The 57,671-nt window shown below is 42.6% G+C and carries 36 protein-coding genes (1 of these 36 running past the window's edge); 15 read left to right on the top strand and 21 right to left on the bottom strand.

Annotated elements, in window-relative coordinates:
• The 8 genes from Q3A68_RS18415 to Q3A68_RS18380 all read right to left on the bottom strand — a co-directional run.
• Positions 1-817: the 5' portion of a helix-turn-helix domain-containing protein gene (locus Q3A68_RS18415; RefSeq protein WP_302902592.1), read on the bottom strand. 95 nt of this gene lie to the left of the window's left edge; the window shows 817 of its 912 coding nt (coding positions 1-817); the start codon lies at positions 815-817; its stop codon lies off the left edge, out of view.
• 41 nt (positions 818-858) lie between these two features.
• Positions 859-3,705 carry a hypothetical protein gene (locus Q3A68_RS18410; protein WP_302902591.1) on the bottom strand — a complete coding sequence of 949 codons (2,847 nt, stop codon included), beginning with the start codon at positions 3,703-3,705 and terminating at the stop codon, positions 859-861.
• A gap of 221 nt (positions 3,706-3,926) precedes the next feature.
• Positions 3,927-5,525: a RagB/SusD family nutrient uptake outer membrane protein gene (locus Q3A68_RS18405; protein ID WP_302902590.1), complete on the bottom strand. Its 1,599-nt coding sequence runs from the start codon at positions 5,523-5,525 to the stop codon at positions 3,927-3,929.
• 22 nt (positions 5,526-5,547) lie between these two features.
• Positions 5,548-8,679, bottom strand: a complete 3,132-nt coding sequence (locus tag Q3A68_RS18400; protein ID WP_302902589.1) for a SusC/RagA family TonB-linked outer membrane protein — start codon at positions 8,677-8,679, stop codon at positions 5,548-5,550.
• A gap of 262 nt (positions 8,680-8,941) precedes the next feature.
• Positions 8,942-9,235, bottom strand: coding sequence for a hypothetical protein (locus Q3A68_RS18395; RefSeq protein WP_302902588.1), 294 nt, complete (start codon positions 9,233-9,235; stop codon positions 8,942-8,944).
• A gap of 379 nt (positions 9,236-9,614) precedes the next feature.
• Positions 9,615-13,781 carry a hybrid sensor histidine kinase/response regulator transcription factor gene (locus tag Q3A68_RS18390; RefSeq protein ID WP_302902587.1) on the bottom strand — a complete coding sequence of 1,389 codons (4,167 nt, stop codon included), beginning with the start codon at positions 13,779-13,781 and terminating at the stop codon, positions 9,615-9,617.
• A 124-nt stretch (positions 13,782-13,905) separates the two neighbouring features.
• The gene (locus Q3A68_RS18385) at positions 13,906-15,516 is read right to left on the bottom strand and encodes a GH35 family beta-galactosidase (RefSeq protein WP_302902586.1); all 1,611 of its coding nucleotides are present in this window, start codon (positions 15,514-15,516) and stop codon (positions 13,906-13,908) included.
• A gap of 30 nt (positions 15,517-15,546) precedes the next feature.
• Positions 15,547-17,919: a glycoside hydrolase family 31 protein gene (locus tag Q3A68_RS18380; protein WP_302902585.1), complete on the bottom strand. Its 2,373-nt coding sequence runs from the start codon at positions 17,917-17,919 to the stop codon at positions 15,547-15,549.
• 333 nt (positions 17,920-18,252) lie between these two features.
• Between Q3A68_RS18380 and Q3A68_RS18375 the strand changes: the two genes are divergently transcribed.
• The 6 genes from Q3A68_RS18375 to Q3A68_RS18350 all read left to right on the top strand — a co-directional run bounded on the left by Q3A68_RS18375 (position 18,253) and on the right by Q3A68_RS18350 (position 23,092).
• Positions 18,253-19,257, top strand: a complete 1,005-nt coding sequence (locus tag Q3A68_RS18375; protein WP_302902584.1) for a metallophosphoesterase family protein — start codon at positions 18,253-18,255, stop codon at positions 19,255-19,257.
• Positions 19,258-19,347: 90 nt separating this feature from the next.
• Positions 19,348-19,890 carry a YceI family protein gene (locus tag Q3A68_RS18370; protein ID WP_302902583.1) on the top strand — a complete coding sequence of 181 codons (543 nt, stop codon included), beginning with the start codon at positions 19,348-19,350 and terminating at the stop codon, positions 19,888-19,890.
• On the top strand, positions 19,887-20,303 hold the full coding sequence (locus Q3A68_RS18365; protein ID WP_302902582.1) for a c-type cytochrome: 417 nt from the start codon (positions 19,887-19,889) through the stop codon (positions 20,301-20,303). Before Q3A68_RS18370 ends, Q3A68_RS18365 begins: the two co-directional genes overlap by 4 nt.
• Positions 20,304-20,322: 19 nt before the next feature.
• On the top strand, positions 20,323-21,372 hold the full coding sequence (locus Q3A68_RS18360; RefSeq protein ID WP_302902581.1) for a sensor histidine kinase: 1,050 nt from the start codon (positions 20,323-20,325) through the stop codon (positions 21,370-21,372).
• Positions 21,369-22,088 (top strand): LytR/AlgR family response regulator transcription factor, encoded by a 720-nt coding sequence (locus Q3A68_RS18355; RefSeq protein WP_302902580.1) that lies wholly within the window; start codon positions 21,369-21,371, stop codon positions 22,086-22,088. The genes Q3A68_RS18360 and Q3A68_RS18355 overlap by 4 nt, the downstream gene beginning before the upstream one ends.
• 167 nt (positions 22,089-22,255) lie before the next feature.
• A complete protein-coding gene (locus Q3A68_RS18350; RefSeq protein ID WP_302902579.1) occupies positions 22,256-23,092 on the top strand; it encodes a universal stress protein in 837 nt (278 codons plus the stop codon).
• Positions 23,093-23,160: 68 nt separating this feature from the next.
• Here the strand turns inward: Q3A68_RS18350 and Q3A68_RS18345 are convergent, their stop codons facing one another.
• The 7 genes from Q3A68_RS18345 to Q3A68_RS18315 form a co-directional block, all read right to left on the bottom strand.
• On the bottom strand, positions 23,161-25,470 hold the full coding sequence (locus Q3A68_RS18345; protein WP_302902578.1) for a GH92 family glycosyl hydrolase: 2,310 nt from the start codon (positions 25,468-25,470) through the stop codon (positions 23,161-23,163).
• A 41-nt stretch (positions 25,471-25,511) separates the two neighbouring features.
• On the bottom strand, positions 25,512-27,698 hold the full coding sequence (locus Q3A68_RS18340; protein WP_302902577.1) for a hypothetical protein: 2,187 nt from the start codon (positions 27,696-27,698) through the stop codon (positions 25,512-25,514).
• Between the two features lie 100 nt (positions 27,699-27,798).
• Complete coding sequence (locus tag Q3A68_RS18335) at positions 27,799-28,566, bottom strand: DUF3823 domain-containing protein (RefSeq protein WP_302902576.1); 768 nt, start codon at positions 28,564-28,566, stop codon at positions 27,799-27,801.
• Between the two features lie 13 nt (positions 28,567-28,579).
• Positions 28,580-30,508, bottom strand: coding sequence for a RagB/SusD family nutrient uptake outer membrane protein (locus Q3A68_RS18330; RefSeq protein ID WP_302902575.1), 1,929 nt, complete (start codon positions 30,506-30,508; stop codon positions 28,580-28,582).
• Between the two features lie 11 nt (positions 30,509-30,519).
• Positions 30,520-33,741, bottom strand: a complete 3,222-nt coding sequence (locus Q3A68_RS18325) for a SusC/RagA family TonB-linked outer membrane protein (RefSeq protein ID WP_302902574.1) — start codon at positions 33,739-33,741, stop codon at positions 30,520-30,522.
• Positions 33,742-33,985: 244 nt separating this feature from the next.
• The gene (locus tag Q3A68_RS18320; RefSeq protein WP_302902573.1) at positions 33,986-36,538 is read right to left on the bottom strand and encodes a Kelch repeat-containing protein; all 2,553 of its coding nucleotides are present in this window, start codon (positions 36,536-36,538) and stop codon (positions 33,986-33,988) included.
• A gap of 217 nt (positions 36,539-36,755) precedes the next feature.
• Positions 36,756-38,363 (bottom strand): S8 family peptidase, encoded by a 1,608-nt coding sequence (locus Q3A68_RS18315; protein WP_302902572.1) that lies wholly within the window; start codon positions 38,361-38,363, stop codon positions 36,756-36,758.
• Between the two features lie 183 nt (positions 38,364-38,546).
• Here Q3A68_RS18315 and Q3A68_RS18310 point away from each other — a divergent pair, with 183 nt between their 5' ends.
• The 4 genes from Q3A68_RS18310 (at position 38,547) to Q3A68_RS18295 (ending at position 44,025) form a co-directional block, all read left to right on the top strand.
• On the top strand, positions 38,547-41,342 hold the full coding sequence (locus Q3A68_RS18310) for an outer membrane beta-barrel family protein (protein WP_302902571.1): 2,796 nt from the start codon (positions 38,547-38,549) through the stop codon (positions 41,340-41,342).
• Between the two features lie 4 nt (positions 41,343-41,346).
• Positions 41,347-42,123: a GLPGLI family protein gene (locus Q3A68_RS18305; protein ID WP_302902570.1), complete on the top strand. Its 777-nt coding sequence runs from the start codon at positions 41,347-41,349 to the stop codon at positions 42,121-42,123.
• Between the two features lie 108 nt (positions 42,124-42,231).
• Positions 42,232-43,107, top strand: coding sequence for a hypothetical protein (locus Q3A68_RS18300; protein WP_302902569.1), 876 nt, complete (start codon positions 42,232-42,234; stop codon positions 43,105-43,107).
• Between the two features lie 27 nt (positions 43,108-43,134).
• Positions 43,135-44,025 (top strand): hypothetical protein, encoded by an 891-nt coding sequence (locus Q3A68_RS18295; protein WP_302902568.1) that lies wholly within the window; start codon positions 43,135-43,137, stop codon positions 44,023-44,025.
• Positions 44,026-44,063: 38 nt separating this feature from the next.
• Here Q3A68_RS18295 and Q3A68_RS18290 read toward each other — a convergent pair whose 3' ends face one another.
• From Q3A68_RS18290 to Q3A68_RS18270, 5 genes are all read right to left on the bottom strand, one after another.
• The gene (locus Q3A68_RS18290) at positions 44,064-46,802 is read right to left on the bottom strand and encodes an alpha-L-rhamnosidase (RefSeq protein ID WP_302902567.1); all 2,739 of its coding nucleotides are present in this window, start codon (positions 46,800-46,802) and stop codon (positions 44,064-44,066) included.
• Positions 46,803-46,923: 121 nt separating this feature from the next.
• The gene (locus Q3A68_RS18285; protein WP_302902566.1) at positions 46,924-47,943 is read right to left on the bottom strand and encodes a cytochrome d ubiquinol oxidase subunit II; all 1,020 of its coding nucleotides are present in this window, start codon (positions 47,941-47,943) and stop codon (positions 46,924-46,926) included.
• A 94-nt stretch (positions 47,944-48,037) separates the two neighbouring features.
• Positions 48,038-49,348: a cytochrome ubiquinol oxidase subunit I gene (locus Q3A68_RS18280; protein ID WP_302902565.1), complete on the bottom strand. Its 1,311-nt coding sequence runs from the start codon at positions 49,346-49,348 to the stop codon at positions 48,038-48,040.
• 181 nt (positions 49,349-49,529) lie between these two features.
• Positions 49,530-50,372 (bottom strand): phosphatidylinositol-specific phospholipase C/glycerophosphodiester phosphodiesterase family protein, encoded by an 843-nt coding sequence (locus Q3A68_RS18275; protein WP_302902564.1) that lies wholly within the window; start codon positions 50,370-50,372, stop codon positions 49,530-49,532.
• A gap of 218 nt (positions 50,373-50,590) precedes the next feature.
• On the bottom strand, positions 50,591-51,193 hold the full coding sequence (locus Q3A68_RS18270) for a TMEM175 family protein (RefSeq protein ID WP_302902563.1): 603 nt from the start codon (positions 51,191-51,193) through the stop codon (positions 50,591-50,593).
• Between the two features lie 197 nt (positions 51,194-51,390).
• Here Q3A68_RS18270 and Q3A68_RS18265 point away from each other — a divergent pair, with 197 nt between their 5' ends.
• The 4 genes from Q3A68_RS18265 (at position 51,391) to Q3A68_RS18250 (ending at position 54,254) form a co-directional block, all read left to right on the top strand.
• On the top strand, positions 51,391-51,816 hold the full coding sequence (locus Q3A68_RS18265; RefSeq protein ID WP_302902562.1) for a hypothetical protein: 426 nt from the start codon (positions 51,391-51,393) through the stop codon (positions 51,814-51,816).
• A 10-nt stretch (positions 51,817-51,826) separates the two neighbouring features.
• The gene (locus Q3A68_RS18260; RefSeq protein ID WP_302902561.1) at positions 51,827-52,396 is read left to right on the top strand and encodes a globin family protein; all 570 of its coding nucleotides are present in this window, start codon (positions 51,827-51,829) and stop codon (positions 52,394-52,396) included.
• A 211-nt stretch (positions 52,397-52,607) separates the two neighbouring features.
• Positions 52,608-53,858, top strand: a complete 1,251-nt coding sequence (gene hemA, locus Q3A68_RS18255; protein WP_302902560.1) for a glutamyl-tRNA reductase — start codon at positions 52,608-52,610, stop codon at positions 53,856-53,858.
• Between the two features lie 87 nt (positions 53,859-53,945).
• Positions 53,946-54,254 carry a hypothetical protein gene (locus tag Q3A68_RS18250; RefSeq protein ID WP_302902559.1) on the top strand — a complete coding sequence of 103 codons (309 nt, stop codon included), beginning with the start codon at positions 53,946-53,948 and terminating at the stop codon, positions 54,252-54,254.
• Between the two features lie 72 nt (positions 54,255-54,326).
• Here Q3A68_RS18250 and Q3A68_RS18245 read toward each other — a convergent pair whose 3' ends face one another.
• The gene (locus Q3A68_RS18245; RefSeq protein ID WP_302902558.1) at positions 54,327-54,641 is read right to left on the bottom strand and encodes a hypothetical protein; all 315 of its coding nucleotides are present in this window, start codon (positions 54,639-54,641) and stop codon (positions 54,327-54,329) included.
• A gap of 371 nt (positions 54,642-55,012) precedes the next feature.
• On the opposite strand from Q3A68_RS18245, the gene Q3A68_RS18240 reads away from it, so the two are divergent.
• Positions 55,013-57,541, top strand: coding sequence for a DUF5686 and carboxypeptidase-like regulatory domain-containing protein (locus Q3A68_RS18240; RefSeq protein ID WP_302902557.1), 2,529 nt, complete (start codon positions 55,013-55,015; stop codon positions 57,539-57,541).
• The last annotated feature ends 130 nt before the right edge of the window (positions 57,542-57,671 follow it).

Genomic DNA, 57,671 nt, shown 5'->3' with positions numbered 1-57,671 from the left:
ATGATTGATCCGGAAAATGAATATTTTCGGCAACCTGGGCTATACTGATCTCGTGGTTTCTCAATAATACCTTGGCCTCAAGGATCACCGCATCTTCGATCCATTCGCCGGATGTTCTACCGGTGACTTCTTTAATCGTTTCTGTTAAATGTTTAGGTGATACGCAAAGGGTATTAGCATAAAACTGAACACTTCGGTGCTCTTTATAATAACGAAAGACAAGATTCTGAAAAAGTAAATTTAATTCCTGTTTACGGTTCTGCCTGGCCTTTATTATTACATGTTGTTTTTCGTAAATAAATTCCAGTTCGTATAGCAGCATAGTGAAGGCAGCTCTGGTTATCTCCTGACGATAGGGATGCTTTTCCTGCTCCAGTCTTTGCTGTATCAAACGGTAAGCCTCAAGGATTATAGCTGCATCCTGCTGATCGGGATGAATGACGGGATGAGACTCACTTTTGAAATAGCTAAATGACTCCAGGAAAAGACTATTGGCATTATTTCCTGTTAAGAAAGCTTTGGAGAAAACAATGAACCGGCACAAAAAATCATCACTGCTGTTATAAATCCTCAGAATGTGAAAGGGTGTTGCCAGAAGCATCGCACCAGGAACAGCCTGATAAACCTGCAGATTTACCTCTACTTCTGCTTTTCCGCGGGTGCAAATACCGATGATATAGCCGTCGGAGCGATACGGGTATTCACTCAATTCCAATAGCTGCTTTTCGTCTGTAATAAAAAATTCAGGGCCGATCATTTTGTCTGCATACAGATCAGCAAATCTTGAAAGGCTCAGCTGGCCAATTTTTTTATTCATGGGTTGGAGATAACGGCTGTTTCCTTCGTTAATCAAAGCTACTATTTCTTCTTTTTTCTGGACATTCCAAAACAGTCCAACACCTGATCAATTGAAGAACTGTCTCTTGAAACGTTGAACCGTAACTTCGTCATGGCATACTCAGACATTTGCCAGCCCAGGGGCAACACCGGTGACAAGGTGCTTTTGGGTAACCGTTCATCTGTCGGCCTGAATTGATAAAATCCATAGTGTTTCAGGCGCGAGAAGGAATAGTTCCACCCATCAGCCTTTTTTGTATAGCCCACCCTGCTATTCAATATGCCCTTAGGTGGGACAAGAAGCTCAAATAAATTTCCAGGCTTCCCGGTTGATTCTGTTGTCAGGACCGAATTTGGCAGCGAAAGAAACTGAGGCTGTATATGGCTGAAAACTGGGTCTTTTCTGATCAGTCTGCTGCGGACTCTTTCAAATACAGTCAGCACCTGCAGTGAGGTTTCGGCGCCTGAGTTATCCCAGGTCCCCCCGTCCATGAAGTGATGCCGACCGTCCAACTTAGCAGAAGGGCTGATGTAGGGAAACCGGGCACTCAGAAAAGCTGCGGTGCTCAGACGCAAATCGCCGGGATCTTTAATTTCCTGTTCCAGCATTATTGTCGCCGGAAAATCCAGGTTACTTAGTAGTACTGGCGCTATGATGCCCTTTTTCCCGCTATCTACATCAAAGGTATTGGCAAATAGCAGGGGGACTTCATAGTTTTTGTCCTTTCCAATATCTCCTATAGTAACCCTCATATCCGCATGATGAGGGGCAGTATGCGTTTCCCAGACCTGCTCCATTAGTCTTGCTCTGTCGGGCCAGGGCGCTATTCCTAATGCGGATGCCAGCATATCCCGCCCGAGCAAACCAACCATGGTAGTAGTAAAATAATCATTCCGGTAAATATCGAGAGAGTTGAGCGGGTAAAAGACAGTATCATCACTTGTTCGTTGTCTGTAACGATAGCGTGCGCTGCAAAGCAGTGACACACCAACGGTACCGCCCGAAGCTCCAGAATAGGAAAAAACATAGTGTTGAAAATCAGATCCCGCTGAACCGCTTGTATTCTCTGATTTTAACAAGCTGTCCAATGTACCGATTACCATGGTTGTCCACACGGTGGCACGGATGCCACCACCATAAGCATTCACGAAAAATACCGGATAAGTTTTACCCGGATGCCTGGTCGTAAAATCGTTAATATCTTGTTTTCGGCTGATTAACCAATTTTCGGTATAACTATCTAATGAATCCAGTGATTTACGATAGTTTTTTTGTTTTTCAATATAAGCTTCATGATAGACCGTAACGGTGCTTGCCGACCGGTAAATGGTAAACAACAGTAAGAAGGTAATCAGGCTTATACCGATTTTTTTACCTGTAAACTGCAAGAAGGAGAAACATAGCAGATAGCCAGCTAAAGCGCACAACACAACGGGCATTGTAAAAAAACGATTATCGCGGGTAATGGTATTCAGAAAAGTTGGCGAATTGCATAAGATAAAAAAAAGCAAAGCAGCCAGTCCGCTAAAAGTAATCCAAGGCGCGGCATTCCATTTTGAAATTGTCTGAAAACTGGTGCGCAAGGTGGCAGTAATTAAAAATATCATCGACAAAAAAACCAGGTCGAGTGATAAATAGGCAAGGAAATAGGGTTCGCGGCTTTGTCTGCCATAGCCCCAGCCCCATATCACCAAAGGGAACAGCAGAACAGCCATACTTAGCCAGTAACGCCATTTAATTACATGCGCTCCTTTTTTATAGAAACGGTCAATCCAATGATACTGCAATACGATTGTATAGAACGCTAAAACAGCGATCAAAATGATCATTGGAGGTATCCCGCTAAGCTTATAATCGATGTGATACGAATTCATTGCTTGCTGTATACCTATTGCAGGTATGAGAAATCCGGAGGCTCCAAACAGTCGCGCTGTATTTACTTTTTCTGACGGCCTTTTGGTCGCTGACACCCTTGCTTTTGCAAAATCGAAAGGCCCCATGAAAAATCTTCTATAGCTTATATTGCGTGCATTATCAATTGCCTTGGGCAGGTGCCAGCACAATAAAGCCAGTAATGTCGTCGATAGCAGAAAATAAATGCTCGCCACGCGAGACGTATTGATCGAAAGGAAAAGATCCTGTACCTGATTACTAAATATACCCAATAAAAAAATCAGCAGGACCAATAATACGATACGGAACCGCCAGGAATAAAAACGCAGGCTTCCCAGCCAAACGGAAGTAAACTCAAGCCAAAGTCTTGGTTTGCCTAACTTAAAAGCCTCGTACAATAACTTAACAGTAATAATAATAAGCAGCAGATACTTGGTCCATGCAAAAATGCCAATGGTCCAGGCATCGGGTAATGTTTCTTTAAGCCTGAAATGCAAGAGCATCCGGCTTGTAGCTATATTCACAAAAACATCCATCAGCCCGGCCAGAATTGTCATAACTCCCATTGTCAAAACGGCGCGCTGGGAGATAACAAACTTTCGGGGATGAGCTTTTTGGCAACCTACCCTGATAATCAGGATAAGTAAAAGCAACGTGTAGTCCAAAATAAAGCCATAGTCTGCATTATTGTGCAGGATAACCGCCTCAATACCAGTTACGGTTTTAGGATTATTGGCATTGCTGGTATAGGTCTGAGTTTTTTTAAATCCGGCTTGCCATTCTTTCAAGATGGAATCCCTCCGGGCGTTGGTCATATTAAGTTCCCAGTCGACAACACCTGATGGGGTATATTTGGTGATAACAAGGTAATGGTCCTTCCGGGTCATACTGCCGACAACCAGGAAACCTATAAGCAACAATAAAAAAAGAGGTTGGAAGTGAACGTTAACCCGGTTTTGCAAACGCTGTAACATAATCCAATGAATAAGGTAATTCACTTAAAGTTACTGAAAATTCTGCACAGAACCATTTTAAAAAGGGTTAAAGGCAATAACCCTTTTCGTGAGCATGAAAATGGTGCAAGATTATTCCTTCATTTTGACCGATCGTTTGTTGCCTTGGTCATACGCTAATTAAATAATAAGAGTCTGCACCATTGGCCGGCGCAGACTCTTATTGTTTATAAAACTAAAAATCAATTCCAATCGCCGGAAACATCTTTAGCAACTGTAGCATTTGCATTTTTCTCTGATAAAGGTATCGGGAATAACACATTTTTATCCTGGAAAGGCTGAGTACCATCCTCAATTTGCCTTTCAGCATTTATTGTCTGTTTTGCAATGCCCCAACGAATAAGATCGAAATAGCGGCTTTGCTCACCAGTCAACTCCAGTTGTCTCTCGCGCATCAATATATCCATAGCGTTGGTTTGACTGCCTAATGAAGTGTAAAGCGGAGCGTTAACACTTGGCCTGCTGCGCACCAGATTGATTAAAGCCAAAGGTTGTGCACCAGTGTTGCCCTGCTGTATGTAGCTTTCTGCCAGCATCAGCAATACATCGGCATAGCGTATTACCTGGCCGTTTATACCGCTTTGCGGACCGCCATAACTTGTTACCTTGTTATAATATTCATATTTAAGCCACTCGTATCCTTTTGTGGCAAAGGGATAAGCCACAGGCCCAGTAGAACATTGCTGGCAATATTGTGTTTGCCCGCCACTTGCGGCATCCCCATAAAAGGTGAAGGCTGCGCGGGGATCTACATAATTCACCGAAGGGTTTTGCGGGTTAGGGTAGGTGAAGGCTTTAACGGCGGTTGTAGTTACATATACGTTGTTCCAATCATTAAAGCCATATTCCTGCGCACGGTCTGAGTGTGTTGCTTTTCCGCCCCAGGTTTCCTGACCTCCAAAAACGTAGTATTGGTTGCCTATACCCCAATCTGTCCATTGCTGGTTCATCACCTGGAAAATGGTTTCAGGATTATTTGCCGGATTATCCTGATTCGGATCGTCAAAGAGATCGTTATAAACCGGTGCCAGCGAATAACTGAATGGTGCTTGAGTCAATTTAGTAAGTTCTGTTTGTGCCTGGGCCCATTTTTTTTCATATAAATAAGATTTACCCAAAAGGGCCACTGCAGCGCCTTGTGTAGCACGGCCGTAATTGGCAGAAGCGTATGAAACAGGAAGGCCTGCTTCAGCATCTTTCAAGTCCTGTTCAATTAATGCCCATACGTCGGCAACCGGTGATCTCGGCAAGTAAATCTCTGCAGGTGTTGGCTGCGCTATAAACTTGGCACGAATTGGTACCCGGCCGAAACAATTAACTAGTTGAAAATAGGCATAAGCACGGAGAAATTTGGCCTCTGCAATATATTGAGTCTGGTCAGTTGTCTCTGTGGCATTAGCTGGCTTCCATGCCTGTGCACGGTCAATAACCACATTGGCACGTGATATTATTTGGTATAAAGATGCCCACAATTCATTCACTTGACTCTGGTCGGGAGTAAGCTTATATTGTGCCACTTGCAATAAATCGCCTTGCAGTGGTTGATTATTTTTGGCATCATAGCCAAGAAAGTCAAAAATAAAATAATACTCCCGCGCCCACAAACCACTGTGGAGCAAACCTGCGTAAGAGGCTATAACAGCCTGGTTTATGGCAGCGTCACTGGTAAAATAAGTGTCATAGGTGTAAGCACTTTTATTAACCAAATTTAAATCTTTTTTGCACCCTATTGAGAGGATCAAAAGTCCTCCCGTTAAAAGGAATGTTATATATTTTTTCATAATTATATCTTTAAAATGTTACTTAAAATCCTGCTTGTATCCCGAATAAAAATGTGCGCGGCTGCGGAACCTGGGCATTGTCAATACCACGGTTAAAAATATAATCGCCCCCATTCGTGCTCACTTCAGGATCATACCCTTTATAACCGGTTATGGTAAATAAATTTTCCGCGGCAATATATAGACGCAGTTTGCTTAAAACACTACCTGAAAACGATTGCAAAGTGGCTTTACTAAAGGTATAACCTAAGGTAATGTTACGGGCACGTAAATAGGCCCCGTTGTCTATAAAGAAATCTGACGGCCTTAAATTCCCCGATCCGCTGTCATTCTGCCCTGCCCTTGGCAGCTTGGCATTGTCACCCGGTTTTTCCCACCTGTTTAATATGTCGGTTGAGGCATTATGCCCTGTCCCAGCGAAATCCAAAGTGGAGGCCCTCAGATCATTTCCAATTTGCACGCCCTGCACACCAGATAATACGACATTAAGGTCGAAATTATGGTAATTGGCGCCCAGGTTAATCCCGTACATAAACTTTGGAATAGAACTCCCTAACACCTGTTGGTCTTTCGAGTCAACGGTCCCATCACCGTTTAAATCCTTAAATATAAAGTCGCCGGGGAGTAATCCGGTCTGGTAAACCGCTGTCGCGTTGCCGGTTTTTTGCCGTGCCATTGCATTTAACGCATCAATTTCAGCCTGATCTCTGGCTACATGATCAACCTTGTAACCATAAAAAGCCCCGATAGGGCTACCCGGCTGGGTCAATGTTTCTACCGCACTAGTCCCACCAACTATTGGGGTTGGCGACTGGGTACCTAACGCTATTGTTTTATTAACGTTATAAGCACCATTAATATTTATGTTATAGCTAAAACCATTTTTAACTGTAGAATGATAACCTAACTGGAATTCAAAACCTTTGTTTTGTGCATTAGCCGCGTTAACAGTCTCATTAATGTTGGACGTATTGATCCCTATACCTAAACTTGGCGGTAAAGGTATAAACACTAATAAACCACTACTTTTCCGGTTATAATAGTCGGCGGTAAAAGTTACCCTGTTGTTGAGAAATCCCAAATCAATCCCGGCATCGGTTTGATCGGTTGTTTCCCAATGTAAGAAAGGATTCCCGATAGCAGTAGCTGTTGTACCGTTAACAAATTGTTCGTTCTGACCTAAAGAATACACCAGGTTTCCGACAGGCGATCCGGCAAAGGTAAATACATTGGTCTTATCAATACCGAAATTGTTGTTGCCAGTGCGGCCCCATCCGACGCGCAGTTTACCATCGCTAACAAATGGGAACGCCGTTTTTATAAAATCTTCCTGACTAAAGCGCCATGCAAAACCAACGCCTGGAAAATTTCCGTAACGGCTTAATGGGCCAAAGTTAGAAGATCCATCACGCCTCATACTGGCCGAAAAGATATACTTATCGTCATAAGAGTAAATCAAACGACCGTAATAAGAAACTACTCTGCCGGCAAGATTGTAATAACCTGACGAATTGCCGGTGCTGGTAATTGTCGGGGCTACACCTATGTCTTTTACGGCATCGGTCAGCATACCGGTACCCGATATACTAAGACTTTTAGTGCTGCCCGGATCAATGTAACTTGTACCTGCTGTTAAAGAAATACTGTGCTTCCCGAAGCTATGATTATAGGATAAATAGTTCTCAATCGTGTAATTGGAGTAGTCATTATACGTACGGCCAGCCTGCCTGCTGAAACCCAATTTATTGGAGGTTACATAAGGTATCTGGTAAGAATCACTTACGGTGCTGCCATACACCCCTGACGCCTGAGAACGAAAAGTCAAGCCATCAATAATTCTTAGTTCGCCAAATACTTGTGGATATAATACCATATCATGGCTGCTTTGTGTTTGTACACCTAACGACTGTAAAGGATTGATGGCATTACTATTATCATCGACATTGGTAAGGATGGAGTAGCCGCCCGGAATTGAAGAATCATAAATGGGCTGATAAGGCGCGTATTGAAGCGCGTTACCTATACTTGTTACAAAGCCCTCAGTTTTAGTATACCTCAAATTTAAGGTTTGCCCAAAATGGAAACGGCCTAATTTTTCATCTAATACAAACCGGTTATTAAACCTCTTAAAATTATAGTCCTTAACCATGGCTTGCTGCGTTACATATCCAGCCGACATATTATAGGTAACCTTGTCACTTCCACCGCTTACATTTACCTCATTTTGCGTTGAAAAAGCAGTTTTAAAAATTTCGTTTTGCCAGTTGGTTCTGTCAACCAAAACATATGGGGTGTTCAGTTTTGCCGGTACCGGTTGATTGTTCGTCGCATCAATATCTTTAAGGAGTTGTACATAATCAGCAGCGTTTAGCAGGTCGAGCTTTTTAGGTACTGTTGATAAACCTGCCTGCGACGTAAATGATACTTGCGTGGTGCCCGTTTTGCCTTTTTTTGTGGTGATTATCACAACCCCGTTAGCAGCGGCGACACCGTATATTGCGGTAGAAGCAGCATCTTTTAATATGGTGATATTTTCAATATCCTGCGGGCTAATCATATTAAAAAGATTAGCGTCTCCTTGTATACCGTCAACTACGTAAAGCGGGCTAATATTTGTAAATGAACCGGTACCACGTACTATAATTTGCGCTCCGGAACCCGGTACACCGTTTGCCTGCACTACCTGGACACCAGGTGCTTTGCCTATTAATAGTTGTGCCGGACTTGTTGATGTATTAGCGCCTGCATCTTTTGCGGCTACGACGTCAACAGAGCTTACCAGGTCTTTTCTGCGGGCGGTACCATATCCAATTACGACAACCTCGTTAAGGTTGTTCATACTTTTTGACAGAGCGACATCAAGTGTACCTGATGCCGTAACGATAATCTCTTTTTGATCGTACCCAACAAAATTGAAAATCAATGTATTTCCCGGAGCAGCATTTATGGAGTATGATCCGTCCGAATTCGTGCTCGTGATCTGAGTCGTGCCTTTTACTTTAACAGTTACGCCAGGTATGGGGAGTCCATCGTCTTTGCCTGACACTTTGCCGGAGATTTTCCCCGTTTGGGAAAAGCCCTGTTGACTTATCATTATAATTGATAAGGTCATCCCGATAAAAATCAGGAATTTTGTTAGTAGTTTTCTTTTCATGAATCTAAAAATTTAATGAATTAATTGGTTGAAGGATATTAAGGGTAACAATAGCTCGCTGTAAGAGCCCCGGGTCCGAACATAATTATGTTTATAGGATGGAGTTCATGCCTGATGCTCCTCCCATCTTACCGGGACATTAAACGCAATCGTTTACGATAAAGAAGTTGTTTAACAATTTGTATTTACAATAGATTACCACGTTCGATATCGAAAGAGGCCTCACAGTCTGTCAGTGAATTTTCTCTTCAGTAGGTTTATATTAACCCGGCACGATTTTCCCAGCGCAGTTCCGAATTGGTATAGCCCACAGCCGTGAGACCAGTTTACTGGCTGAACCAGCTTTAATAGAATAATCTCCGCTTGCATTCGCAGTCGCCTCGCTGTTATTCGTTATTTTGACAGCTACGCCCGGCATCAGTAATCCGCTTCCACCATTTGTAGCAGTATTGGTTACCGTGCCGTTTTGCGCATAACCGGAAAGACTTAACAACAAGAATGATAAGCTTACTCCGATCACAACCACAAAATTTTTTATTTGTAGTTTTCCAATCATATAGGTTGTAATACTTAAAAGGTTAATATTGGTTTTGAACTGATATGGTTCCTCTCCTCCGATAAAGAAAAGAGCATTTACATCACATCATAATAAAATTAGGAGCACATCAAAACGGGTTGTAACACAAATGTTAACAATTATACAACAAATGTTAATCACCATAAAGTCTCTGATTATCAGTAGTATAACGCAAAAACAATCCAAAAAATGCAAGAATTGTATAGTAATGGGGACACAATAGCCCAACAAAAGCCTGTTATTAGCCCTTTACACCTGGGAGTGCAAAATTTTTAAATTGTAGAAAAGGGAAATGGCGGCGTCAGATCCGACAACTTTTAAAAAGTTATCAAATATTTGAAGACAAATTTTAAACTTATTAAAACTCGTTAATTACGTGAACAGGCTCTCTTCTTCGGATTTCATTCAGGTACTCAGAGGGTAGGGTACCGTACTGTTCTTTAAAAACTTTTGAGAAATAGGTCGGATTATTAAAACCTACTTCATAGGCAATGCTGGCAATGCTGAGCTTGCTTTTCTCCAACAGTTGCACCGCTCGTTTTAGACGTATGGTACGGATACATTCAACCGGGGTTTTACCGGTGAGAGTTAATAACCGTTTATAAAGTGATACACGGCTAAGCGACATCTGGCGACTGAGTTCCTCAACCGAGAAATTTGGATTGGTGATATTCTTCTCGATGCAGTTGAGGGTATTCTTCAGGAACTTTTGATCTTCTGATACAATGTCCATTTCCTGTACTTGAATTTCTACCTGCTTCTGATAGGTTTTTTTCAGGGTTTGTTGCATCTGCAGCAGGCCATTTATTTTCGACAACAATATCTCGAAATTGAATGGTTTTGTGATATAATCATTAGCCCCACATTCGGTACCGGCCAGAAGATCCGCTTCTTCACTTAATGCGGTCAGCAATATTATGGGAGTGTGGGCAGTACGTTCGTCGTGTCGTATTTTGCTGCACAAATCCAGTCCATTCATTTCGGGCATCGCTATATCACTCACTACCAAATCGGGGTGCATAGCGAGCGTTTTTTGCCAGCCATCCTTACCATTGATGGCTTCAATGATGTGAAAGTTTTGTTTCAGGTTGTCCTTCAGGTAGAACCTCAGGTCATCATTATCTTCGATCAGGAGGATAACAGGTTTTTTCCCGGAATCCAGAATGTGTTCATTTGACTTTGACCCATTGCCTGAAAACTTAATTATTGGTGCAGCACTTACCTTTTCAAAATCAGCACACACAGGGATACGTATAGTAAAGCAGCTACCATCGCCGGGTTCGCTTTCTACATAAATTTCACCGTTGTGCATTCTTACAAATTCGCGGCTGATGGATAAGCCAATACCACTTCCCTGGTTCAGCAGGCTTTGCGGTAAATTGTCCTGGAAAAAGCGTTCGAATATCTTTTCCTGTTTTTCTTTAGGTATACCGATTCCCGTGTCCATCACTTTTATTTCGAGTAATTGCTCTGTACCGGCACTTCCACTGGTAGATAAACTCAGGAATACACTGATATGTCCGCCCGTCGAAGTGAATTTGAATGCATTCGATAAAAGATTAAATAACACTCGTTCAATCTTATCTCTATCAAAGCTGGTAGTCAACGAATCAATCTCACTGTCAACTATGTAACCAATATTGTTTTGATCGGCCATATCGGTAAACGAGAAGCACACCTCTTTAATAAAGTGAACGATATCCCCTTTCTGCAAATTTAGTTTCAGTTCTTTAAACTCCATTTTTCTGAAATCGAGCAGCTGATTTACCAGATTCAATAAGCGCCTGCCGTTTCGTTTGATCATTAAAAGCTGTTGCTGATGTTCGGGTTTATCGTTGCCTTTAATCAGCGTATCAATTGGTGATATGATCAATGATAAAGGTGTTCTGAACTCGTGGCTGACATTGGTAAAGAACTTGATTTTCATCAGGTCCAGCTCATGCATACGACGGGCCTCTTCACGCTCCTTAGCCAGTTTCCTTTCGGCTTCCAGTTCATGTTGCCTTTTTTCAAACTCCCTGCGGATATTTAGGATACCCCTATGGCGGACATACAGCAAAAGGCCGGTAAATGCCAGCGCATATAATACATAAGCCCAGGTGGTCTTCCAGAAAGGGGGTAATATCTTAATATTCAGCGTAGCATAACTTTCGTGACCGGGATCGTTGGGGTTGCCCGCTTTTACTCTTAGCACATAGTCGCCAGCATCCATATTCGTATAAGTTGCCTTGCGTGAGCCTTTGGGAGCAACCAGCCATTGCTTATCGAAACCGTCCAGTTTGTATTGATAAATGATTTTAGCGGGGTTAAAATAATCGCAGGCAGCAAACTCCACGCTAAACACATTTTCATTGTGTTTGAGTTCCAACGATTGTGTTTCAGTAATTGATTTTGTTAAAATTACCCGCCCTTCAATGGTATCACCCACTTTGGCGCTCCTGTTGAACAGTTGAAAGTCCGTAAATATCAACTTCGGCTTTAATGAAAATGCATGTATATTTTCCGGGTTAAACCAGTTGAAGCCGTGGGCGCCTCCAAATATCATTTCGCCGTTCCTGGTTTTATAGGCAGCATTGGCATTATACTCTTTGCCCTGCAAGCCGTCAAACTCATCATATTTATGGATCTGGTAGCTGTTAGGATCATTTGGGCTACTCAATTTAATGCTAACCAATCCATTAGCCGTACTGATCCACATGATTCCGCTTCTATCTTCCAGTATATTCAGCACATTATTGGTTGGAAGCCCTTTTCCTTCATCAACATTTGTAAAGATGTTAGTTGCCGTGTTCAGGATACTTAAACCGCCTTTGGTCCCTATCCAGAAAAAGCCCCTGCTGTCCTGCACAATATTATTCACATCGTTATCGATCAGGCTATTTATATTTCTGGGGTTGTTGTAATAATGCTTTACAGCAGCTGATTTTTTTTCAATGATATCAATCCCTTTATCCCTGCCTATCCAGATATTTTTTTGCCGGTCCTCATAAATTACCGATGTGTACTCAGATGTCATCGCATAATGCGGATGAATAAAACTGTCTGTTTGAGGATCGTAAATATTCATGGCGCCTGCAAAAGTGCCCACCCATAATTTTTGCGATGAATCTTCAAAAATGCTGTAAACACGATCATCCGAAATGCTTCCCGGGATTTGATCGTTATGCCTGTAATGAATAAAAGTATTACCATTCAGGCGCTCCAAGCCACCGAAATAGGTGCCTATCCATAACCTGTTTTCATGATCGATACGCAGGCTGACAATAACATCATTTGATAAACTTTTGGAATTCGTCGGATCATGCTTAAAGCGAGTATATTTTTTTGACGCTTTATCATAGAAAATAAGTCCGCCGCCATTTGTACCTATCCATAAGTTTCCATTCGCATCTTCTACAAAGCAATCAACGTCTTCATAGGGCAGGCTTGCGTTGTTTGAAAGGTAATGTTTAACCAGCGGAAACTGGATAATTCCTTTGTGAAAATAGCTTACACCCTGTTTGTAAGTTCCAGCCCAAATTATGCCAGTATTATCCTTGTATAGTTCAACGCAATCGCCGCTCAGTGATTTCCCGTCATCCTCCTTATTAAGTAAATAGGTTACCTTATGGGTTCGCACATCAACCAGGTTGATGCCGCCGTGGTCCGTTCCGATCCAAATATTATTATCGTTGCCCTGTACTATGCTATTTACGACGTTCGTATTGAGACTAATCAGCGGGCTATCCTTACCATAATGTGCTATGGCTTTGGTTTCCGTATTATAACAATAAACCCCTTCAAATGTGGCGGCTGCATATATCCACAGGTTACCATCATTACCCAATATCGCTGAATAAATTTCAGACTTATTATTGGACATTTTATTTAAACTGAAATCTCTTGACAAAACACGATTCATGCGGCTATCCAGCTGATCGATCACGCCATCGCTATATATAAACCACAATTTATCATTTCTCCCGTCAACAATGTCCGTCACATTATTAGAGTGTAATATTGTAGAAAAATTTGCCGGAGTATTGTAGGAACGCGTTGTTTTAGTTTGAGGATTGTAAAGGTATACGCCGTTGTTGTTAGTCAGGAACCAAAAGTTGCCACCTTTATCCTTTCTAATTGAAGTCAGTTGGTCGGTAGGAACCTTATATCGGGATAGCTCGCGCAACAGGTCGTTGGCAAACGATTCAGTATTGGGATTATACACACTTATACCACTATGGGTATATAACCACATGCTCCTATCCGGGCCTTCCTCAATTCGAAAAATATTGTTATCGATCAAAGAATTCGGGGCGCCGGGCCCATGCTTAAACACTTTGAACTTATAACCGTCGTACCTATTGAGCCCTGATGTAGTCCCAAACCACATAAAACCATTGGCATCTTTAAAAATGCAGCTTACGCGGTTATTAGACAGGCCGTTAGAAATATCAAGATGTGAAAACTGGTAAATGTTTTTCTGCGCATACAAATAAGAATGTATTGCAAAAAAGAATAGAATAGTTATAATAACCCTGAAACGCATACTCAATAATTGGTCCGGCAGCATCTTTGGAGCAGATACTAATCCACTAATATATCAATAAATGTACATTAAACACTAATTAGCGGAAAAATTCTGCTTCCTGTGCGCTAACTTTAGTCTAGCCTTATCGTGAGGTTAATGAAACTTTTACTATAGTGGTTTTTTTGCCAAAAGCGGGACCTCCCCAATCGGTTTCATCGCCATTCAGAATGCGTAGTGGTTTGAATGTTCCGTTATGATAGCTTCCTTCGTCTGCTTTGAGAAATTGCCAGGCCTTTCCGGCATTTTTACCCAAGGGGTGAAAAGTGATATGACAAAGTGACCCAATCAAAATAAATTGATTTTCGCCCAACTGGACGATCATCATTTTGCCGGTTGGCGCATTGTTTTGAAAGTTGTCTCCTCCTTTGCGTGTACCGAATGACACTACAGCTTGCCATGCACCCAGGTCAATTGTCTGGTCGGCATGATCTTCGCGCTCCACAGCGGCCTTTACTTTTCCTTCAAACGCCCATTTTGCCATTTCGGGCATCATAGGTAATAATACTTCATAGTCTTGAGCGAAAGGTGCAAGTTCTTCTTTAAGTTCGGTTTCTGTAGCTCCGCTTCCGTTATCATCTATACCGAATGGTGAAAAACCTATGCCACCATGTGCGATAACATCATAGAGGTACCTTGCCTTATCAGGACTTAAAGCTGCCTCAGGGACAAAGAGCGCATTATCAGCTCGATCATAAAGTTCGATCACTTTTAATATCCGTTCGCTGCCTGAAAGATAGATATCAGGAGCTAACAGGTCGATTGCCGGTGCAGCGGCTTTCCATATAGGGATCACGTTGTCCGTTGGACCACCGCTTTCGTAATGGTTTGCCGACGGATTAGTCAACGGATCGCGCAAAGCAACGTTCACATACATTGGCAGTGGATATTCTTTCTTACCTGCTGCCGCCACTTGTCCGACAAAACGCCCGATTGACCATGCCTGAAAATATTCGTCAGCCCTGTCGCCAAATACTTTTGCCCATGTACCTTCAACACCTGCAGTTACATTTAATGCTTTCAACACATCGGGCCTTAATAATTCAGCAGGGACTGGCTCTTCAAATAATTTTTGAGCCATCGCAGAATAATCACGCACGCTTCCCCATGAGCCTGCCTCGTTTTCAACCTGCATCATGATCACGGTATGCTGCGAGTCGGCTTTTTTCAGGTATCGCATCACTGCTGAAAAAGCATTAATATCAGCATCCAGCGTTGCTTTGATATGTGGCGACGGTGAATCGATGGGCTGAGCATTTTTCCCGGTAATGTTTGGATATTTGGCCGCTTCCAATTTCATCCATTCTGGCATGTAATGATTGCTACCGTTTTTCCAGGTGGCAAACCAAAGCAGTACCAAACGTACTTTATGCTGACGAGCCTGTGTAAGCAACGTATCGACGATAGAAAAATCAAACTTGCCGCGTTGCCCTTCAATCTGTTCCCAGTAAATCGGGACTTCCAGTGTATTAGCATGCATTAGTTTAACAGCCTGCCACACTTTTGGCATCATTCCGGGCCAGGCGCTTGAATTGTGAGCCTGCCCGCCGAGCATCAGGAAGGGCTTGCCATCTACCAATAACGCATGATGGCCATCCTTTTCTATAATTTTAGGTATTGCCGTTTGCCCGAAGACATTTCCGAATGAAAACGCTAATGCTAGGCAAAAAAATATAGCTTTTGTCATTTTATTCATGACTTATAAAGATTTTTAATTAACCGATACCTATAATTTCACCACTGTGGCTTTGCCTGAATACTGTACCACCTTATCAAATTTTTGAGCGACGGTGAGACCTGTACCTTTGTCCTTTCCAACCAACACAACGTTAAATGTATGATGTTTTAACATACCAGGGAAATTTCCTTTAGTATCAGATATTGTCAACTGATGGGCCTTATCCTTCCAGGCGATGGTGAAAGTAGCGAAGGCTCCTTTTTCGTAATTGTAATTATCGTTCTCGTCCTCGTACATTTTAAACGAACCATCAGCACCCGGGTAAATACGTAGTTCGATCTTATCGCCAGGTTTTTGGGTAGCATATTCCATTTCCGGGCCCATTGGTACTACAGAACCTGCTTTGATGTAAAGTGGTAAAACATCAATTGGAGCGGAGGCATCAATTATCCTTCCGCCATTAAGAATTTCGCCTGTCCAGAAGTCGTACCATTTAGTATCAGGCAAATAAACTTTTCTTTCCTTCTCACCTTGATCAGTTACTGGGTTCACCATGAATGCCGGACCGAACATATATTGATCAGGAATATTGTAAGTATGAGCGTCCTTCCTGAAATCAAAAGACAGCGAGCGCATGATAGTGTAATTATCGGTAGTCACACGACCCGCCAGAGAATAGATATAAGGTAACAGTCTGTAGCGCAGATTATCATATTTCAGCAGTATGGCTTTGGTATCTGCATCCCAGTTATCGGAAAATAAAGCACGTTCCCCTTTGCCATGAATTCGGAATATAGGGCAGAATGCACCAAACTGGAACCAACGTGTAAACAGTTCTCTAAACTCAGGTTTCGACCAATCGGGAGCCTTCCAATGGTATTGATAACCTCCGATATCAGATGTCCAGTACGGTATACCCGACGCGCAGGCATTTATGCCCTGAGGCACCTGTTCCTTAAAAGCCGTGAATGAACAGAAAATATCCGACGACCATAAAGTTGACGCATTCCGCTGAACGCCTGCAAATGATTGCCGCGCCAGGAAGTACGCCCGCTTACCCGGAATATCCTTGCGCCAGCCCTGGTAAATCCCCTTTGTATGCTCCAGTGAGTAAGTGTTAAAATAATCTATCCCCTTGCCGGTATAAAATGTGGCCTGGCGACGGGCATCCAGCAGAGCTCCGTTGTCTGGCTCACATTGGTCTATCCACCAGGCATCCCAGCCAAAGCGTTTTACCAGACTGTCCCGGGCTTGCTCCCAGTAAAGGTCGCGTGCTTTAGGGTTATGCGCATCATAATAAGTATCAAATGTATGGGTAACAATGTTGTCCCAGGTAATGCTGGTGAGTCCGCCCATTTTTTCAAGCGCATCGTAATCTTTGGTTCCTTTTCCGAATACCGGCCAGATGGAGATCATCCCATGAATATGTGACTTGTGTAACTCATCCAACATCTCTTTTGGATCAGTATAACGCTCGGGTTTCATTACGTGCGAACCGATGGGCAGCGGATCCCAATAATACCAATCCTGCACAATTACATCCACCGGGATATGGTTATCGCGGTATCTATCCTTGACAGAAAGAATCTCCTTCTGACTCACATACTTATCCTGCGATTGGAACAATCCAAATGCCCATTTGGCATACATCGGCGCTTTTCCGGTTGCGGTACGATACAGGTTGATGATCTGATCGAAATCAGGACCATAGAAGAAGTAATAATCTACCTGCTTACCGCTTTCCGATACGTATTTGTATTTGGTATTATTATCAACTGTACCGTAAAAGTTAGAAGCCGAATAATTGTCCCACATCAAACCATACCCGTTTGTAGACAAAAGCACCGGAATAGCACCGGTCATATAACGTATGGCCAAATCCTGGTCCCGGCCTTTATAATTGATAGATAAACTATCCTCAGGATGGCACCCTAGACCATAAAGTGCTTCATTTGATGGCGAGTTGAACTCCGTGTTTACATTATAAGTATTGATACCTGCAACGGTAGCAGCCTTCATTGTTTTATTTTCAGCACCTTCCGAAGTGACCGTTTCGCCTTTAAGATTTTTATAGGTGATCGCATTGGTGGATTTATTAACAACGATTTTCAGGCGTTGGGTAATGATGGTATAATCTGTTTTATCCTGATCGAATTTAAAAGCCGTTGGCTGCCATTGGTGATCGATAATAAGTGAGTTGATTTTCGGAAACTCATCAAAAATGGTGTATTTCACTTCGATCACATCGTCCTTGCATATTACAATCTTCATCAGACCCTTATCGAGCTTGAAGATGACTTCGTTTGATTTAATCTCGTACGATTTAATGGCTGCAAACGAATTAATTGCATTGAAGCACATAAAAGCGGCCAATAAGGAAAATAGTCTTAAAAAATTCAGGGCAGTAGTTTTCAATCTCATTTTTCGATCCTGGTATTAAGGATTTTTACTTTAGTTATTTAAAACGAATTGTTTATTAGCAGAAAGGGCACATATGTCTTTGCCTTCTGCAATTGGTTTGATCCAAAACTACCGGATTATTTATGTACCGTTGTCATACAAAAAGTTCATTTTAGGTATAAAAATGTTAATCAGATGCCTGAAGCCACCCGGTTTTTAACTTTTGATCTATTAAAAAACCCTAAAATCCCTGCTTTATCAAGAATTTGTCTCGATTGATGTAATTTTTTATACTGGCTTTCAGTGATACGGTTACTTCGTAGTGTAATTCATTAATCAATTAAATCGAAACATATGAACAATCACTTTCATCAGGATGATGCCGATACTCATGATCTGAACGGCGATGGCATCGACCGCAGGGGTTTTCTTGAATGCATGGCCTGGGCCGGCACAGGTGTATTGTGGATGATGACCGGCGGCGTATTAAAATCATACGGCATGAGCCAGATGATAGACCGTACAACGGGCGACTTCAAACGCGGACTGGTGATACCGAAATCAGATTTCAGCTTTGTGCAGATCAGCGACAGCCATATCGGTTTTACTAAAGCTGCCAATCCGGATGTTGTAGGTACGTTGCAAGCTGCAATCGATAAGATCAACGCCATGCCAACGGCACCATCGTTTGTATTGCATACCGGCGATCTGTCACATCTCGCGCAGGCCGATGAATTTGATACCTTAGAGCAATCGCTAAAAAGTGTTAAAACCGATAAGATATTTTATGTCCCCGGCGAGCATGACGTAACTGACAACGGCAAATTGTATCTTGAGCGTTATGGCAAGGGCACCAAAGGTGATGGCTGGTATAGCTTCGACACGAATGGTGTGCATTTTGTTGGCCTGGTAAATGTGACTAATCACGTGGATGGCGGGTTGGGTTATTTGGGGCCAGATCAGCTCAAATGGCTGGCCGATGATCTGAAGGCCTACTCTAATAGTACTCCTATTGTGGTTTTTGCACATATTCCACTTTGGGCCATTTACCCGCAATGGGGCTGGGGAACACAGGACAGCGAGCAGGCTTTGGCATTGCTACGTCGCTTCGGATCGGTATCAGTATTGAACGGGCACATCCATCAAACCATTCAAAAGGTGGAAGGAAATATCACCTTCCATACGGCTAACTCTACGGCTTTCCCTCAACCTGCTCCAGGGGCAGCACCATCACCCGGACCAATGAAAGTCCCGGCTGAAAGACTGCGCGGATTACTTGGGCTGACCAGCGTTAATTATCAGGAACACGACCACACACTTGCAATTACAGACACACCACTTATAAAACCAGATAATTAAAAAACTTAACCAGCTTGGCGGTTAGGATTGATGGCCGGAGTCGCCTGGCGTGGCGGCTCCTTTTTACTCTTTTACTTAGAATGTACTATCATGAACAAAACCATTTTATTATTACTTGTACCTCTTTTTACAGCAAGTATTGCAAAGGCTCAATACATACCCGTTGATAAGGAATCAACATTATCTTTCAAGATTGGGAACTTTGGATTTGATGTGAACGGCTCTTTTACCGGGTTTAAAGGTTTGATCTACTTTGACCCTAAAAATGTTACCGCAAGCAGCTTCGATGTAACTATTGACGCGTCGACCGTGAATACAGATAACAGCCTACGGGATGAACATTTGAGAGACGCATCCTATTTCGATGTAAAGAATTACCCGGCAATACATTACATATCATCTAAAATAACCTCATCCGGGAATTCCTTTGTCGCTTACGGGAAGCTTACTATCAAAGGTAGAAGCAAAGACATCAGCATACCATTTACCGCAATCCAGGGAACGGACGAGTACCTGTTTAAAGGAACATTCAAAATAAATCGCAGAGACTTTGGCGTCGGTGGTACAAGTACGATCTCGAACGAGCTGCAGGTATCATTGAATGTGCTGGCAAAAAAACAGACCGCTATATGAAACTGCGTAAAATGGTTATTATACCGGGGTTACTGGCCTATGTGGTGATTAGCAGCGTGGCTGCGGCTACTTCTACTAAGGAAAAAGTAAAATATACTAACCTGAAGGTGCTGCCGAAAGATATCAGCTCAAAAGACCTGCAGGATATCATGGCTGATGATTTTGAGGACGGGTTGGGAGTAACCTGCGGATTTTGCCACGCCAATGCAAAAGATGGACACGGGTTGGATTTTGCCAGTGATGAAAAACCGGAAAAAGAAATTGCCCGCGCTATGATGCGCATGACGCTGGGTATTAATAAAAAGTACTTTCAGGTAAAGCATCCCAACATCGGCAGCAATGCGTTAACAGTTACCTGCACTACATGTCATAAAGGTGAAGCATTCCCTGACGGAGACACTGCGTTGAAATAAATGGATAAAAAGCTATTTAATGTATATTTTCGATAAAGATTACGAAACGTCTTTGAAGGTCAACAAACTAGCATACCACCTGCTGTTCTGGCTGTTTGCCTATTTGTTCTGGATATTTATTTTCCGGAATGGTACGCTGGTGTTTACCCACGCCATTACCATCCAGTTTTGTTACCTCGTATTTATCGCCGGCAACTACTATTTCAACTGGGTGTATACGGTACCCCGTCTATTGAACAATAGGAAATACCTGGCTTTCGGGTTTTGTTTCCTCTCCGGTGTTATAGTAGGTGCTATTCTGCGAGTACCGGTTTCTTATTTAGTTAACACTTATCTTTTTAAGGCTGACACCAGTCATTTTAACACACTGAAGGTCTTTTTTGATTCCTTCGTCAACATCTTGTTCTGGGTAGTATTGATACTGGCTGCCAAACTGATCATCGAGAAAATAAAATCGCAACGGTACATCGAGCAGATAGAAAAAGAGAGGTCCGATAATGAACTGAACTTTCTGAGGGCCCAGTTCAACCCACATTTTTTGTTCAACTCTATCAATTCTATCTATGCCCATATAGATAAAACCAATAAAGAGGCACGAGAGATGTTGCTTGTTTTTTCGGAAATGCTGCGTTACCAATTGTACGAATGTAATGTTGAGCAGATAGGGTTGGAACGCGAGATAAACTATATCCGCAACTACATCGCGCTGCAAAAAAGCAGGATCGACGAGCGTATACAAGTATCATTCTGCGTTGCTGAAGCAAATGGCAGTCTGCTGGTGCCGCCGCTTATCCTGATTACTTTTATTGAAAATGCCTTTAAATATGTCGGCTTTAATGAGTCGCGTGAGAATAAAATAGAGATTCATCTTAAGCATTATGATAATGTACTGGAGTTTTCGGTGTTCAACACCAAAGATTCCTTTATCGATCATGCACTCGGAGCATCGGGGTTGGGCATTGCCAATGCAAAGCGGAGGCTGGAACTGCTTTATCCCGACAGGCACAGTTTAACCATCGACGACCAGGAAAATACCTATACCGTTTGCTTAACTTTGAACGATCTATGAACTTGAATTGCATAGTTGTTGATGATGAGCCAATGGCCCGCAAGCTATTGCAGGAGTATATCGAGGAAACTGATTTCTTGACGCTGGTGGGTATTGCTGAAAATCCGCTGAAGGCAATTCCGTTGTTGAAGACTAATGATATCGACCTGGTATTCCTCGATGTGAATATGCCCAAAATGAGCGGCATGGAATTTCTGAAATCATCTACCAATTTACCGATGATCATCATGACAACGGCTTATGGCCAGTATGCTTTGGAAGGCTATGAAATGGCGGTGGTGGATTACCTGGTAAAGCCCTTTTCATTAGAACGCTTTATTAAAGCTTGTCAAAAAGCATTGGAGCTGAAAGTGCTTCGTTCAAAAAAAAGCATACCGGATAAACCCGAATCGGATTACTTCTATGTAAAAAGCAATAATAAGATTGAACGTATAGTTTATGATGAATTGCTTTACATTGAAGCAATGGCGAATTACATTACGTTGTATACTCTTTCGGGAAAGCTGGTGGTATATCTGACTATCAAAGGCATCCTTGAAAAACTACCCCAACAGCGTTTTATACAGGTTCACAAAAGTGTGATCGTGAATGCTGATAAGATCAAGTCCATCGAGGGGCATATGCTATACCTCGGCGATGCCAAAATTACCATGAGCGCCGGTTTTCATACCGAGGCGATGGATAAGATTTTGAAGGATAGGTTTATTAAAAGGTGACCCATAAAAAAAAGACGTTAATACTTGCCTTCTGATCACAACATGATTTCCATCACGTTTGTATTTGTATCGTGTCATTATTTACGGAACTTTATAATCAGATATTTACGGATGATATTGGGATAAGAAGAGCTTTAATACTAATTCCTTTTCCATCAATTAAAACCATGAAAAAAATAAGCGCAGCCTTCGATGGTTTGAAGTTCTCAGAAAGCACTTTAACCTATGCAATCAAACTGGCCCATGCTAGCAAAGCTATGCTTTCGGGTATATTCCTGGAATCGTTTCTATATCACGGCTACAAGATGCAGGACCTGGTGGGGGCACACGGCATTTCAGAGGTAAAAATGAGGCATCTTCTAGAGAAAGATACCGAAACAAGGCTTAAATCAAGTGCGGTTTTTGAACAGGCTTGTAAAAATGCAGGTATTAAATACGCTGTTCATCATGATGAAAGCTTTGCTTTACAGGAACTAGTGAAGGAAAGCATTTATAGCGATTTAGTACTGATCAGTGCTGACGAAACACTTAGGCATGCGACAGAAAAAAGGCCAACACATTTTCTACGGGAATTGCTCTCGCAAACTCAATGTCCGGTTTTAATTGTACCAGATAAGTATACAGAAGTCGAAAAGGTAGTGCTATTGTATGACGGCAGACCATCTTCCGTATATGCGATTAAAATGTTTAACTATATGATGCCCTGGTTGCAAAACAAAGAAACTGAAGTAGTTTCAGTTACAGACCCAAAAGATATGATAGACTTGCCCGACCAAAATCTTGTTGAGGAATTTATAAAATGTCATTACCCGGGCGCAACTTATACGCTTTTAAAAGGTGATCCTGAGGAAGAAATAGTAAACTATTTAAAAAGCGGCAACCTTAATAGCTTAGTGGTATCGGGGGCGTATCAACGGGGGCAGGTCTCACGCTGGTTTAAAAGCAGTATGGCCGACAGATTAATGGGTGAAATTAATATGCCATTATTTATCGCTCACTATTAGAACAAACAAAAATCTCCGGCTTCCACCGGAGATCTAATCAACCAATTACGCTCAATCCCGTAAGCGCATTATTTTTCGTTCGACAGCGAATAAGGGAAATCACTGGCTTTAACACCTCTTTGTTTGTTTGGCGTGGCCGACATGTCGTAGTTCAGTACGGCGCCTTGCAGTAATGTTTTATGATCGAAATAGTTCAGATCATAAGGCTTGCCATTATAAGTAAGCGTGCTCACATATTTATTGGCAGCACTGTTGTTTGGCGCATTGATCACCACCTTTTTACCGCTTTCCAGGTTTACTGTGATTTTGGTAAACAATGGTGCCCCTAACACGTATTGCCCTGCAGCCGGGCAAACCGGGTAAAATCCTAAAGCCGAAAACACATACCAGGCGGATGTTTGCCCGTTGTCCTCGTCGCCGCAATAGCCATCCGGCGTAGCTTTGTACATTTTGTTCATGGTTTCGCGCGCCCAGTATTGGGTCTTCCATGGCTCGCCAGCATAATTATATAAATAGATCATGTGCTGAATCGGCTGGTTGCCATGTGCATACTGCCCCATCCCAGCAATCTGCATCTCACGTATCTCGTGGATCACTTCGCCGTAGTAACTATCATCAAAAATTGGTGGCAGGGTAAATACCGAATCCAGTTTGGAAACAAATTGCTTTTTGCCTCCCATCAGGTTAACCAAACCCTGTATATCGTGGAACACTCCCCAGCTATAATGCCAGCTGTTACCTTCAGTAAAGGCATCACCCCATTTAAATGGATTGAAAGGCGTTTCCCATGAGCCATCTTTATTTTTGCCGCGCATTAAACCAGTGGATGGGTCGAACAGGTTTTTGTAGTTCATGCTGCGTTTTTTGTAAATACCAATTTCCGATTCGGGCTTATTCAGCGCCTTACCTAATTTGTAAATGGCAAAGTCATCATAAGCATATTCCAGCGTACGGGCAGCATTTTCATTGATTTTCACATCATAAGGCACATAACCCAGCTGGTTATAGTACTCCACACCACGTCGGCCTGCAGCACGCGGACCAGTATTGTTAGCATCGTGAATTAATGCTTTGTATAGGCTTTCGATATCATATCCGCGTAAACCCTTCAGGTAAGCTTCTGAAACAATTGACGCTGAATTATTGCCTACCATCACATCCGCATATCCGGGGCTCGACCATTCCGGCAGCCAGCCGCCTTCTTTATAGTCGTTCACCAGGCCCTCCTGCATTTCTTTATTGATAGAAGGATAAACCAGGTTTAGGAAAGGATACAAGGCGCGGAATGTGTCCCAGAAACCAGTTCCGGCAAACATGCGACCGGGTAATACTTCGCCGTTGTATGGGCTCCAGTGTACGATCTCATTTTTTGCATTGATCTCATACAGCTTATTCGGGAAGAACAACATACGGTAAAGGCAGGAATAAAAAGTGCGCTGTTGATCCGGCGTGCCACCTTCAATTTGCAGTCTGCCCAATGTTTTATTCCACACCTGTTTTGCTTTTTGTGTAGTTAGGTCAAAACTGTCATTACCCAACTCGCGTTTCAGGTTCATTTCGGCTTGCTCTATGCTGATGAAAGATGAAGCTACTCTCATGTGCACTTTCTCGCCTTTCGCTGTTCTGAAGCCGATAACCGCACTCGAATGTTTGGAATGCACTTCGGATGAGTCTACCTGCGTGCTGTCACTGAACAAACGGGTCAACGTAATCGGCTTATCTACATAGATCACGAAGTAATTTTTAAAGTTCTTTAATGGTCCCCATGAGTGGCGGGTTGAATAACCAATGATCTTCTTTTCACCTGGAATTACTTTTACATACGATCCCTTGTCGAAAGCGTCGATCACGATAAATGAGCTGTCGCTTTTCGGAAAAGTAAAGCGGAACTGTGCGCTGCGCTCGGTGGGCGCAATTTCTGTCGTCACATCATGATCGGCCAGGTAAACACTGTAATAGTATGGTTTTACGATCTCGGTTTTATGGGAAAACCAACTCTGGCGGTCATTTTGGGTCACTTTTAAATGACCAGTTTCAGGCATAATGGCAAATTGCCCGTAATCGCCCATCCATGGTGAAGGCTGGTGGGTTTGCTTAAAACCATTGATCTTGTAGGAATCATAGGTATACTGCCAACCGTCGCCCATTTTACCAGTCTCGGGCGTCCAGAAGTTCATGCCCCAGGGCAATGCAATGGCAGGATAGGTGTTTCCGTTGGAAAGATCATACCTGGATTGTGTTCCCATCAGCGGGTTCACATAGTCGGTCAGCGTGGTTGGTTTTTGCGCAAATACGGAGAATGGCAGCAAAAAAAATAAAAATAAAAGCGGTGATTTCATGTATTTGTATATGTGCTTATAGCGACGAGTTTTACTCATTGCTATAAAAGTTAATTGCAAAAAGTTTTGGCTCCGGAACTTTACCATTCTATATCCACTTTAATGCCATCCGGACTATTATCAAAACCCAAATAAACCGTATGCGACCATTCATCCCAGGATGATTTCACCTCTTTAACTGGCCGGCCATTATGATCAGAAACGGTAATTTTTCCTGGTTTCGAAGGTAATAAAACACGCGCACTATTTATGGTATTTACAGGACTTTTAGCTATAAATGAATAACTATTTTGCGTCGCCTTACCATCGTATATCCTTGAGGCTGATGCCAATACCTTTGGCTGCTTTTTATCTACCACGCGGCTCAGATCGTACAGCAATGATTGTTCACCTGGTTGAACCACTTTCTCGCCCAAAACAGGCAATTGCGGGTCGAACAGATCGATAACCGGGCCTTTTACCGTGTAAGGTTTCCTATCCGCGTTCTCATCCAATACCGAAATAATATCGTAAGGACCACGCTCCAGGTAAAAGTTGTTTTTGAATACCAGTTCACCTGCATGAGCATCTTTTTCATAGGCCGTTTTTATCTCTTTAATATATTTTTCATCTTCGCCTGCCTGCATGGCAAACTCTTTAGGGTTCTGGCGGATAACATAAACGGTGCCTTTGCCAACGGTATATCTGTCTTTACCCCCTATAAGGGAAATTCCCAATAGCTTGAACAGATGCCCAGATGGCGTTTTGTATTTCTGGCCCTTGGTGTTCCACCACTCCATTACTGATTGATATGGATCATCGTCGCGGCCGCAGTAAACCAACACGCCTCCTTTCTTCACCCAGTCGGCAATATGCTGATGCACTTCCGGGCTGTTCGGCTTCATGTTCGAGTAACTCATCACCAAAACTTTGATGTCCTTCAATGTTGGTGCATAAGCCAGGTTCTCCATGTGTACAGTTTGTACAGGAACACCGCGTTTTACCAATGGCAGGGTTTGTCCGTAGAAATTTGAGAATTGCGGGTCCTCAAATCCATTTTGCGTAGGAAAGCGCTGAAACATCAGTGAATTACTCATCAGTACCCCGATACCGTTTACACCGTTCACTTTGTTTTTTGATAGCGGCATATCATTGAGCGCATGGATCATCACCTGCATCTGGGTTGAATAAAATTTCGGTATCAGCACCATTGAGTCGCTGTGCGCAACCTTATATGGATGGGTGTAGATACGTTCTGGCCAGGGCATCACTTCGTAATTATCCACCATCGGGTACAAAATTTCGGCGGTGAAGGTTGCCTGGTAGTTGCGTTTGTAATCAGCCCAGTCGCGTGGCCGGTCTTCGATAGGGTCAGTCAGGAAGAATAATTTTCGGCCCGTCGGCGCGGTCATGGAAACCATTGAGCCGTATTCAAGAAAAGCATTTTCAAAAACGCGTTCTTTCTCCTTACCATTAAAGTAAGTAGGCTCACGCGAAGTACCTGTCCACACCTGGGCAATGTAACCATCAATTCCTGGTAATGACGCCAGACTAGCCTCTGGGCTAACGATCTGCCAGGAAGAGTAGTTAACTAATGAGTGCGTAGCGATATAAACTTTGATATCCTTGCCTTTGCTTTTGCCGTATTCTTTCGCATAACTGGATACTTTTTTTATAGCGTCATAATATAAATGATATTTCAGCTTGCTTGACAGGTAAGTATTCTCAGACGATTCGTGCTGTGGCCTCCATGGGAAACCATAATATTTTTGCCATTCTTCTTTAAAAGGTGCGCTGTATCCGGCGCGGGCCCAAAATTCAGGCTCTTCTAAAAATATGGTGGTGATGTTAGCATCAATTACCCGTTTTACAACGGCGGTTTTCATGTATTCGATAAACGATTGTACAGGCACCACGTAAGGCATATTTTTACCGTGAAAGATGGTATCACCTTTTTGAGTTACCTGCCCCACACCGAGGTGATTTTTACCGTCCCATTTCCCCAGGAAATAATCATAATAGCTTCCCCAGGCAATGCCGGTCATAAATGCGGTTTGATAGCCTTTATCACGCCATGATTGTACACGTTGCTCAAAAGTTTCTCCCTTACGGTCATTCGTGCCGTAAACAATAGCCATGTCGGACCGCACATCGATCTGCGGTATCCAGGAACTGCTGGTTTGGAATGTGGTTTTTTGTCGCGGATGTTCCTTAGCCGAATCATACTTCTGCGCATATGCTGTACATGAAACTGCCAGTAAAGAACAAAGCAGGGTAGTCTTTTTCATTTAGTATTAAATATAGGTGTTTTAAATAGGTAGATGTAGTGTCGCAAAAGGTAAATGAAGGGTCTTGAAAAAGGAGGGCCGGAGCCCTCCCCTAGTTAAATCATGGATATTTTACAGATACAGGTGTGCTATAATTGTATTCGTCTAATCCGGCGTTTATCCGCGCGCCAATCCGAAAATAAACATCCTGCTGCGGTAGCGCGCCAGGTTTTGTAGTCAATGTGAGCGTATTAGTTAAGAGGCTATCAGTTTGATGGGCAGTACTGAATGAATTGAATGGCGAATACCTTATGTCATAATTGTTGTCACCGTCGTATTTAGTATTACTTACATACAGGTTAACATCGGTAATTAGCGACTGGTATGCGGGATTTGTAGTGCCTCTTGATATTTTAAATTTGACTGTAACTGTGCTGTCGGCATTAAATACCGGCTGGCCAACCCAATCGATCCTCAAAAAAGGTTCCACTTTAAAAGTGAGATGAGTTGTAGTGTTGGTGCCTTTTATGGTGATGTTCTGGCTTTGATCAGATGTTACTTTACCTGTACTATCAGTTTGCACCAGCGGCACAAATGGGCCTTCAACCGATGCATTGTAGGTAGCGGCGAATATTTTGGTGTTGTTAAATGTACCATCCTGCATCGATTGGAAATAATACGGTGTAGGATTGGAGCTATAACTTGTTTCCAATAATTTCACTCTTGTGCCACGGCTGCCAATTTCAGTCTGTACTGTATTCCCTGTGCCGGCATCTATCGTTTCGCCGGTGATTGTGTTTGATGGCGCAGGATAATTATCAAGTTTTGAACATGAGCTGGCCACTATTGCTGCCAGGCCAAATGCTAAATAATATAATCTCTTCTTCATTGTCTTTCAGTGATTAATAACCGGGGTTCTGTATTAAATTAGGGCTCTTTGAAATCGCTCCGCCTGGTATTTGTTCATAATACCATTTAGGGTCGTAGGTATACACGTCGTTGCGCTCGTCGGTACGGGCATCAAAGAAATACTTACCTGCCGTTGATGAGTAGAAAGGCATTAGTACGCGATAGATAGTACCGTTCTGTTCCTTATCGAATATTCTCCATCTTCTCAAATCCCAGTAGGTTTTGTTTTCAAAGGCCAGCTCTTTTCTTCTCTCTTTGCGGATGGTATCGATGGTCATCGCACTTGAACTTGCCAGCGGAATTGCACCTGCTCTTGACCGGATCTGGTTAATGATCGTAAATGCATCGTTAATGTTAGCAGAATTAGAAGTTCCAAGCTCATACTCTGCTTCGGCGCGGTTTAATAAAACTTCTGCATAACGCATCTCAATCCAGGTTTGCGTTTCGTTGTTTTCCAAAACTTGCGAAGTAGGCAGGTTAGGATCCAACCATTTACGAACAGAGAAGCCTGAGATAGCACAAGTCTGATCGCCGGTAAAAATACCGCTTGCACCTGCGGGGTTCATTTTTGAACCATTGGGCAAAGTGAAAGCCTGTTGACCAGCATCAGCTCCTTGTACCAGGTTGCCTGTAGGGTATTGCGATTTTGAACCGGCAGGTAATAGCGGACTAATGCCACCTGCTGATGGCCCTGTGTAAATGGCACGACGTATTTCGATGCTTTCTCCTTTAAACAGGTCACCTGGTAATATCACCGATGCCCTTAAGCGCGGCTCTGCATTGGCAAACATATCCATTGTGTTATTGAACAACTGGTAGTGACCGCCGGCATCCAGATTTTGGATAGTACCATTTGCATTTTTAGGGATACCATCAAACATCTCCACAAAATTGAGTGTTGGGTTTACTTCTGAAGAGTATCCGTTAGGACCGATCAACTGGCGTGGTACGTTATAAGCATCGTAGCCATGTACAGAATTCGGATAGTTATACTCTCTTACGAAAACAGTTTCAGAGCTTGTGGCATCAGAAAACAAGTTCACAAAGTTTTGGTATTGCGCAGCTTTATCTGTTGATGACCATCCTTTCAAATACAGGCTGTATACGCCCTCCAAAGTTTTAGCCGCATCAACTGCCTGCTGGAAATATCCTGCTGCTGCACTTGCGGGGATACCGCAAAGCTGATTCTGGCTACCATCAAACAATGTAATGGAATTGTATTTTGCGATAGTACCGGCATAGAGCATTGCTCTTGATTTAAATGCTGCTGCTACATACTTATTGGCCCGGCTGCCATCTTTATAATCCATATTAACATCTGGCAGATTCGCGATCGCAAAATCAAAATCGCTTGCAACCTGGTCCCATACAGCTTTCTCAGACGAACGGGGGATTTTCAGCGGTTCAGTACTTCCGCCAACTGTATAATCCAATGTCTTGTTAACGATCGGCACACCGCCAAAGCGTTTTACCAGTGCAAAATAGGTCATACCACGAACAAAGTAGGCTTCACCTAACCATTGATTGATTTGATCTTTGTTAAAGTTACTGGCGTATTTAGGCAATGTTTCAATAAAATAATCACAATCATGGATTACGGTATATGATCCGTGCCAGATATCCCAGTTCCATCCGCCAAAGTTTTCCTGCATGGAGCTTGTCTGATCACGGCTCAGCGCCTCGCCGGTTGTAGCCGGGGTTGGGCTGATGATCCAAAAAAAGTTGAGCCCTCTTGCAGGCGAATACCTGAAATCTTCTATTGGCAACTCGCTGTATAAACGTGCCATATATGCCTGTATACCGGGGCTGGATGTAAAAACATCCTTGTCCTGAATAATATTGGGCGGCGGTATACTTATTTTCCGGCATGCCGATCCGCATACCGTTAAAATTGCAATTATTATATATATGTATCTTTTCATGATTGCTCTGATTAAAATTTCACATTTAAACCAACATTGAATACTTTGTCAAGTGGATATAAATACCCATACATGCCTGTTGGGTGCTCCGGATCGACATACTTCACCTTTGTCCAGGTTAGCAGATTGTAACCATTGGCAAATATTCTGAATCCGTGGATGCCGATATGTGACAAGAGTGTTGATGGCAGGGAATAACCTATTTCCGCGCTCTTCAGCCTTACATAAGCCGCGCTTTGAAAGTTGAATGACGATCCGGTATTTGCCGTTGTGCCGGTATAGGCAAACTGACCAGGTACCCATACTGTATTTGGATTGTAAGGATCGGCGTTCGGGTTAGCAGGGTGCCAGTCGTTCATGAACTGAGTTAAAGCGCTGCCACCTCCCCAAAGCGGGATATTCAACTGTTCAATATAAGAGATGTCGATCTTGGCGGCTCCCTGGAACAATAAGTTAAAATCAAAGCTCTTATATGAACCGCCCAGGCTAAGACCATAGGTTATCTGAGGTGTAACAGTACCGCCATTCGGATTGCTGCCGTAAGCTATTGGGTGATTATCATTCCCATCGATCTGCCCGTCACCGTTCCAATCCTGGTAAGCGTAGTCACCTACCACGGTACCCCTGCCTACAAATACCGGGCTATTCAGTATCTGGCCGTAGTTTTGATATTGTCCAGCACTGCCTAACCCCCATTGAATGGCCTGGTAACGGTTGCTATTATTTTGTTGCCAGTCGAGGTAAGAGTTACCATGTTTAGACTCAGCAAATTTAACCCAGTTAGTGCGGGCGTAAGAAAATGTACCCCGGACATTGTAGTTAAACTTGCCGATATGGCTCCGGTGGGTCACCTCAAAATCAAAGCCTTTTGTGCGGTCGCTGTTCAGGTTTTCTTGGGGCAGGTCTGTGCCCAGCACGTCCGGCACCTGTGCAGTACTAGCGGAGAATAACCCGCTTCTGTTACGTATGAAGTAATCAAATGTAAAGCCTAATTTACCTTTCCACGCATCAAAATCGATACCGGCATCAAAGGTGTGCGATGTTTCCCAACTGATATGAGGATTAGGTAAAGATGTAGCCTGAACTGCGTTTAAAAAGCTGTTGCCAAATACCGATCCGCTTGGAACCTGGTTATTATTACCACCTGCAGGATAATAATATCCCTGCAAAAATTGGAAGTACAGGGTATTATCGTCACCCAGCACTCCATAAGACCCGCGCAGTTTCAACTGATCAATAAATGATAATGCTGAGGAGTTTTTCCAGAAATCTTCTTCAGAGATATTCCATGCAGCTGAAGCCGATGGAAAGAAACCACTTTTTTGACCAGGAGGAAATTTTGATGATTCGTCATTTCTGAAACTGAACTCAGCTAAATATTTGCCTTTATAATCATAGTGCAACCTGCCCACAACCGAGTTGGTGGTATAATGATATAAAGTACCATCCTGGGAAGCCTGCTGATTGAGTGCATTACCTGCAAAAATCTGGTCTACTGGTATTGCCAGTTGCCTGTATGCAGCAAAGTTATCGGCCTGCTGGTCATTACCTTCATACAGCAATAATGCACTGATGTTGTGGCCACCTTTAAATGTGTGGTCATAGTTGATTGACAGCTGATCTGTATTCTGCGGATAATTGTAATACTGCCTTTGTACATAGCTTGGAGCTCCTGTCAGATGTGCTGTGTAAGTTTGTGTAGCATCATTATAGGTATACAGGTTATATGCTTTATCAAACGATTTATTATCCTGTATCTGAGCGTTATAACTGTACATAGCCTTAATAGAAAGCCCGTCAACAAAAGGCACTTTATATTCAAGACTCATTAAACCATTAAAAAATCTATTGTTTTGATTGGAGTAACCGGTAAGGTCGGCATTTTCATAGGCTATCGGGTTGCCGTTGTCTACCTGACCTTGCAGATAGTAAGGCGCTGTGTTATTGGCATAAACCGTCTGGATAGGAAGCTCACGCCAAGTCTCCCTGGTGGTCCACCAAACTGAAGTGACCGGCGCGGTTTTCTGATCCATAATAGCGCTCAGATTCAAATTTACCGTCAGGTTTTTGGTTATTTTACTGGTAATGTTTGAGCGTACGTTATAGCGTTTATAAGACAAATCATTGCTGGTTAAAAAACCATTCTGACCTGTGAAACCGCCGCTCAGCATATAAGTGGTTACGTCGTTGCCACCGGTTGCGGTAAGGTTATGCTGCTCCTGGAAAGCAGACTTTTTGAAAACTTGATCGTACCAGTCAGTGCTTTTCTTTGCCCCGCTTGTATAGGGACCAAAGTCCGCTGGCGTATAGACAATCCTGCCGCCGTTAGCCTGGTGCATGGACTGTTCATTTACCAGTGTCATGTACTGAATTGCATCGACAGGCTTCGGAAGCCCCGATGGCACCTGGGAACCAAAAGTTCCTGAATAGTCCAGTTGGAGCGCTCCCTTTTTACCCTTTTTAGTAGTTACGAGAATAACGCCGTTTGCAGCTTTAACACCATAAACCGAAGCCGAAGCATCTTTCAAAACTGATACGCTTTCGATATCGTTCGGATCCAGCCTTGCCAGGATGTTGCTCGACCCTGTTGAGTTATCGCCGGTACCGCCTGTAACGCCAAAATCAGGCATCTGCACACCGTCAACCACGATCAATGGATTGTTACCAAAGCCGCGGATAGAAATATTGTTGTTAAAGTCGCCTGGTTCGGCGGTGTTTTGCATCACCTGCAAACCGGCAACTTTACCGGTCAGCATGTTCTCCACGTTTTCGTTCTTGGTGGTTTCGATTTCCCTGTTGGTAACTGAGGTTACCGCGGTGGTTAATGACAGTTTCTTTTGACTACCATAACCTACCACCACCACTTCGTTAAGTGCTGAGGCGTTTGGCGCCAGTGAAATCGTAAGCTGACTAAGGTCCTTCAATGTTACTTGCTGAACTATGTAGCCGACATAAGTAAACACCAGCGTTTGGCCGGCACTTGCATTAATAGAGAACTTACCTTTTAGGTCAGTTACGGTCCCTTGTTCGGTTCCTTTCAATTTAATAGAGACACCGGGCAATGTCTCCCCTTTTTCGTCCAGTACAGTCCCCTGTACTTTCCCTGTTTGTGCATAGGCAGAAACCGACAGGCACAGTGCCAGCAGCAATGCCAGAGGCGGGGAAATGAGGATCTTGATTTTAGCCAGGCAGAGGTCGGTCAGCCGGCTTCGACAGGTAAAAGATTTCTTCATAAATAAATAGGTTGGTTGTTGGTTTATAAAATGCCCCGGATCAACGATATGAACAGTGGCTTTCGGTACACAATGTTAGAGGGGTGGTATTAAAAAATGGGTTAAAAAATGGGTTAATTAGCTAATAATTTCATTAACCACAGGATAATTGCGTGATTGCAATTATTGTAAAAAGTACACTAAGAAAAGTGTGGCAAGAAAGAAAATTAGAGCGAATAATGCGCTAAGAGCGGTAGTAATAATATTATTGAATCAGTTTTTCGAAACTGGTCTGATAATCCGACCCAAAAGATCTTTTGTATTCAGCAATGAACTGATCGTAAACTTTCCGGGCTTGTTCAATTCCCTTCTGCTTTCTTATCGCTTTTAACTGGTATTTAAGAGCAGTATCGTTGAACGGATCGGTATCCAATATCAGTTTAGCCAGATCTGGCACGAGGCGCATATCTCCTGATTCATAATATTTGATCAGCAAGGGCTGAATCATTCCGACCAACTGTTCATCATAATTTTTTTTAAAATCATCCAGCCATTGATCTGGCATGCCTGAGAGCAGTGTGCCGCGCGATACCAGGTCAAAATGTTCTAAAATCTTATAGTCGTTATTAGCCCAATGGCTTTCTTTGATCAGCTCAGAGACAATAAAATAATCACAGAATAACTCTTCTGAAAACTTAAACAGGTAATTATCGTTCTGGAAGGTCAACTCAATACCGTTCAGGTCGCTGATAATGCTTCGCAGGTGATTAAAGGTTACCCCTTTAATATTTTTGGTCTTGGCTACGTCTTTATCGGGCCACAACAATGCAGATATTTTTTTTGACGTGATACCAGTATAATCCCGGCTATTAATCAGTATTAATATAAACAGTTGCTTGATTTTGGGGCTAAACAGGTAAGTGATATCCCTGCCATTTTTATTATAAACAGCAAACTCACCAAGTAAATAGATGGCATTTTGTTTTTTGCCCGTTTCCTTTTTCTCAGCAGGCAGCGGTGACGGCACAGGCAGCACTTCAGGCTCAGGTAGTGTCCCTTCAGGCTTTCTTCTGATAATGATTACTACAAAAACACCTATGATAAGGACAACGCCAATTGCCAGATAAAGTGATAAATGTCCCTTACTTTGCGGCGGAGCCAAAGCTTTTAAATAAGCAGCATTGCTTACAGGTGGTGCCAGCAGCGAAAAAATTCTGATACTTGAGTTTACCCGATCGGTAAATTCTTGTATAGTGCAGAAAAACTCGTTGGTTTTGTGGCTAAAAAAAAGGTTAATATCCGATTCTATCCTCTCAGAAGTAACTGGTATTGGCGCACTTACCACTTCATAAGAGCCATCCTGCAACGAAAATTTATATAACCGTATTTCTGTTTTAGCTATTTCATGCGGATAGCACAGAGCATAGAAATATTTTTTATCGGGAGACAGGATCAGGTTATTGGCCGGCACAAATACCTCTTTATTCTGAGGGTGTATGCTCCAGGCTTTTTTTATGATATGAGTTTTCAGGTTGATGCGGTACAGATCGTAAAATTGCTTTCCACCTACTATCTGGTTACCAGAGTCATTTCCATAACCACCAAAAAGTAATATTTCATCAGGATTGTCAGAGCTTCCGGCAGCGGCAAAAAAACGTGGTGTTATATTGTCTCCTTTAAATGGGACTTCTATCCAACTATCTTTTCCCGCATCGTACTTCAAAAATTTATTATAATACTTATATGCGCCATAACCTCCAAACAGGTAAATAGAATCCTGCTGCAGGTTATAAAACATGTTATGGTGGTGCCGTTGCTGTGGTAAAATGGTTTTTCCTATCGCTTCCCATTTCAGGCTGTTTTTATCCATGTTCAGCGAGGCGACACTCGGCATTCCCTTGGGAATATCAAAAAGCTCGTAGATATAACATTTGTTTTGGCGGGCATTAAAGATACTTTTGCCAAGCACCATTGGTACAGGAAACGGATTTTGGTAGGGTGTGGCAATAGCCCGTTTCGATTCAGAATTAAAAGTGATGATTGAATCTTTTTTGAAAATAAACAGGTTCTGATCGATCGTATTAAAATTTAATCCAGCTACTTGCTTAAAGGAATTTGTGTAAACTGGTTTCCAGAAATACGATTCGTTGATCAGCCAAACAGGGTTTTCTACCGCACCAATGACATTGCCTTCCTGATCGTGCGCTTCGGTTCCTTTCCATTCATCCAGTGGGAAAACATAAGTGCTGTTATGATCACCTACCGATAAATTTTTGATAGCCATATTCGGCACTTCGGTATAAAACTGATTTTTACCAAATATCAGATTCCCTTCCGCTTGATCCTTAAAACCCAGCTCGCTTGCCTGGTAAAGTTTATTGTTGATATCAATATCGACCTTATCATTTTTCAGATCAAAATCCATCCGCACCTTCATCCATTTGCCCTTCTTCAATATGGATTTGTCAAGCGGTATCTGGATCTTATTGCTTTTCCTGTCGATGTTGAAGTTCAGGAAACCGGAGCCATTCATGTACAGGTAGCTCAGGCTATATGAATTGTCTTTTTCGGCAAGATTGCACACATAACCCAGGTGTGCATTATCCCATAATGAAAGATCGAACTGGATATACAAATGATCATGAAATACCGGTACATCATTGCTGAACACATGCAGCGAGGTACGTTTGTTTAACAGGCTGTCGTTTGAATTAAAAAGCAAGCCCTGAGCCGTTCCATCCAGAAATTGGAAAGTGAAAAGTAAAAGAAAAACTGTTTTATATAGATAGAAAAGAAAAGCCTTATTAAACTTCAGCATCAATTATAATACTTTTAACTGGCTCGCACCGCCACCTGCACAATTTCAGCACTAAAATATACTTTTTTAAGGAAGAATAATTTACCTGTTTTTAAAATCCCCTTGCAGCGCAGCGAATAAAGACGTTATCCAGGGTTATTTTGTGGCAAAACATCATAAGATAAGAAAAGGCAAATGGGCTTTCATTTGCCTTCATTAATAAGTATAAGCTTAAGGCCTAATAAGTCGCTGCCAGTTTGAGCGCCTGGTAAGCATTCACAACACCACCAGTGACACATAATTCATCAAACGAAACTTTGCGCTCGCTATCACCTACTTTCAGATTAACTTTGTGGGCTACCTTTACTACCGATTTTAGAATAATTTCCTTCACCTGCAAAGCAGTAAGTTTAGGGTAGTATGAACGGATGAGCGCCGCTAATCCAGATACTACAGGCGCAGCCATGCTAGTACCGTCATGCGGTGCATAAGTTGAATTAGGCGTAGTTGAATTTATTTTAACCCCGGGAGCAAATACATCAACGCTGGTTTTGCCATAATTAGAGAATGAGGCTTTCAAAGTTTTATCATCATTTACTCCGGAAGCTCCAACCTCAATCCATGCTGCTGCCTCGCCGCTTTTATCTTGGTAGATACGCGTTGGAAAATGTGGCTCTTTGTCATTGTCCTGGTTATCATTTCCTGCTGCGTGGATGACCAGAACATCTTTACTCATGGCCAGTTTCAGTGCTTCGTCAACTGCTTTTTTATCAAATGAGTAAGATTTACCAAAGCTCATATTGATCACTTTGGCTCCATTATTGGCAGCGTACCTGATAGCATTAGCCACATCTTTATCTCTTTCATCGCCATCCGGCACTGTGCGTACCGACATAATGCGCACATCATTAGCTACCCCCATTACCCCGAGATTATTCTCACGATCAGCGCCAATAATACCGGACACATGTGTACCATGTTCAGCATCGGGGCCGGTCACGTCATTATTCCCATAAAAATGCTCGCTGCTATCGTTGTAGTTATCACCTACTATCGAGCGCGGATCGAAATCCACATTATAGTGATAATTTAATTGTTCTGAAAAGTGCTTTAGCCCGTCGTCTATTTCATTTTTTCTGAAATCGGCCATGTCTTTATAACTCCCCAGGTTCTCTACAACAATCTTCTTAACATAGGCCTCTCCGTTATTTTGAGGCTCATAGCTTTGAAAGTCAGACAATACTGGGTCGGATTTACCAATTTTGGACAACATCGATTTAAGTATCTCATTAAAATTGGTAATGATGGCATATATGCGCTGTGCTTTTTTCACTTTCCCGGCCAGGTCGGTACGCATTTTTTGATAAGCATAAAAATCGGTCTGTTCCTTACCGGTCAAAGCCGTCGTATCCTTTCCCTTGAATTCTGCCGTATATAGACGGACACACCTCACCAATTCTGTATTATCGTAATGCTCGTTTCCGTTTGCCGATCCGATGAAATCCCACCCATGCATATCGTCCGTATAGCCATTTTTGTCATCATCATTGCTGTTACCTGCCACTTCATTGGGGTTAGTCCAGATAATACGTTTTAAGTCTTCGTGGTTGATATCAACACCGCCGTCTATAACAGCAACCAGCACCGGGACATGCGGCTTACCTTTAAGCAACTCGCTGTAGGCTTTTTCTGTGCTTATACCAAATACGGTGTCTGTTTTAAGATCGAGATTTTGCCAATTGGGCTTAGGAGCCGGACCGTTCTGAGCTTTTAATGCAATGGGCAAACAAATGCCGGCTATCAGTATAGCCTTTTTTAGTGAGGGAAAGCTTGTCATCGTTAACATAAGGTTATAGGTTAAACGGTGCTAAAATAATCTTTTATATGATTTAATAAAAGGATTACTGATTTTAGAAAACAGCATTTTGCTTATTTACTGCCCATTTAACACTTATTAACATAAATTAACGTGCTGGCAGTTTTCTTCCTAATGATTTAGTTATATCTTAGGCGCTCCTAACACAACCTTATGAAGCACATAAACTTGCTATGCCTTATTCTTCTTGCCTTTTCAACCTCTTTATCAGCCCAAAGCAAATACGCCGTGAAAGGTGTAGTAAGTGATAGCGTCGAGCATATAAAACTCCGTAACACTTCAGTGTCAGTATTAAATGCTAAAGACTCAACACTGGTAACCTTTGCACGTGCAGGCGAGGATGGTTCCTTCGATATAAACGGCCTTCACCCTGGAAATTTTATCGTGTTATTAGCCTATCCGGATTATGCGGATTATATAGACAAATTCAGTCTCGACTCAGCCAGGCAAAATTTTAACCTGGGGAACATCCATCTGCAGTTGAAATCACGCCTGCTGCACGAGGTAATTATTAAAGGCTCCGCCGCCCAGATGAAAATAAAAGGCGATACAACCGAATTTAATGCAGCTGCCTATGTTACCCAACCCAATGCAAAAGTGGAAGACCTGTTAAAGCAATTACCCGGTATACAGGTGGATAAGGACGGCAAGATTACCGCGCAGGGCCAAACGGTAAATAAAGTGCTTGTTGACGGCGAAGAGTTTTTTGGGGATGACCCGACACTTGTCACCAAAAATATCCGGGCCGATATGGTTGATAAGGTGCAGCTATATGATAAAAAGAGTGACCAGGCTGCCTTTACCGGTATTGACGATGGTAAGAAAGAAAAGACGTTGAACATCAAATTAAAAGCCGATAAAAAAAATGGAATGTTTGGTAAAGCTGAAGTGGGGGATGCAACGGAAAACATGTACCAGGCACAAGTATTGTTCAATGCATTCAAGGCGAAACAAAAGCTTTCTGTTTATGGCACCTTAGGAAACAATGGCAAAACTGGGCTTGGCTGGGAAGATAATCAGAAATATGGCTCGGGAAATGCCATACAATCAGATGATAGCGGGACAGTTTTCTTTTTTGGTGGTAACGGTGATGACCTCGATTCCTTTGATGGCCAATACAACGGCCAGGGGTTGCCAACTGCCCGGACCGGCGGTGTGCATTACGACACGAAATGGAATGACGACAAGGAGTCATTAAATACAAACTATAAGATAGGCTCACTTACGGTTGATGGCAGCAACACCAACATCACTCAAAACAACCTTCCCGATACTATTCTAAACAGCACCTCGAACGAGAATTTCCATAAATACATGTTCAAACAAAAGCTGGATGCTACCTATAACGTGAAGCTGGACACAAGTTCGAACCTTAAAATAGCTGTTGACGGAACTTTAAAACACAGTAACACCATTGAACACTATACCGGATCAGAATCCCGGAACGACACCTTGGTAAACAGAAGCAACAGAGACATTACCAATGATGTGGATCAGAAAATATTTAATGCCAGTGCCTTTTATACGCACAAATTCAAAAAGCCGCGTCGCACACTGTCGTTTAACATAGCCGAAGCTTATAATCGGAGCGAAGCTAATGGGTATTTAAATTCCAAGGTTTATTATTATAAAAGTATAGATACGACAGGCACAAAACCTGACACAGTCGATCAGTATAAGACCAATAATCTGAAAAACTCAGCGCTCACCACCAACCTGACATACACCGAACCGCTTTCAAAAACATTGGCTATTACATTCAACTATGGTATAGGGATAAATAATGCCACTGCCGATAGAAAGTCTTTCGACAAATCCATCTCGGGTAAATATGATATGCTGAATGACACCTTCAGCAGCAATTACAAACTGAATAGCATATCAAACCAGGGAGGTGCGATTTTCAATTATAAAAAAGGTAAGACCATAATCAATTTTGGCACCAAAGTGGCCGATGTTAATCTTAAACAAACCGAAGGTTACACAGGCAACGCTCTGAACAGAGATTTTACCGACTGGATGCCACAGGCCAGTTTCCAGTACCGTTTTTCGCAGCAGAAATCTTTTAACATTAACTATAGCGGACGCACCACTTTGCCATCAATTGATCAACTACAACCCATACGAAATAACAATGACCAGTTGAACATTGTTGAAGGTAACCCGAACCTAAGACCTTCGTTTACCAATAATTTTAACATGTGGTATAATTCATATAAGGTGGTGTCCAGTCAGTATATCTATTTAAACGGAAATTACTCCTATACCACAAACCCTATTGTAAGCGACATTACCTATTCACCAAACGGAGGAAGCATAAGTCAATATTCCAACCTTTCGGGAAAACGTACCTCGAATTTTGGTATATGGGGCAACTTCGGTAAAAAGATAGAAAAGCTTGATATAAACGTAGGTATTGGTGGCGGCGCTAATGGCAGTACCTTTTACAACCTGGTAAATGGCGTACTGAACCAGACACAGAACTATTCTTTTAATCCACGGATCAACATTAATAAATACAAGGAGAAAAAGATTGAACTTTACCTTTCAGGAGGGCCTATCTATACCATCAGCAGGTCGTCATTGCAGCCCAATACAAATAATAACGGCACAGGATTCAGGGGTTATGGTGGATTCACCATTTACTTGCCGGGCAAATTCCAGATAGGTTCAAATAGCGATTATGAATACAGTCCAAAAACCGCATCATTCGGCACCGACTTCAGTAAAACGATCATCAATGCCTCTATTGTAAAAACATTCCTGAAGAACGACAATTTGAAGTTCACTATATGGGGTAATGATTTGCTGAACCAGAATGTGGGCTTTAGCAGGACAGCCAGTTCAAATATGATCGTACAAAATAGTTATACGACCATAAAACGATATGTTATGTTCACTATTGATTATGAGTTCACTAAAATGGCCGGAGGAGCTCCCAAAAAATAAAACCATGAAAAACACACTGACATTCCTGATTTGCCTGGTGATATTAAGCAATAAGCTTTTTGCCCAGCACGCCCATTTTACTACATCAGGCACTATTGAGTTTGAGCGTAAAACAAACATGTATGCCATTATTCCCAAAATGTTTAATAAGGACAACGAAGCGTGGTTAAGTCCCCTGTTTGATGCCTATAAAAAAGCTCAACCGCAGTTCAAGGTATCCAAAAGCGTTTTATCATTTGCTAATAATAAAACGCTCTTTACACCGGCCGAGGAGGAAATCGCAACCGGAGGAGGGTGGTTTGCTAACAGCCCTGTAGCCACGCAAAACAACACCATTTATACCGATCTGGATACAAAAACAGGTGTTTTTCAGAAAAAAGTATTCGATGAGCTCTTTTTGGTAAAGGACAGCACACGAAAAATAAAATGGAAAGTAACCGACGAAACCCGTGAAATAGCCGGTTACAATTGCCGCAGGGCAAACGCTATTATGATGGACTCGATCTATGTTGTAGCCTTTTACACTACCGACATCCCGGTATCCGGCGGTCCGGAGTCCTTCAACGGCCTGCCGGGGATGATATTGGGAGTTGCACTGCCTCACGAAAATATTGCCTGGTTTGCAACCAAAGTAACCGATACGACGCTTGCTCCTAACGCGGTTTTACCACCCAAAAAGGGAAAGGCGATGGAAGGTAAAGCATTTAAGGATAAAATGCTGGCAACATTTAAAGATTGGGGATCGGAAGCGCCTTTTTATGCCAAGGTCTTCGCACTCTGACGAAAAACGATTATAACAAGCCGGATAAGATTAATTGGCCGTTATAAATTATACGGCTTTTTATTATCTTGCACCCATTATAATGTATAACCAACCTTATCATTCCATATGAGAAGTAAATCCATCTTGCTAAGCATATTTTTGCTTGCCTTATTTGCCCAACAATCGTTTTCACAAGATAAATCATCCAAAATAAGCATAAATCTTTATGGAGGTTATGGCTTCATCGATCCGGCAGGCGACTATTTTACAACAACAGGCGATGTTCACAACGGAGCCAACAATGGGAATCAAACCAGCAGCACTACTGCATTTACCAGAACCAAAGAAGCATTAGGGAACGGAGCCCATATGGGTATAGGAGTTTCATACGCACTAAACAGCTTTATTAGTATAGGTATTGATGCAGATTATCTGACCGGTAAAAAGAAGGCCGCTCAAAATATCCCGGCTGATACATTAACCGGTTCATTTAACTCTACCCATTCGGTACTGAGTATAATTCCAAATGTATCCTTCAAGTTGGCAGGTAAAGGAAAATATAATCTATATAATACCTTAGGAATTATAGTGGCCGTAAAGACCAAATTTGATTATAATGATTACGCCCAAAAGGCACAAGACCAGGCTGCTGACAGTTATAGATACCACTATGGTGTAAATACCGGGGTTAAAGATGCATTAGGTGTTCGGATAGATGTCGCAAAAAATATCCAGGTTTTTGCTGAGGTGTCCGGTTACTTCTTGTCGGTAAAACCTACATCACTAAATGCCGTGCTTAACCGGAGCCTTGACGGCGGAAATGCGATACAAGTAGCCAATCTTAATATTTCCTACAGAAACTCAGGTAGTTTTAATTATCAGCAAACCACAACCGACGGTCACACAGCGGTTACTAATGCATCGTATAGCGATCAGGCGCCTAATCAGCATTTCTACTCTATCGGGTTAAATGCTGGCGTAAGGATTAATTTGCCTTATTAAATTTTTACTTATTCACTTGTCACCACAATGAAAATAAAAAACATTTTACCGGTCATATTACTTGGCGTTTTAACTGCGAGTACTTCCCTGGCACAAGAAAAGCAACCTCTGTTTTATATTAAAGCATATGCTGGAGACGCAGTAATAACCCCCGGCTCTGATGGTGTCCGACCGAGCGCGATATTTGGCCTTGAAAACGGAAGTACCGGTAATTATTCTTACAGCAAGAAAGGCCTGGGAGCGGGTATTAATTATGGATTTGGTATTGAAAAACCCCTGGGCAGAATATTTTCTGTGGGGCTGGATGTTAGTTATTTACATGGAAAAACAATCTTTTCGAGTTACAGCGTCTATCCGCCAACTAATCAAAATGTATATTCTTTTTCCTATATAGGTTCAGCTGCTTACTCGTTGACAACCTTTGTACCCAGCGTAAGTGCAAATATATTCCAAAAGAGCAGCTACGCTATTTATACTAAAATGGGTATCATTGTCGCTACCAAAATTAAGAATCTGAGCACCGAAAAATATGATATTGAAGGCAATGGCAGTCCGTTAACAGAAGTTTTAAACATGGAAAACCGATACGGTACCGAGAAAGGGTTCACTGCAGCCATTGGCGCACGCATTAACATATCGGGAGCTTTGAAAGCGACTGTTGAGATTAGTGACAATTTATTATCCGTGTCGCCCAGATCGACGCATCAATATGGGTTTGTTAGTGAAGGATACGATGTCCTTATTGATGATAATATAACTTATATTAAATCAAACTCCGGCGTAGGTACTTCCAATGCCACGGCAACCGGTAATAATATTGGTGGTGGTTCTGTAACGGCGACCGATGTAGTACCATCATTTAATCAGCACATCAACAATATTATAGTGAACATAGGCCTAGCTTTTGCCATAAAATAAATTAGGGCTCATTGTATGCATGAGCCTTAAATCGCATTCTATTTTGCTGCCGGTGCAGTTGCCTGTTGCTGTGGCACCTCAAAGTGGTATACACCCGAGCCAGCACTGATACCGATATAACCATCCTGGTAAGAGCCAACGGCCAATCCTTTATCCGATGCCAACGGCTTGCTGTCCTCGGTAATATCTTCTGCCTGTTTTGCCGGCAGGAAGATATCGGCCTTGGTATTCGAAGGTATTTCAATCGTGTAATACGTTTTCCCGTCCTTTACTTCCCAGCCTGAGCTGACATTGCCATAATACGTCTGCAAGCTGGCTGAAGCATTGGTAAAACCACCACCCGGGTGTGGCATTATCTTGATGTGCTTATAACCCGGGCCATCGGTATAGGTATCCAGGCCTGTCATTACACGGTACATCCAGTCGCCAATAGCGCCATAGGCATAATGGTTAAAGGAGTTCATGCTAACTGCCTCAAAAGTTTTGTCAGGTTTAATACCGTCCCAACGCTCCCAGATGGTTGTGGCGCCCATTTTTACGGGGTACAACCACGACGGGTATGTGTCCTGTAATAATAAACGGTACGCCATATTATCCTTCCCGAAACGGGTAAGCACATGGCATAGATAAGGCGTGCCTAAAAAACCGGTAGTCAGGTGATCGCCGTAGGCATGAATGTTTTCTACCAATCGTGTTGCAGCCTGATCGCGCAACGATTCGGGCAGCATATCAAAATTGAGCGCGAGCGTATAGGCAGTTTGCGTACCTGATACCAGCCGCCCATTTGGTGTTACATATTCTTTGAAGAAAGCATCCTTTATACGTTTTAGCAAGCCTGTGTAATAGGTTATGTCTTCCCGTTTATTCAGCACCGTTGCAGCGTTGATAAGCAATTGCGTAGAATAGGCATAAAAACATTGTGCGATGTAGAATTTGTCAGTAATGGCCGATGTGCCATCGGTATCATCATCACGGCTGTAAAACAACCAGTCGCCAAAGTGGAAACCACTGCTCCACAAGTCGTTCTTGGATTGATGCTGCATATAATCTACCCAGGCCTTCATACTGGTGTATTGGGTAGCAAGAATGCGTTTATCTCCATAAGCCAGGTACATATTCCATGGTACAACCGTGGATACATCACCCCAGCCTGTACTGCCTTCGGTAAAGCCTAAACAGTTGGGCACAACAAATGGCACAACACCCGCAGGTGATTGGTCCGCAGCAACATCACGCAGCCATTTGGCAAAAAAGTCATTCACATTCATGTTGAAGGTGGCGGTGCGTGAAAATACTTGCGCATCGCCTGTCCAGCCAAGGCGCTCGTCACGTTGAGGACAATCTGTTGGCACATCGAGGAAATTACCACGCTGCCCCCATTGAATATTGTGCTGCAACTGATTGATCAATGGATTGGAAGTAGTAAATGTACCGGTTGGCTTCATATCGGAATACAATGCAACGGCAGTTACATCCTCAGGCTTGATTACATCGCCCGGATAGCCTTCGATACGGATAAACTGAAAACCATGAAAAGTAAAATGCGGTTCGAATATTTCTTCTTCTCCCCCTTTTAGAATATAGGTATCCTGAGCTTTTGCAGCGCGAAGGTTTTCAGTATAAAAGTTTCCTAGTTTATCCAATACTTCGGCATGTGATACGGTTATCTTATCACCAGCTTTTCCTCTCACTTTCAGAATCACCCAGCCTACCAGGTTCTGACCAAAATCGATCACCTGCTCATTTTTTGGCGTTTTAAAGATGCGAACCGGTTTAAATGTCTCGTGCTTCTTGACCACTTCGTTGTAGGTGGCAATCAATATATTTTTAGGGTAGCTCTGAACCTGGACTCCACTCCATTTTGAATCGTCAAAGCCGGATTGTGTCCATCCCGCCTGATTTTTATTATGATCAATGGTTTCACCGTTATAGATCTCGGAATACACTACCTCACCGGTTGATGATTTCCAGCTATCATCAGACGAAATTATCCCGGTTGATCCGTCTTGATAAGTAACGTTGACTTGCATCAGCAAAGCGATATCGCTTCCATACACATTTTTCCGGTTACTATAGCCGATAATACCGCGATACCAGCCGTTGCCGAGCATCACGCCAATGGCATTTTGGCCATCCTTAATCAGATCAGTCACATCATAGGTTTGGTATTGCAGACGGTTCTTATAGCTTGTCCAACCGGGAGTTAGATAAGCCTCGCCTATACGTTTACCGTTAATATTGGCTTCATACATACCATGTGTAGTGATATAAGCTACTGCAGATTTTATCTTTTTATTAACTGCGAATTGTTTACGCATTAATGGGCATGGACGCATAGTAGTATCTTCCTGGTAACCGGGAGTTATCCATTGTGCTTTCCAGTCTGACTCGTGAAACAGAGCTGTTTGCCACCATGCCGGAGCACTCCATCCCGAAGATTTCCCTGCATTATCCCATATTTGCACGCGCCAGAAATATTTTTTACCTGATTGCAACGGCAGGCCTTTATAAGTAACAAATACTGATGAATCGGATTTTACTTTTCCTGAATCCCAAACATGCCCGCTGAAATTGGACTTTTCGCTCACTTCAACCCTATAAGCACTTTGCATCTGATTACGTTTATCGCTAATCATTTTCCAGCTAAAACGGGGTATCGCAACATCCATTCCTAAGGGATTGGTGCGATTTTCGCATAACAGACCATCAACTTTAACCTGGGCAAAACACAGGGAGGCAACTATTTGCAACGCAAATAATGAGCAGAAGAATTTCATATATTTTATTACTTAGGTGTCAATCGCAACGTGTGGTGTTACGCTGATACCAAATCTAATGAAAACGCATCGGATAAACTGTCCTGAACTGTCTGACCAATGGATTTTTTACAAAGGCAGCTCAGTGAGCATGTTCGGCCCCCTTTTTCTGAAAGCTATAGATCAAATAGATCAATGCTGGAAGAATAAATACACTGCCGATAAGCAATGCCAAAGCAAGTGCTTCAATAGTTTTATCAGTGCCTTGGTTTTCAAGCAGTGACAGATAGCCGCCGTTTTTGAGGATGACAATATTGGGATAATGCTTGTAGGTGGTGGTCAGTAATATCATGGTGATCTGGAAACCGGCTAATAAACGCAAGCTTTTTGACCGGCCTTTATAGATCAGGTACCATAATATAATCAGGGAAATAGTTGCTGTCGAAACCGCAGTAATACCTACCGGATTGCCAAATACCCATTGCACCAAAGGGATACCGTCGGAAATTGCCGATACAAAAACCAACCCGCCAGAGATAACGGCAGCAATGTTCATCTGCACTGCTTTGCGAACAAACCGTCTGCGTTCCAACTCATCATATTTGGCCTCACCTATGAGAAAGATCGCTGCGATAAATCCGCACAGGGAAACAGTGAATAAGCCAATAGTAACCGAAAACCAGTTAAGCCAACTGAAGATATAAGCGGATAGAAAAGTATCCGCATGTGGATCAATCTTCCCCGATACTGCGCTGCCGGCAATAATGCCCAAAAATAAAGGCGTGATAAAGCTGGAGTAAACGAATATCTTATTGTATACCTTCTGCAAATTGTCGGTCACTGCATCATAATTCCGGAAGGCGAAAGCTGTTCCCCTCGCGATGATCCCCAATAGCATCACCACCAATGGAATATGCAGATGCACGGACATGGTCGTATAAATAGCCGGAAAGCCAACAAACAAGATTACAATAGCAATAATAAGCCACATGTGATTGGCCTCCCAAATCGGTCCGATAGCCTGGTAGCTGATTCTGCGTGTTTTGGCCTTATTATCCTCTGTTGTAAAAAGCTCGATAATACCTGCGCCAAAATCCGCTCCTCCAAGTAGCAAATACAGCAAAAGCGCAACCCATAAATAGATAATTACTATGTAGATCATGTTTTAATTTAGTTAAATGGTCGATTGAGTTGATTAGGTCGATTAAGTTTTACAATTGTATAAACTACTTAACTCAATCAAACGTTCAACTTAATCAACTTCCCTCGTACAACTTAGGTACCATCTTTATCTGTCGGTACAACATAAAAACTACCATAACGCTCAGAGACAAATACACCGCCGTGAACAGATAAAATGAATAATGAATACCCGGCATTGGTGTAACTGCATCAACGGTACGCATAACGCCTTGTATGATCCACGGCTGACGGCCTACTTCGGTTACCGTCCATCCCGCCTCGACAGCGATAAAACCTATCGGCGTTGCCCACGCAAACAGTTTAAGGAACCATACTTTGCCGAACCATTTCTTCATTTTTATCAATGCAATAAAATACAGGACCGCAATACCCATCATCAACACACCAAACCCTACCATTACCTGGAAAGCATAATGCGTGATAGCTACAGGTGGCTGATTTTTTTTTGGTATCTGGTCAAGACCCTTTACTTCGGCATTAAAATCCTCGTAGGTCATGAAGCTTAAGAGTCCGGGGATTTTGATGGCATAATTCACCTGCTTTGCTAGTGTATCGGGTATCCCTCCGATGATCAAAGGCGAAAACTTTTCCGTTTTAAAATGAGCCTCCATTGCTGCCAGTTTTGCTGGCTGACGTTTAGCAACATCCTTGGCGGAGAGATCACCGCTAAAAGGCTGCAGAATTGCCGCTACTGCACCAAACACGATAGCGATACGGAAAGCCATGTAATGAAACTTCACATTCCTTTTGCGAATGATCATGATGGCGTGCACGCCTGCCACAGCAAAACCGGTAGCTGCAAAAGCTGCGATAGACATATGCAAGGCCTGTTCAAACCATGCTGCGTTGAACATTGCTTTCATCGGATCGATATTCAGATATTGCCCATTTACAAAATCAAACCCTGCAGGGCTGTTCATCCAGCTATTGGCAGCTACAACCAATATACCCGAAACAATACCGCTGATACCCACAACCACCCCTGTAATCCAATGAAACCAGGGGTTGAAGCGCTCCCATCCATACAGGAAAAACCCTAATGCTATAGCTTCTATAAAAAATGCTGTACCTTCTAATGAAAACGGCATTCCGAATATCGGTCCGGCGTGTTTCATAAAGGTGGGCCATAGTAATCCCAATTCAAATGACAATACCGTACCTGAAACTGCCCCCGTAGCAAAAAAAATGGCTACCCCTTTACTCCATGCTTTCGTGATGTTCTTATAAACCGGGTCTTTGGTTTTGAGCCAGTAGAAATGAGCGATCGCCATAAAAAACGGCATCACCATCCCGATGCATGAAAAAATAATGTGGAAGCCTAAAGATAATGCCATCTGGGATCTGGCAGCTATAAAATCATCCATAGTGAGCGGTGATTAATTTGCAAAAACTTAATTCTGCTTTGCAAAAAATTTGTTACGCCAAAGGTAAGCGACAATAGTAAAAGTGATATTAACTGCGATGAGGTAATCGCAATTTATTTCGAATATAAATTAGTTGATTGGGTTGGATCAAGTTGATTAAGTGGCGAAGTTTTAGTATAAACTAATCGACTTTTGCCAGCGTAACGCTATTAGAATTTAGGTATCTGCGCAGCGTAACCAGGCGGTCGGTATTGATCAGATCGACGCCGCATTTCAGCAATTCGTCCCAAACCACCTTCTTTTCGGGAGAGGCCCATAAGCGAACTTTTTCGCCCATACGGTGTGCTATAGCAACAAAAGTACATAGCCTGGTCCGCTCAGATTCAGGAAATATCCCTTTACCATCCCAGCGCAACAATCTTGAATACTTGCAGCTGGCCATCGTAAACATATTGGTCATGGTGGTATCCCGCGATACTTTACGCAAATCTTCATCGATAAAAGCAAGGCGATTTTGCTCACCGCCAATCATATCATAAGGCTTATGACCGGATAAAACAACCGTAATCGCGCCATAAACCACCTTACCATCGTCCAAATGGGTCAGCATCGCACTATATTTTTCCAACAAAGGTTTCAGTGCCTCGTAAGTATTGTCAGCATTGGTCTTTATATCGATCATCAAAATAACTGGTTTATTATAGTTTTCATAAATCTTACCGTTATTCTGCGCTATTCTTTCAGACAATGGTTTGAAGTAAAGATTCTCCAGGGTGCGTTTACCCTTGAAATATGGAAACACGTGTGCCACGATCAGCTTATTATTCTTTAAAAATATATCCGCCTCAATATTGGTAAAGCCATTGTCAAGCGCATCGAACAAAGGATGCTTATGCCTGTAATCATTATGAGCGAAGCCATTCAGAAGAGGGGTGGATTGTGCCTTGCAGTAAAACTGGGTGAAAATAAGCGAGACAAAAAGAAGCGTTTTAACGCAGCGGATGATCGTAATAGTCAATTTCATCTTTAAAGTCCGGGGTTAAACTTTACCATACAAGTGTAGCCGATTATTATATGCATATCGTGAAATCACCATTAACTAATCATTAAAACAGACGCACTTAACATTAAATTATTGTAAGCGGATTATAATTTAATTAGAATGTTATACGACGTGCATATCACTGGGTTAGACGATTTTGAAATTAAATTTTTGGGTAAAAAAGTCAGGAAAGATTTGATTTATTCTTCGGTCGCGGAAGTTTCTCTATGAATGACTTTCTTTTCGATGCGCCTGTCCGGAATAAGCCACATGCAGGCTACCAGTGCGTATAAAGCACAGGCAATCTGTGGGTACCAAAACGCAATAATAACGCCAATTATATAGGTTGCAGTGGATAGTTTCCCCTTCCAATCTTTACCTAAAGCCTGGGCCAGTTCGGAATTTTTGCCGCAATGACTCGCCAATATATACGCCAGTATGATATAAGACACCGCGCACATAACCAGTATCAGGCCATAAACTGCTACAGGTACAGGTGCAAAATGGTTATTTGCCATCCATTCGGTACCGAAAGGGATTAACGACAGCCAAAAAAGCAGGGTCAGGTTAGCCCATAAAACGCTGCCGGTAATAGAGTTTACCAGGTAAAGCATGTGGTGATGATTGTTCCAATATATACCGATGTTGACAAAGCTCAACACATAACTCAGGAAAAAAGGCGTCAGCGGGATGAGCGACTTCAGGTTGTCACCATGTTCAGGCACCTTTATTTCGAGTACCATGATCGTAATAATGATGGCGATAACTCCATCGCTGAAAGCTTCCAGACGTCCTTTTTTCATTTATAGGTCACTAAAATTTGCAAGCTAATATACTAAGCAAAAGTTTAACAGATCAGTCGACAGCAAAGCTTCCTGAATAATCGCCCAAAACTATTTTTTCTTTTTCTAAAACCGCCACACAAAAGGATTACGTAATTACGACAGCGGCCCGCCAGTTCTAACTACAATAAACCAACTAAAAACTAAATGCACTTGCTATGAAAAAACGAGCAATCAGAAAATTCCTGCTTTATACCTTTTCAACCCTGTTGATTCTGGTATTGGCATTGACAGTACACATCTACATGGTATACCGTCCTAAAATCACCCAGAATACCAGGGTGATGGCACGTATTGACGTCAAACAACCCATCACCCAGGACGATGCCAATAAAATCTCAGCATTTATGGCACGTGAAAAAGGTGTAGACCATTACCTGGTTAATACTGAAAGCCGGATCGTCGTTTTCACTTTTGCCCCCGGTAAAAATAGCGGCGATCAGATCGTTAACGACTTCAAAGCGAATTTTAGCTACAAAGCGGAGCGCTTCATGCCTACAGCAGAAAATCTTAAACATAGCTGCCCGGTTGCGGCATCTTCTTTTGGCTACAAAATCTACAAACTAATTTCTCAAATCATTTAAAACAACTTTTATGAAAAAACTAACATTTTTGCCCCTGGCATTTGTATTTGCGGTAACGACATTGCTACTGTTCTCTGAATCGTGTAGTAAAAACTCAAGCAGTCCAAAACCCATGACCGGTACAACATTATATGATTCGTTGGGCGGCACGGCGTTGGTGTCAGATCCGACCCATACAGGCGCAATGATCGAAAAAGGCCGATTGGCTATACGCAACGTAATCGACAGTACCATTTTTGTGATCGCTGCAGACTCGAGAATAAATGGTCACTTTACAGTTTTACTTTCAGAAGTGACCAAAGGCGACCTGAGTGGGTTTACGGACCTGAGCGAAAATCTCACCACTTTTGTTTCTGGCGCAACAGGAGCTAAAGATTATATCTACATTGGCTTGAGCATGAAGGATGCGCACGATCCGGCAACTAACTCCCGTATGAATGGTAAAGCTACCAGTGCCGACTTTGATGCCTTTGTGAGCGACCTGGTAAAAGGCGCCAATAAGAACAACGTGCCCTCAAATTTGCTCAATTCTCTGGGTAAGATAGTGGAGAGTTTAAGAACTACCGTTGTACAGCAGTAATAATCTCATATGGCGTTTGTTTAGTTGAAATGACAGGTCCCGTATTGGCTACGGGCCTGTTTTTTCCTCCTAAAAACTGACGAAGATCACTTTTTTATCCGTTGAAAATCACGCCCTAAAAGTTCCGCTAACTGCATATTTGTACCGGCTTAGGCAAAATACCTGGCAACTTATGAACAAAACGCAGCGTATCGAACTAAAAAATAAATAAATGCATTCCTCTAAACCACTTAGTCCTGATAATTTCTTTGTAGCGGGAATCAGTTATAAAAAAGCCGATGCAGCTACGCGAAGTCAGTTTGCCATTAGTCATATCCATTACGATGAGGCGTTAAAAGTGGCTCCCGGGTTTGGCTTGAATGCATTATTTATCCTATCCACCTGCAACCGTACCGAAATTTATGGTTGTGCTGAGAATGCCTCTCAATTGATCGACCTGCTTTGTACTCAAACGACTGGTGATGCCGAAACCTTCACCAAGTTGGCTTATTGTAAACAAGGGGATGAAGCCATCGCTCATTTATTTAAAGTAGGTGCAGGCTTAGATTCACAGATATTAGGCGATTATGAAATTGTGGGTCAGCTGAAGCAAGCGGTTAAATTTTCCAAAGACCGTCATTTCATCAACAGCTTTATGGAGCGATTGGTGAACAGCGTTTTGCAAGCTTCAAAATCGGTTAAGAGCGATACAACATTGAGTGGTGGAACAGTATCGGCTTCTTATGCAGCTGTTCAGTATATCAAAGAAAACCTGGCTTCGGCTGCTGATAAAAAGATCTTATTGATAGGGACAGGCAAAATTGGGCGTAATACCTGCAGAAACCTGATCGACTACCTTGGTGCGACCGACATTACGCTTATTAACCGTACCGATGATCGGGCCGCCGGGTTAGCCAAAGAGCTGAATCTGCATTATGCTCCAATGGCTGATCTTGCCAGTGAAGTAACCGTTGCTGACATCATACTGGCCGCAACAAATGCTGCCGAGCCTATTCTTTTAAAAGAGCATCTGGAAAATAAAGGCAACAAGCTCATTATCGACTTGTCTATACCTTACAATGTTGCTGCTGATGCAAGTCTGCTGCCGAACGTAAAGCTGGTGAATGTGGATGCACTGTCTAAGATAAAGGATGAGGCGATGCAAATGCGTGCGGCGGAGGCTCCCAAAGCCTTACAAATAATTGCTGAGCATCATGCTGATTTTATGGGATGGTACCGCATGCATCAGAATGCTCCCACGTTACAATCTATTAAAGCTGTGCTAAATAGAATAGCTGTAGTGCATCAGAAGGAATTGAATAACCCACATACCCGTTGCCCTTATATAGCTGCCGAACAAAAGATACAGCAGATCATGAATGGCATTGCCGGAAAAATGCGTAACGGAAGTACAGAGGGCTGCTATTATATTGAGGCTATTAATCAGTATCTGAGTGCGGTACCTGTTCAGAATAAGCATTGAACCATAATAGCGTCACTCCTGCGTAAACATTAATTCCCTGATTATAAAACCATTTGCAACATATGTTACAACACGTAACTTTGTAATATGGAAAAGACAGAGATACTGGTAGTAGGCCGCAACCCGGAAATTGTGCAAACGGTGGTTAGACTGATTAACAATAACCCCTCATGGAATGGCAGCTCTGCTCTTACTGACGCTGATGCCATCTCACTTTTCCAAAATCGGCCCTTTACCCTGGTGCTGCTTGGCGGTGGCATTGAACCCGAATCTGATTCACTTCTTCGTGAAGCATTTACTTCCCACAACCCGAACATCACCATTATACAGCACTACGGCGGTGGCAGCGGCTTGCTGGCTACCGAGATTAATATGGCGCTGTCCGGTTTACAGTAAGCCGGTTACAGTAGGTATTCTTTTACAGTTGGCGGCTGGCAACGATAATGCAAACTAATAATTGTCAACTGATCAGCTGTCCCAAAACTCCTCTGTCGACGCTACCAAAGTAAGCAACTCCAATCGGGGTTCTTCTTCCAGTCCGCTGGCCCATAGTTCATCACCGAATTTTTCGAAAGACTTTAACGATGTCAACAACCGATGATCTTCTTCAGTCTCAAACTGGTCGAAATGCATAAACGTTTTACCGTCAGGTAGCAGCCAGCAGCTATATTTAATGCCGGGACGGTTCAATTTTTTCAGCTCACGAACTATAGCGGCGATATTGGCCTGATTTACCGGAGCGAATTCTAATTGGGTGGTGTATTGTACTCTTACTATTTTCATAAAAATCGGCTATGCGTAGTGAGTAACAATAAAATTAGCTTATCTGTTGCAGGCCAAAAACATGTAAATGCGACATCTTGGACGGTGTTTTGCGCCAGATAACCAGGTTGTAATTTTATGCAATACGTTGGACATCTTTGGATGAATCGTATCATGTATTAAAAACACCTAAGCTTATTGAAACTTGCCCGGCTTCCGTGGCTTTTCCTACGGCATCATAACATCCTCGCCCTTAAATCGTTTAACAGAAAGCGCGGCTTGTTAAGTTTGCATTAAAATAGTGTAAACTATTTCTTTGGAATATGCTTTTTTAATAAGAACAAATATTTTAGTTATACTCATATTTTAATCCCGGGCTGGAACCCATCTGCATGAAATATACCCTTTTGTTAATTTTTTTATTTTTCTCTGTTACATCAAAAGGGCAAAATACTATAGTCAGCGGTACTATAACCGATGCCCAAACTAATCAGCCCCTGCCACTGGTATCGGTTTCATTTCCGGGCACTTCAATCGGCACAAACAGCAGTATGGACGGTAAATATTCAATCACAACCGGAAAAACCTATACGCAGTTAAAATTTTCATTTGTTGGTTACAAGCCGGTGATCAGGACTATTGTAGCCGGTAAGGAACAGATGATAAATGTTAAAATGCAGCCCAATGTTCAATCACTGGCGTCTGTGACAATTCACGCCGGCAAAAAAAAGCGCTACAGGAATAAAGACAATCCGGCCGTGGAGCTGATAAGGCAGGTAATTGCCCACAAGGACTCGAACCGTATGGAAAGCTACAATTATACAGAGTATGAGCAATATGAAAAGCTCGAGTTTTCTTTTATCAATGTTAACCCTAAATTATCCGAGAAGAAGGGATTTCGTAAATATAAATTCGTCCTGGATAACCGTGACACCACCAATTTTCCGGGTAAATCCTTGCTGCCTGTTTACCTGGAAGAGAAATTAACGCAGACCTATTACCGCAAGAATCCCGAAAAAACCAAAAAGATAATTGAAGGCGAAAAGAAGGTGAACATTGTGAATTTTGTGGACGAGGAAGGTGTAAACAGCTATCTGAACCGGATGTATGCGGAGGTGGACATTTACTCCAACAACATCTTTTTAATGACCAACCAATTTTTGAGCCCGATATCGGATGGCGCACCCTCCTTTTATAAGTTCTTTATTACCGATACCATTGAGGTTGACCATAAAAAAATGGTGGAACTTAGCTTTACTCCGCGCAATGGCAACGATATGCTGTTTGAAGGTCTGATATTCATCACGCTCGATGGACGGTATGCCGTGCAGAAAGCCAGGCTATCCATCAATAAGAACATTAACCTTAACTGGGTAAAAAGCATGTCGGTAGACCTGAGTTATGAAAAGAACCCTGACGGACGATATCACTTGAGCAAAAGTGACATGAAAGCAAGTTTTGGCGCAAATAAAAACCGGGACAAAGGGATTTTTGGGGAACGGACTATCTCCTACCAGCATTACCTGATCGACAATCCGAGGCCCGATAGCGTGTATGCAGGGGAAAACACCGTTACCGTTAAAAATGCCTTGCAACAGGGTGATCAGTTTTGGTCAGACAGTCGCGGGCGGGATACCCTTACCGGAATTGAGGCCAATGTTTACAAAAATATAGACAGCCTGCAAACTATGCCATCCTACAAGCGCACGATGGAGCTTATTAATCTTGTTGCAGTTGGTTTTAAGTCGTTTGGTCCGGTTGAAGTTGGTCCGCTGGGTGCCTTATACAGCTTTAATACAGTAGAGGGCGGCCGAGTGCGTCTTGGCGGTCGCACAACGCCTGATTTTAGTTCGAGATATTACTTTGAAACTTACGGGGCCTACGGCTTTAAAGATCAAAAATTTAAATACCTGCTAAGTGCTGCCTATGCATTTAACAATAAATCGATTTATACATTTCCTGAAAATTATATAAAAGCTACTGTTCAGAGTGAAGCAAAGATCCCCGGCGAGGAAATTGCCTTCCGGCAAGCTGATGCGTTTTTCCTGTCGTTTAAAAGAGGGGTGGATGATAAATACCTGTACAATAATTATTATAAGCTTAATTATGTAAATGAATTTGAGAACCATTTTTCGTACAACTTTGAGTTTAAAAACTGGAAACAAACACCGGCAGGCTCGTTGTATTTTATTGATGACTTTCAAAATAGTGTTCATTCCATCACTACCACCGAGCTTTCCGTCAATCTGCGTTATGCGCCGCATGAACAACTGGTGCAGGGTAAGCTTTACCGAATAACCATTCCCAACAAATACCCGATCATCAACCTGGATTACCGTGAAGGTATAAAAGGCTTCTTTGGAGGAAGCTACAATTACCAAAATCTGCGTTTAAGGATAGATAAGCGGTTCTATTTATCACAGCTGGGTTTTGCGGATGTAACTGCGGAAGGCGGCTATCTTTTTGGACAAGTACCTTTCCCGCTTTTGACCATACACCCCGCCAACCAAACCTATACTTATGACCCTAATTCGTACAATTTGATGAATTTTTTAGAGTTTGTAAGCGACCATTACGCCGGTATGAATATTGATTATTGCTTGAACGGGTTTATCTTAAACAAATTCCCATTACTTAAAAAATTAAAGCTGAGGGAGTATGTCTCGTTTAAGGTGCTTTATGGGGGCGTGCGCGATGAGAATAATCCAGCACTTAACCCATCGTTGTTGCAGTACCCGGTTGCCCAAAATGGCGTACCGATAACTTATACGCTGGGTAAGTCGCCGTACACTGAGGGCAGTATAGGAATAGGGAATATCTTTAAAATCTTCCGCGTGGACCTTGTAGAACGTTTTAACTATCTGAATAACCCCAATACCACCCGGTTGGGAATAAGGGCGCTGGCTTCGTTTGATTTTTGATAATCTATTGATTTATAAACAGTGAGTGGTGAGCGATCCATTAACAACTCCCTAGCCCCCCAAACAAGAAACCCCATCCCGATATATCGGGACAGGGTTCTGAGTAAAATTTGGCACCGACCTACTCTCC

It is taken from the genome of Mucilaginibacter tolerans, assembly GCF_030519375.1.
Classification (GTDB): Bacteria; Bacteroidota; Bacteroidia; order Sphingobacteriales; family Sphingobacteriaceae; genus Mucilaginibacter.
The sequence above is the reverse complement of the archived record's forward strand: the minus strand, read 5'-3'. Positions and strand labels throughout refer to the sequence as shown.

Coding starts and splice junctions, on each gene's coding strand:
- Q3A68_RS18410 (WP_302902591.1), bottom strand. CDS start 3,705: ATGTTACAGCGTTTGCAAAACCGGGTTAACGTTCACTTCCAACCTCTT.
- Q3A68_RS18405 (WP_302902590.1), bottom strand. CDS start 5,525: ATGAAAAAATATATAACATTCCTTTTAACGGGAGGACTTTTGATCCTC.
- Q3A68_RS18400 (WP_302902589.1), bottom strand. CDS start 8,679: ATGAAAAGAAAACTACTAACAAAATTCCTGATTTTTATCGGGATGACC.
- Q3A68_RS18395 (WP_302902588.1), bottom strand. CDS start 9,235: ATGATTGGAAAACTACAAATAAAAAATTTTGTGGTTGTGATCGGAGTA.
- Q3A68_RS18390 (WP_302902587.1), bottom strand. CDS start 13,781: ATGCGTTTCAGGGTTATTATAACTATTCTATTCTTTTTTGCAATACAT.
- Q3A68_RS18385 (WP_302902586.1), bottom strand. CDS start 15,516: ATGAATAAAATGACAAAAGCTATATTTTTTTGCCTAGCATTAGCGTTT.
- Q3A68_RS18380 (WP_302902585.1), bottom strand. CDS start 17,919: ATGAGATTGAAAACTACTGCCCTGAATTTTTTAAGACTATTTTCCTTA.
- Q3A68_RS18375 (WP_302902584.1), top strand. CDS start 18,253: ATGAACAATCACTTTCATCAGGATGATGCCGATACTCATGATCTGAAC.
- Q3A68_RS18370 (WP_302902583.1), top strand. CDS start 19,348: ATGAACAAAACCATTTTATTATTACTTGTACCTCTTTTTACAGCAAGT.
- Q3A68_RS18365 (WP_302902582.1), top strand. CDS start 19,887: ATGAAACTGCGTAAAATGGTTATTATACCGGGGTTACTGGCCTATGTG.
- Q3A68_RS18360 (WP_302902581.1), top strand. CDS start 20,323: ATGTATATTTTCGATAAAGATTACGAAACGTCTTTGAAGGTCAACAAA.
- Q3A68_RS18355 (WP_302902580.1), top strand. CDS start 21,369: ATGAACTTGAATTGCATAGTTGTTGATGATGAGCCAATGGCCCGCAAG.
- Q3A68_RS18350 (WP_302902579.1), top strand. CDS start 22,256: ATGAAAAAAATAAGCGCAGCCTTCGATGGTTTGAAGTTCTCAGAAAGC.
- Q3A68_RS18345 (WP_302902578.1), bottom strand. CDS start 25,470: ATGAGTAAAACTCGTCGCTATAAGCACATATACAAATACATGAAATCA.
- Q3A68_RS18340 (WP_302902577.1), bottom strand. CDS start 27,698: ATGAAAAAGACTACCCTGCTTTGTTCTTTACTGGCAGTTTCATGTACA.
- Q3A68_RS18335 (WP_302902576.1), bottom strand. CDS start 28,566: ATGAAGAAGAGATTATATTATTTAGCATTTGGCCTGGCAGCAATAGTG.
- Q3A68_RS18330 (WP_302902575.1), bottom strand. CDS start 30,508: ATGAAAAGATACATATATATAATAATTGCAATTTTAACGGTATGCGGA.
- Q3A68_RS18325 (WP_302902574.1), bottom strand. CDS start 33,741: ATGAAGAAATCTTTTACCTGTCGAAGCCGGCTGACCGACCTCTGCCTG.
- Q3A68_RS18320 (WP_302902573.1), bottom strand. CDS start 36,538: ATGCTGAAGTTTAATAAGGCTTTTCTTTTCTATCTATATAAAACAGTT.
- Q3A68_RS18315 (WP_302902572.1), bottom strand. CDS start 38,363: ATGTTAACGATGACAAGCTTTCCCTCACTAAAAAAGGCTATACTGATA.
- Q3A68_RS18310 (WP_302902571.1), top strand. CDS start 38,547: ATGAAGCACATAAACTTGCTATGCCTTATTCTTCTTGCCTTTTCAACC.
- Q3A68_RS18305 (WP_302902570.1), top strand. CDS start 41,347: ATGAAAAACACACTGACATTCCTGATTTGCCTGGTGATATTAAGCAAT.
- Q3A68_RS18300 (WP_302902569.1), top strand. CDS start 42,232: ATGAGAAGTAAATCCATCTTGCTAAGCATATTTTTGCTTGCCTTATTT.
- Q3A68_RS18295 (WP_302902568.1), top strand. CDS start 43,135: ATGAAAATAAAAAACATTTTACCGGTCATATTACTTGGCGTTTTAACT.
- Q3A68_RS18290 (WP_302902567.1), bottom strand. CDS start 46,802: ATGAAATTCTTCTGCTCATTATTTGCGTTGCAAATAGTTGCCTCCCTG.
- Q3A68_RS18285 (WP_302902566.1), bottom strand. CDS start 47,943: ATGATCTACATAGTAATTATCTATTTATGGGTTGCGCTTTTGCTGTAT.
- Q3A68_RS18280 (WP_302902565.1), bottom strand. CDS start 49,348: ATGGATGATTTTATAGCTGCCAGATCCCAGATGGCATTATCTTTAGGC.
- Q3A68_RS18275 (WP_302902564.1), bottom strand. CDS start 50,372: ATGAAATTGACTATTACGATCATCCGCTGCGTTAAAACGCTTCTTTTT.
- Q3A68_RS18270 (WP_302902563.1), bottom strand. CDS start 51,193: ATGAAAAAAGGACGTCTGGAAGCTTTCAGCGATGGAGTTATCGCCATC.
- Q3A68_RS18265 (WP_302902562.1), top strand. CDS start 51,391: ATGAAAAAACGAGCAATCAGAAAATTCCTGCTTTATACCTTTTCAACC.
- Q3A68_RS18260 (WP_302902561.1), top strand. CDS start 51,827: ATGAAAAAACTAACATTTTTGCCCCTGGCATTTGTATTTGCGGTAACG.
- hemA (WP_302902560.1), top strand. CDS start 52,608: ATGCATTCCTCTAAACCACTTAGTCCTGATAATTTCTTTGTAGCGGGA.
- Q3A68_RS18250 (WP_302902559.1), top strand. CDS start 53,946: ATGGAAAAGACAGAGATACTGGTAGTAGGCCGCAACCCGGAAATTGTG.
- Q3A68_RS18245 (WP_302902558.1), bottom strand. CDS start 54,641: ATGAAAATAGTAAGAGTACAATACACCACCCAATTAGAATTCGCTCCG.
- Q3A68_RS18240 (WP_302902557.1), top strand. CDS start 55,013: ATGAAATATACCCTTTTGTTAATTTTTTTATTTTTCTCTGTTACATCA.